Genomic DNA, 57,671 nt, shown 5'->3' with positions numbered 1-57,671 from the left:
CCCTACGCAAGAGGATGGCGTGGACGGTGTACGTTTTACAGTCTGGGCTCCAAATGCAAGACATGTGGGTCTTGCAGGTGATTGGAATCGTTGGGATGGTTCGAATGATTCATTATTTAAGATACCCGAATCCGGCATTTGGAGTCGTTTTTTTCCGAATATAGAAACTGGAACTTTATACAAATATCACATTACCGGTCCCTATGGTGAAACTTTCTTAAAAGCTGATCCTTATGCATTTCAAGCAGAAGTTAGACCTGCAACCGCATCAGTGGTCGCGGATTTATCTGGTTATCAATGGAATGATGGTGCATGGAAGAGGAAAGCTAAAGCACCTTATCAGAGGCCAATGAACATATATGAAATGCATTTTGGAACATGGCGACAAAAAGAAGATGGCACCTTTTATACTTACAGGGAAATGGCAGAGCTATTGATTCCATATTTATTAGAAATGAGTTATACCCATGTTGAATTCATGCCGCTCGCAGAGCATCCGTATGATCTATCTTGGGGATATCAAGGAACAGGTTTCTTTGCCTTAACAAGCCGCTATGGATCAGCGCATGATTTCATGTATCTAGTCGATCAGCTTCATCAGTCCGGTATCGGAGTTCTGCTGGATTGGGTACCTGCTCACTTTGCGAAAGATGCCCATGGTTTAAGACAGTTTGATGGCACGCCGCAGTATGAGTACGCAGATGCACAAAAGGCGGAGAAGCCGGGCTGGGGAACACTGTCTTTCGATTATTCCAAACCTGAGGTTCGTTCATTCCTTATATCCAATGCTATTTTTTGGATGGAAACTTTTCATATTGATGGACTACGTGTTGACGCGGTGACAAGTATGATTAGGCTTGATTTTGAGAAGACAGAAGCTCAATTCAGCCGGAATGAACAAGGTGGTTTAGAAAATCTAGAAGCGATCACTTTCCTTCAGGATCTTAACAAAACAATTTTTGAATACTATCCGAATGCCTTAATGATGGCTGAGGAATCAAGTGCATGGCCTGGGGTTACATCCCCCGTAGACCAAGGAGGACTTGGGTTTAACTATAAATGGAATATGGGTTGGATGAATGACACGCTTTCTTACATAAAAGAAGAATTCAGAGCTCGTCCGTCCCATCATAATTTACTTACTTTCCCGATTTGCTATGCTTACTCTGAAAACTTCACGCTTCCTTTATCGCATGATGAAGTTGTCCATGGCAAAAAATCATTACTTAGTAAGATGCCTGGTACATATGAACAGAAATTTGCAGGGCTACGAGTACTACTCGGTTATCTAATGACTCAGCCTGGTAAAAAGCTTCTGTTCATGGGTGGTGAATTCGGACAATTTATCGAATGGAAAGATGAAGAAGAGCTTGACTGGTTGTTGTTAGATTATGACTCACACCGTAAAACACTGTGCTTTACTGCTGCTCTTAATCGGATGTATGTAGAGCAAAAAGCGCTGTGGGAATGCGATCATAACATGGACGGATACCAATGGATATGTGCTCATGATGTGAATCAAAGTGTTATTTCCTATATGCGAAAGGGCAAGAAGCCAGGGGATACGCTCATAATTATTATTAATTTTCAACTCTATCAACATGAACAATATCGAATAGGAATGCCAAAGTCCGGACAGTATGAGGAGATTTTTAATTCGGATCTGACGGAGTTTGGTGGAGAGGGAAGAGTGAACAACGGGATCTTAAGAACGGAGAAGAAGCCATGGCATGAGCAGCTTCAAAGTCTTGAACTTACTGTGCCTCCACTAAGTATGATCGTATTAAAAAAGAAACCACCTCGTCCGCGTAAAAAAACAACAACGATCGAACAGCAACCAGAGGATGTAAATGCTTCGTTCATCGATTGTGAAACGGGACAAGCAACTTTAAAGATTAAGAAAAACAATAGAGGGGGAGAATAGAGTAATGAAATTGTTATTTACAGCCGCAGAATGTGTTCCTTTTATAAAGACCGGTGGGCTAGCAGATGTTATCGGGGCGCTGCCAAAAGCGTTGCAGCGAACGGGTGCAGACATTCGTGTCATGCTGCCGAAATACCGTGGTATCTCTGAAGAGTACCGTAACCGAATGGAGCATATCGGGGAAACTCGTGTACAAGTCGGTTGGAGACAACAGTTTTGTGGAATTGAAAAGTTAGTAGAAGATGGAGTGACGATCTATTTTATCGATAATGAGTATTACTTCGGAAGAGACGGCGCATACGGATATATGGATGATGGTGAACGGTTTGCATTTCTGAATCGAGCCATTCTGGATGTGTTACCGATTATCGATTTTCAACCTGATGTGATCCATTGTCATGACTGGCATACGGGAATGATACCACTACTTCTCGAAGCGAATTATCGTCGTGAGTCTTCGTTCTATAACGAGATTCGGACCGTCTTTACGATTCATAACCTGTTGTATCAAGGCGTGTTTCCATATGAAGTGCTTGTTGATGTATTGGGGATACACAGCCGTTATTTCACCCCTGAAGGTGTCGAATATTATGGTAATGTGAATTTCTTGAAAGCAGGGATTGTATACGCAGACCATGTTACAACCGTTAGTCCAACGTATGCGGAAGAAATTCAAACTTCTTATTATGGTTACGGACTCGATGGTCTGCTCTCATCCCTTGGAGATAAATTAAGCGGTATTGTAAATGGCATCGATACGAAAAGTTATAATCCATCGACGGATCCATTTATTGCGATGAAATATCGGAGTAATTTGAACAAGAAAGCTCAGAATAAAATGGAGCTGCAAAAGGAGCTTAATTTACCAGTTGATGCAAAGATCCCGATGATGGCTATGGTTACAAGACTTGTTGATTCTAAAGGTCTAGACTTAGTTATTCGCATATTGGACGAGCTTCTCTATTATCAGGACATGCAATTTGTAATCTTAGGTACAGGAGATCCTTCCTATGAGCATTGGTTCCGTGAAGCGGCAAACCGTTATCCTAATAAAATGTCAGCTCAAATCTGGTTTAATGAGCCGTTATCACGTCGCTTGTATGCCTCTAGTGATATGTTCCTTATGCCATCGAAATTCGAGCCCTGCGGAATTAGTCAATTAATCGCACTCCGTTATGGAAGTGTACCCATCGTGAGAGAGACCGGTGGTTTGAATGATACAGTTCACGCCTACAATGAGTTTACTCAAGAGGGCAATGGTTTTAGCTTTAAGAACTATAATGCACACGACATGATGAGTACAATAAAACGTGCGATTTCGATATATGGTCAACCCGAACACTGGAAACAAGTAACCAAGAACGCATTCTCAGGTGATTATAGTTGGCAAGTATCGGCACAGCAGTACGTTGATATCTATCATAAAATTTTGGATTAGATGATTTAATCGGGAGGCAGTCCTATTCACCGGACTGCCTTTTTGTTTCGTAAACATTTAATGATTGAGAATATACAAATCATGGGTATACTACCGTAAAGACAATTTATTATTCATGAGAATTCAGATGATTTGAATAAAAATACATAATAAGCCTATGGATGCAATTGGAAACAATGTTTGAAGTGAGAGATAAATTAGAATAAGATTCAAAATAAAACCCATTAAATGGTTGTGTTAGTTTGCGGGTGTTAACATGAAGGTTAACTACAAGTATATATTTTCATTGTATTCGAGTGTTAGTCCCAAAATGATTCATTTAACCAATGTTATATAAATACATCAATATTAATATTAATACACTATTAAATATCAGGAAAAGGTCGTTGCATATTCATGCAACATGATTTATAATGACTCAATCGCTTACATTTGATGAGATAGATAGGGGAGATTCAAGGGTCATGAGAAGAAAAATAACGACTTGGATGCTTCTCTGCATGGTTATGCTGCTGGCATTTGGCAGTATCGCTAGTGCGGAAGGAGAGAAAAAGACGGTCATCCTCGGAACAAGCGCCGAATATATGCCGTATGAATTCCATAAAACGATTGATGGTGTTGACACCATTGTTGGATTCGATATTGAGATTGCTAAGGAAATTGCCAAGGACATGGGAGCAGAACTGATTATAAAGGATACTTCCTTTGATGCATTACTCCCTGAACTGACTACAGGGCGAATCGATTTTGTAATATCGGGTATGAATCCTACAGAAGATCGAAGAAAAAGCATAGACTTTTCTATTCCTTATTACAAAGCTGAACAAACGATCGTTGTTCGTAAAGAAGATAAAGATAAGTTTAATACAATTGAAAGTCTGGAAGGTGCTAGCTTCGGTGTACAGAAATCTTCTGTTCAAGAGAAGATTGCTAAGTCTATTCCAAATGCGACCGTCGTTTCTTTAGATAAGATTCCGGATTTAATGCTTCAGTTAGAAACTGGACGTGTAGATGTCGTGATCGCAGAGTATCCAGTTGCGAAAGCAAACATGGATGAAGAGAAAATGGCCATTACCGATGCCAAACCTAAAAGTGAAAATGATGAATATGCAGTTGGTGTCAGAAAAGGTAATGAGGAACTGTTAGAAAGTATCAATGGAACACTCGAACGCCTCATCGCTGATAACCAAGTCCAGAAATTTGTTGATGAAGCTGGTGACCTGGCTGCGGATCGGGTAAAAGAACAACTTAATACATTCGAGTACTTCTGGAAGTATCGGGATTATTATGCCAAAGGCGTACAATATACACTGCTGATATCAGCGCTCGGTGTTCTCTTTGGATTTATGCTAGGCCTTGTGATTGCATTATTACGGATGTCTGGTAATTCAATCTTGAAATTCATAGCTACCGCCTATATTGAAATCATGCGCGGAACTCCTATGCTTGTGCAATTGTTTATTATCCATTACAGCTTGGCCTCATTTGACATTAAGTTCACACCGATACAATCAGGTATCCTTACCTTGTCCTTGAACAGTGCTGCATATTTGGCTGAAATATTCCGTGCGGGTATTCAAGGTGTAGATCGTGGTCAACTCGAAGCTGCTCGTTCATTAGGAATGAAGAAGAGCCAAGCAATGCGTCATATTATTTTGCCACAAGCATTAAAGAGTGTACTGCCTGCAATCGGCAATGAGTTTATCGTTATTATTAAAGAGTCGTCTATCGTTTCGTTTATAGGTGTTATGGACATCATGTACCAGGCTCAAATTTTGCGTGGAAGCACCTATGCAGCATTAAACCCGCTGTTAGTTGCAGCTGTGATGTACTTTATTCTGACATTTGTTCTTTCGAAATTGCTCGGGGTCTTGGAAAGGAAGTTGAGTGCTAGTGATAACCGTTAAGGATCTTCATAAATCGTATGGCAAGGTTGAAATTTTAAAAGGCATTGATGTTGAAATAGCAAAAGGCGAGGTTGTTGTAGTCATCGGACCAAGTGGATCGGGGAAGAGTACCTTTTTACGTTGCTTGAATTTATTGGAGCAACCCACTAGCGGAGAGATTTCGTTTGAAGGTGAGAAGATTACGGCTAAGAAGCATAACATCAATGCAACTCGTGAAAAAATGGGTATGGTATTTCAGCAATTCAATCTATTCCCTCATAAAAGTGTTCTGAGTAATATCACCTTAGCACCGATCCAAGTTCAAGGGAAATCTGCTGCAGAAGCGGAGAGAATCGCAGAAGATTTGCTTAAATCCGTTGGACTTCTTGATAAGAAGGATGCCTATCCTTCTCAATTGTCAGGTGGTCAGAAACAGCGTATTGCTATTGCAAGAGCTTTAGCAATGCAGCCTCATGTGATGCTCTTTGACGAACCTACTTCAGCACTGGATCCTGAAATGGTAGGTGAAGTATTAGAAGTGATGAAGAAGCTTGCTGATGGTGGCATGACGATGGTCATCGTAACCCATGAGATGGGTTTTGCTCGTGAAGTCGGAGATCGGATTTTGTTCGTTGATGGTGGTAAAATTGTGGAGGATGCAACACCGGAACAGATCTTTACGAATCCTCAGCATCCACGGACGCAAGAGTTTTTAAGTAAAGTTTTGTAATCTTTTTAAGATGAAGTAAGTGCATATAACAGCGGTTCTGGTGCCTATTATGGCGATCCAGAGCCGCTTTTTTGTGTTTATACCAGCAATTTCATAAAGAAAAGGTTACAAGATTGTGATATATTCGTAATCGTTATACAAGGGAGGCATCAAGAATGAAACAAAATATGAAATGGTGGCAAAAGAAAGTCAACCGCAATACAAGCGGAAAGAATAGTAGAGGTAAAACGGTGAAGCTATTATCTGCGGCAGCACTTGCTCTATCATTAGCTTTTGGGGCATCCACAGTACCGGTAGAAGCAGCAAGCTCAACGCATGTTGCGAAGCAAGGTGACACCTTCTATCTTCTTTCGAAAAAATATGGTGTTAATTTAAATAAACTAATGCAAGCAAATCCTAAAATCAAAGCCACAAACATTTATCCAGGCTTGAAGATTAAAATTCCTACGACTTCTACAGTGAAGTCAACTTCGACTGCAGTCATGCTTCCAAGTTTAAGTGTGGATTCTAGTAATAAAGTGGTAGAAGCTTGGGGAAAAACTTTTAATTATAGCAAGACTATTTCGGTGAAAGCATCAGCTTATTCGGCAGCTGCAAGTGAGAACGGAGGCTGGGGAGCTGTTGACTATTTCGGCAATCCTCTTGAACTCGGGACGATCGCTGTAGATCCGAAGGTTATTCCGCTTGGAACCAAGGTGCTTGTGACGGGACATTCGCATCCTGGGTTGCCTAAAAAAGCATTTGTGGCTGTGGCAAGAGACATTGGTGGAGCGATTAAGGGCAATCGAATCGATATCTTCATTCCGGGATCTCAGAAATCAGTGAGTGAATTTGGCTTTCAAAATGTAAAACTATTTGTCATTAAATAATAGAATAGCGTTATTAAAAAGACGGGAGAATTAGTATAATACTAAGTTCTCCCGTTTTCTGTTTATTTTCCTTCAGATACACCAAGCATGTCAGGTAAGGTTACAAATGTGTAGCCCTTGCGCCGTAGTTCAGAAATAACTTCTGGCAATGCATCAATGCTTCCTTGTAATTCTGATCCTACTCCACCGCCCGCATGTTGAAGGATAATTGCACCTGGACCTGTGGCAGACAAAATGTTTTCTTTAACTTCTTCTTTGGAGAGGCCTTTCCAATCCAATGAATCTACATTCCAGTTCACTACTTTATAATTGTTCTTACGAGCCCAGCGAAGTTGTTCCTCGTTAATTTCACCATACGGTGGTCGAATAAGCCGAGGTTCTTGTCCAGTAATCGACTTTAAAATACGATTTGTACGTTCAATCTGATCTCTGAACTCATCAAGTGTAAGCTTGTTGAACTGGGCGTGATTGTAGGAATGGTTTCCGATCGCGTGACCTTCTCGTTTAATGCGAGCTAAAAGGCTAGGATGTTTTTTTGAACGCGTTCCAACCGCAAAAAAAGTTGCCTTTACACCTTCTTTTTTCAATACATCCAGTACTTTAGGCGTGAACCGAGGGTCTGGTACGTCATCAAAGGTTAACGCTACCTGCTTGATACGTGGTCCTCTCACACGAAAAGTGTCGGGGTATTTTTTTATGAGTTGGCTAAGAGTAAGGCCAACAGGTGGATTAGTGCGTTTCTTATCCTCCGTTTCTCTATGCTCGGACATCACGGATGAATTGATAGGGCTCTGAAGAAAGGAGCTTGTGTTCTGGACGACGGTTTTCCCATAAGGTGTAATATTCACTTGTGGAAGCATTAGTGCAATGAATATCAAACCCCATACACGTGCGTGGTTTAGCATCATTCCTCGTCTCCTTTTCTCTTTTTGTTTGGTATACCCATCTTTATCCTTAATTATCCTTATCTTCTAGTTAGGTTTGTGTTTTTGGTTTTAGGATGGAAACGTGTATAATAGCCATTGGGTAAGATCAAATAGGTACGGAAGGAATGTGATCGTTTGGCTGATTTATTTACACCCTATAATTTTAAAAACTTGACACTTAAGAACCGAATCGTGATGCCACCAATGTGTCAGTATTCCGTTCTTGCAGAGGATGGTATTCCAAACGATTGGCACTTTGTCCATTATGTAAGTAGAGCTGTAGGCGGTACAGGTCTAATAATTGTAGAAATGACAGGCATTCATCCAGATGGACGAATTTCCAATCAAGACACAGGATTGTGGAGCGATGAACAGATTCCGGCTTTTCGGAAGATTGTTGATGGCGTTCATTCATATGGCACAAAAATAGGTATACAATTAGGTCATGCTGGTCGTAAAGCACAAGATGCTAAGCCACCCGTGGCTCCTTCGGCTATTGCATTTAGTTCCCAATATCAAATGCCTCGGGCGCTCACTAAGAGCGAGATCGAAGAAATGATCCTAGCTTTTAAGGAAAGTGCGCGAAGAGCAGTGGAAGCTGGATTTGATACAATCGAAATTCATGGAGCGCATGGTTATCTTATTCATCAATTCCATTCTCCACTTACGAATCATCGTGATGATGAATATGGTCAGGACCTTGGACTGTTTGGTGAACAAGTAATAAAGGCAGTTAAGGAAGTGCTTCCCGAGGGCATGCCACTTATTATGCGCGTTTCTGCGAAGGAATATGTAGATGGTGGTTACGACGTTGAATATTGTGCTAAGCTCAGTGAGCGATATAAAAATGCTGGCGTTGATATTTTCCATATCACTTCCGGCGGTGAAGGCCCAATCGGTTCAGAGGGTGGACCTAAGGCTGAGCCTGGTTATCAAGTGGAGTTGGCTACAGAATTTAAACGCATGCTTCAAGTTCCAGTGATTGCAGTTGGATTACTTGATGACTTTGAAGTGGCGCAAGACGTCGTGCTTTCAGGTAAAGCAGATTTAGTCGCTGTAGGAAGAGGCATGTTGCGCGATCCATATTGGCCTGTACATGCGTCTAAGGCTCTAGATGGAGAACAAAAGGTTGCGAAACAATACCAGCGAGCTTACAGGTAATCATTGTGAAACCATGTTGAAGTAATTATAGAAATGAAGCAAAGTCCGGTATAGATGCCGGGCTTTTTTGTCATCTTTGCAAATCTGTGAACTGTATCACTGACGTTTAGACGATTTCCGTGCAAAGTTAGTGGGATTAGACATGAGCAGGAGGTCTTACGATGGCAACAGTGATATCGAACAAGAAGGTAGCGGAGGGAATCGGCCTGCTGGAAGTGGAGAGCAGCCTTGGGGGTAAACCAGGACAATTTTATATGTTGAGGGCTTGGGATAAGTACCCTTTACTCTCAAGACCGATTAGTATTTTTGATGCGGGTGAAGATCGAATTCAATTTCTTTATCAAGTCGTTGGCGAGGGTACAAGACGGTTCTTCGAACTTCGTTCTGGTGATCAGCTACAGATTGAAGGACCGTTCGGGAATGGTTTTCCAGAGGCGAATGGATCCGTTGCACTTGTTGGTGGTGGAATTGGGATTGCGCCACTGTACTATATGGCCAAAACATTAAAGAATGCAGATATATATCTTGGCTTTAGTAAGGAGTCATATCTTACGGAAGAGTTCCAGAGTGTGAGCAATCAGTTACATATTCAGGTCGGGGGGACGGTTCTGGATCAAATTAATTTCAGAGATTATAAGACGGTTATAGCATGTGGTCCCCACGGTATGCTGAAAGCAGTTCAAAGTATGCAAGAGGAGATCGGAGTGCCTAATCATGTGTATGTGTCATTAGAGAACCGGATGGCTTGTGGTATTGGGGCGTGTTTAGTGTGCAGTGTGAAATGTAAGGATGGACGCAAAAAAGCATGTACCGACGGACCTGTATTTCCGGTGGAGGAGGTTGTTTTCAATGATTGATATGCGTTGTGAAATCGCTGGAATATCTTTCAAGAATCCAGTTGTTATGGCTTCGGGAACATTCGGATTTGGGCGTGAATACGGTAAGCTCTATGATATTAATATACTGGGTGGATTGAGTGGGAAAGGATTAACACTACACCCAAAAGAAGGAAATAATGGTGTTCGGGTGTGCGAGACGGCTTCCGGCATGCTAAATAGTGTTGGACTTGAGAATCCAGGGATTCAAGCTTTTTTGGATCAAGAATGTCCTTTCTGGGAAACGCTTAATACCGTACGCATTGCTAATCTCGGTGGAGGTTGTCTTGAGGATTACGTAACCGGTGCGAAGCTGATTCAGAATGATGAAGATGCTAGGCGCAGAGCGGGCCGATCTGCTGTGGATATGATTGAGCTGAACATTTCATGTCCGAATGTTAAGGAAGGTGGTATGGCCTTTGGTATTCAGACAGAAGCTGCACAGAAGGTCGTTCGTGCAGTTCGAAATGTAGTAACCATGCCGCTTATAGTTAAGCTGTCTCCTGGCGCGGAGAGGCTCGCAGAGATGGCTTATATGTGTGAGACAGAAGGTGCGGATGCCGTATCCTTAATAAATACCATATCTTCAATGAAGATTGATGTAAGGCAGAGAAGAAGTGTGTTCGATCACGGCTATGCTGGATTGTCCGGCCCTGCTATTAAACCGATTGCTTTGCGGATGGTACATCAAGTGGCGAAAGCGGTGAACATTCCTGTCATTGGAATGGGCGGAATTGCTTCTGGTGAAGATATCATCGAGTTTATTATGGCAGGTGCAACCACCGTTCAGGTGGGTACGGCTAGCTTTGGCGATCTTCGAGCAGGTGAAAGAATAATTGAAGAACTTACTCATTTTATGAATACTGAGAAAATTAATCACCTAAATGAGATTAGAGGTATTGTTAAATAAAAAACTCACTGCGTTAGCTTGGTTAAAGGGAGGCGCATATGACGAAAAACTTTGGTGAAACTTTAACATTGGATGAAATCGATGTTGGAAGGGATAAGCTTATTGTCATCAAGGGCGGAGATGCTCATATTGGTGCAGTATCTACAGCATATTTTGAACAAAAAATCCCCTTAACCATTAAGGTTGACACCATGTCTGTCCCAGGCCATAAGGAACATCTGTTAACCGATACAATCGCTCGTCAATGTGCAGAGCACCTAGGCCAAACAGTGACGGTTGTGATGGGAATCCATTTCGATAATCTGAGTAAAAGAGAAATTGAGTACATTGTTTTATTGACTGAAAACCTAGTGGATCGTTTTTTAACGAAGAAAAAATTAAAGAAATAAACTTGTTTACGAAAAAATTGAAACGTTTATTTAAGTTGTCACGTAGATAATGAACATAAGAAAACATTTAAGTCTGCTGGGAGGCACGAAACCATGTCCATTTTCAAAAGATTACGTGATTTAACCATGTCCAACATTAACGCTATTATTGACAAAGCCGAAGATCCAATCAAAATGACTGACCAATACATTCGGGATATGACCGAAGATCTTGAAGATGCTGAGAAAGCAGTTGCTTCTCAAATTGCGATCGAAAAGCGTTTCAAAGCATTGTATGAAGAACAAGCAGCATTGGTTGAGAAACGTACACAACAAGCACACACGGCTGCACAAGCGCAGAACGTTGATCTAGCTCGCCGGGCGCTTGAAGAGAAGAAAGCAGCGGAAGCGAAGAGAGACGAATATAAAGCAAGTTATGATCAGAATAAGCTTGCTGCAGATAATCTAAGAGCTAAGCTCGAAGAGATGCGTAAACAACTTACAGCAATGAAGAATAAGCGGGAGACGTTAGTTGCTCGCTATAACGCAGCTAAGGCACAGACTGAAATCAACAAAGCGATGAACGGATTTAGCTCGGATTCTGCATCTTCTGGTCTGAAGCGTATGGAAGAGAAAATGCTTCAGATGGAAGCGCGTGCTGAGGCAAGCAATGAAATGAACACGAGAGAGAAGTCGCTTGATGAAGAGTTCGAGAATCTTGGTAAAGATAAGGTTGTTGAAGATGAACTTGCTGCATTAATGAAACAATATGAGAATAAAGATCAATAATATCGATATCGACGTTTTATTGTGAAAGAGTGAAGTTTGAAGAGGCGAAGGGGATAGCGCTTAACATGCGGTTTTCTCCTTCGCTTTTACATGAGTAGTATGTTGAATATGGAGGCTTAAGTGGATGAATTTTGATGTGATCTTAGGGATTACGGTATGGACCGGTGTCGGTGCACTGCTGCTCTTTGTGCTTATGTATGTAGACTCTTTGTTTACAAAGTATAAAGATCTAGAGGAAGTAAAAGCAGGAAACATGGCGGTTACAACACGTCTTGTCATGAAGCTACTAGCACAAGGGTATATTTTGTCTGTATCAATTGGGACTTCACCACATCTGGTAGAAGCCATTGTAGTATCCATTGTTTCGTTTGTAATTCTGCTTATTCTGGAAAGATTAGCGGAGCTGATGCTCAAAATGCTTGGGAATATTGATCTGGATAAAGGAACGATGGAAGGCAAGACTGGATATGGGTTGTTTGCAGGTACACTTCATATTGTAGGAGCTTTAATTATTACAGCCTGCCTATAATCATGCATAAATGTGATAGGGGATTGAAAGAATGAGCGTGTGGAAAAGAATAGGAAATTTATTTGCGAAACCAGAGCCGCCGAAGGTAGAAAAAAGCATGTTACAGCTTAACCCGGGCGACATTTGTGAAGTTTCACTTGTGACGTATGAGGTTACGGGTCGTGTACATAACCGTGCTCGTAACGCGGTTGTTCTGACACTGCAAGATGGAAGTAGCATTGCTTATCTTCATATCGAAGAACGAGAAACGGTCCAGTATGCTTTATATACACCGATTGATGGACGACTGGATGCACCTGATGAAGTACCGACGATCATTGAACTTGATGATGGTGTATATCATCTTGAGGAAGAATACGGTGGTCATGTGTCGATTACAGGACGCACCCCGTTCACACAAAGCGGTGAACAACATGTATGGCAGTATCAATCTGATGATTATCGTCTTGTAAGGATTGAATGGCAGAATGGGCGATTTATGCTCTATGAAGGAGAGAAAGTGATTCCGGGGGATGTTAAAGTCATCCGGGCTTAGGAGTGGTATCATGAAGCGACGCTCTTTATTATCGATCAAATTATTATTAGTTCTTAGTTTCCTTGTATCACTTCTAAGTGGATGTGGGGCACCACCGAATGTTAAAGAATCCTACCCATTAGAATCTGTGAATCGGGATGGGAACTCAAGTTCATATGTCTATCGCGCAGCAGGCAAAAGTGTGCCAGTTGTTGCAAAGGAATTGTCGGAAGAGAATAAACCGGATGATATGTCCGCCGAGAATAATGAACGCATGTTCCTTGTATATGGCGATGACTTTTATCATCTGCAGCAAGATCCAGCGAAGCCGGAAGATACCTTAATCGAGATCGATTCCAAAGAGTATGTTAGACGTAATTATGACTCAAGCTTCCTACAGGGATATTTAACAGCTGTTTTGATTAGCGACTTGTTTGATTCGTTAAGTGGTAAATACAGCGGTGGGTACCGTGGGTATACAAGTAAGGACGTGTATAAGCCGAAAGACGGAACCTATCGTAAACCGACAGATAGCGATAAGAAGGTTGCCCCTCCGTTGACGGTGGATCGAAGCGGGAAGATTTCAAGACGTGGTCAGAGTAGTAAGGTTGGTTCGGGTGGGAATATTTTTAAACGGGAACCGGCAAGTGACCAGAGTAAAGGAACGATTAAACGAGGTGAAAGTGGCGGCGGCGGTGGACTTTTCGACGCTCCAAGGAAATCTTATAAAAAACCGAAGACTCGTATTGGATCAGGGAAAATCGGCAGAAGAGGTCGAAGGTAGATTGAAAAAGACGTGTGGCATTTCGATGCCATACGTCTTTTTTTTTGCTTGGAATAGAGTATATAATTTGCCAGCAACAGAAATTGAAGTTATAACTATTTTATGGGGCTAAGAGCTCGTTTAAAGATCAGTCGAAGCAAGCCCATTGGAAAGTGAGGACACAGGTACTTATGAAACAACATATCACGAATGATAAACTAGACATTAACGGACAAGACCCTTATAGATTTCAGCGTAAAGCGTTGCAGGTACATGATGCACAAGCCTTAGTTAAGGGATATGTGAAGCGAGGAACATCCGAAATGGTCGACCTAGAAAAAAGTGATGGGCGTATACTAGCGTCTGATATTTTAGCACCGCATCCATACCCGACCTTCCGCCGTTCTGGAATGGACGGCTATGCAATAACAGCATCAGATACTGAGGTGTGTGGTGATGGTGAGACTATATGGTTAAAAGTTATTGATAATATTCCTTGTGGAGCGGTATCAGAGAAAGTGATTGAATCGGGTGTAACATCCCGAATTATGACAGGAGCGCAAGTTCCCGAGGGAGCGGATGCGGTGGTCATGCTTGAAATGACGGAGAGCAGGACCGAAGGTGAAACGGAATGGATTGGCATTAAAAAAAGAATAGAGAAGAATAAAAATATTACCCCCATAGGATTAGAGCTAAAAGGTGGAGAGGTTATTCTCAATCAAGGAACTCGGATCGGACCAGGTGAAATATCGGTCTTGGCTACATTTGGAGTGTCCCAAGTTGAGGTTATGAAAAAACCGGTGGTTGGTATTTTTTCAACAGGTACCGAATTATTGGATATTCGTGATCCGCTAGAGCCTGGAAAAATTCGTAACAGCAATACTTATATGCTTGCATCACAAATCCGTGAAGCCGGTGGTGAACCGGTCATAATGGACGCGATTCCTGATGATATTACAATGGCTAGAGAAAAGGTGGAAGAAGCGCTAAAACGTTATGATATTGTTGTTACAACAGGTGGAGTCTCTGTAGGAGATTTTGATATCATGGGTGACCTCGTCCGTAATGGGACGATGACAATGTTGTTTAACAAGGTAACGATGAGACCGGGGAGTGTAACAACGGCTGCGGTTCAAGAAGGAAAGCTATTGTTTGCTCTATCAGGAAATCCAGGAGCTTGTTATGTTGGCTTTTTGCTCTTCGTAAGACCGACGATACGCCAAATGCTTGGCATGGAGGATGCTTATCTTAAAGAATGGGACGCAGAGTTAGGTGTAGAATATAGCAGGGTGAATAATTTCACTCGTTTTGTCAGAGGGAGATTGGAAGTTAGAGAAGGAAGGCTGGTAGCGATACCAGCACTATTGGACGAATCCAATGTAATGATTACGATTAAAGACAGTTCCTGTCTCATCGTTATCCCTCCTGAACTAAAAGGTGCTGATGTTGGACAAAAGGTTAAAGTGTTATTACTGCCGGGAACTTTGTCATGACAAACGTGTGGCAATTTGTTGGGTATAAGAATAGTGGTAAAACGACGTTGATATCGTCACTAATTCCTTTTTTTAAGGATAGAGGGTTCAAAACTGCTGTTATCAAACATGATGTTCATGGATTTACTCTTGATCACCCTGGAACAGATACCAGTGAATTTCATGAGGCTGGTGCTGATGCTGTGGCCATCACTTCGCCTTTTCGTACAGCTGTTATTCATGAAGAAGGAACAAGTTTACAAGGTCTGATCACCCCTTTACAAAGGTACGATCTCATTCTGGTGGAGGGGTTTAAGCAGGAAGCCTATCCGAAGTTATTACTTCTCAGAAGTAGCGAGGATATAGAACTAGTAGATCAAGTAAGTGAGGTTAGAGTACTTATACTGAATCCGAATTTGGACAAGAATAACGAGCTACTTCTAGAATTTCAGAGAAGTAGCTCGGTTCCAATCTTTGATTGGAATGAAGTGTCTAAGATCGCTGAGTGGATGTGTCATGAGATGAACAGACTACGAACTGAATAATGCTGTGTCTATGATGATTCAGTGCGGCGTTCAATGGCTTCAGACATCGTCTTGTCGGTGAGATGAGCATATACTTCTGTCGTTTCTGTTGATGCATGACCAAGCTGTTCCTTGGTTTTATAAATGTCATTCTGGAGATAATAATCTGTGGCAAAAGAGTGACGTAGCTTGTGCACGGTAAGTGAAGGCTTGCCGAAACGTTTGGCATATTTAATGATCATGGCTTGGATCGCGCGTTTCGTCATTCTCTGGCCTTCGACTTGTCCATTACGAAGTGCTACGAACAGCGCTTTTTCTCTCTTAGGAACTTTATAACGGGACTGTCTAAGCGCTAAATAATGCTCCAGATCGTCTTTAGCCTGAGCGCGGAAATAAACAGGGGTCTTGAACGTTTCGTCATTATTACCTTTCCGATAGACATGCAGCATATTGTTGTTCATATCGAGATCACTAATGTTTAGATTTACAACTTCAGATACACGTAGACCAGAGTTTAGAATTAGACTAGCTATGCAGGCATCTCTCTCTTTATTTAGTTCATGAGCGTATAAGGCTTGCTTATTGTTAGCGACATCAACCGCATAGCCTTCATGGATGTAGCCAATAAAGTCGATGAGTTCCTCATCCTCAAGAATTTTACCTTTAAGCTTAGCTGCAGTATCTTTTGGTTTATGTATTCGTTTATTCTCGACTTTTGCCATTATGTTGCGCTTAAGAAGAGGATAAAAGTCCTCATCCTCAGCGATTTGGCTTAAATAATGAAACAAGGATCGAAGAGAGGACATCTTACGTGATACGGTGATCCGGGAGTTGGTACCCTCTGTTCTCGTTGTCAGATAGAGACGGTAACCAGTTACACTTTCCATGCGAAGCGTCTCAAGTTCCAGAAGTGTTACCTTGCTGTTTTGCTCTGCTTCTGAAAGACCTTCAGAGCGAAGCCAATTAAAAAAAGTTTCGTAATCCCTTACATATTCCAACAAGGTAGATGGAGAAAGATCGGGCAATTTATAGTCGATAAACTGCTGTACGTACCAAGGCATAGAAGGGACTTTTTCATCTAGTTTTTTACGGTCAATGCCTTTTTGTATGTTCATGTGTATCACCTCTTAAGAATTCATATTGAATTGTGAAATAATGAATCAAAATGATTGAAATATTGTAGTTAGATGCTATGACATGTCATGCATGTCTCTATAGTTTACCATAACCTGCAGGATACTAACTATGTATGGGTAGGAGGAGATATCGATGTTCTCACGTGAGAAAAATACTAATCCAATGGGAATCCGTCTGGTTCCGAGCAAACAAAAGAATGTGATCGAAAACTTAATGCAATTTTATTTGTATGATTTCACCCAGTTTCTAGATATAGATGTAACAGAGAGGGGCGATTTTGCTCCGTATCCTGGCCTTGCTGAATACTGGATTAATCGTGAAATGAGATATCCCTATCTAATTACCTATGACGATAAACCAGCTGGATTTGCATTAATTGATCGTTTAGATGGTGAAGACGAAGTTGATTTTTACTTGTGTGAATTTTTTGTTATGAAAAAATATCGTCGAAGCGGGTTAGGTACCTGGGCATCGCACCAATTGTTTGATCGTTTGAGAGGACGCTGGAAAGTAACACAAGTGAGTACAAATACGCCTGCACAGGCATTTTGGAGGAAGACAATCGGGGCCTATACGGGCAATGAGTATACGGAAAGAGTAGACCCGGAGCGTGGGAATCCTTCGCAATATTTTTCGAGTGCCAGTATTTAATGACATTAATAATTCAGGTTATTAATAATAGGGGATTACGAGTAGCTTACTTAGTAAAGTTTCTGTGTAAATTTAAATCATGAAGAGTTATTTGATGATTTGCATTCATATGCTTGCATAAAGGGTAATTAAAAGAATTATCTTTTTTATAAAGGAGTGCTGATACATGGAGCGAAGAACTTTCGGTCAGACGGATATGCAGGTAAGTATTCAAGGCTTTGGTGGTGCAGAGATCGGACAGGCGGATCAGAGGACGGTGGATCGGCTGCTTCATAGTGCTGTTGATGCTGGATTGAATGTGATAGATACAGCAGAGTGTTATGGGAATAGTGAGGAATTGATAGGTAAATCTTTAGTGGGCCGAAGAGAAGATTATTATCTGTTAACCAAATGTGGCCATGCTTCTGGCTTTGATTATTCGGATTGGGATCCTGTTATGCTCAAACAGAGCATTGATCGGAGTCTGAAGCGTCTGAAAGTTGATTATGTTGATGTGATTCACCTTCATAGTTGCTCAGAAGAAATACTTAGACAAGGAGAGGTTATTGAGGTCCTAAAGAGGGCTAAGGAGCAAGGGAAAACGAGGTATATTGGATATAGCGGTGATCACACAGATGCGTTATATGCGATAAAGACAGGGGTATTTGATAGTTTTGAGACCTCTGTAAATATCGCAGACCAAGAAGCAATCGAACTCACTGTCCCCGAAGCTGTAAAAAGAGGCATGGGTGTGATCGCTAAGAGGCCCATTGCTAATGTAGCATGGAAAAATGACATAGTTAGTGAACAAGCGTATGCCTATCCATACTGGGTACGTCTCAAAGAACTGAAATACGATTTTTTGGAGGATATTCAACTCGGAGTTAAGACAGCCCTCAAATTCGCTCTAAGCGTTCCGGGAGTTGCAACCGCCATTGTTGGAACGTCTAATCCCAATCGATGGGAACAGAATGCAACGATGTTATTGGATGGAGGACGATTGACTCAAGATGAATACAATGAAATCCGTTCAAGATGGACAGAGGTAGCCAAACCAGATTGGGTGGGCAAAGTTTAAGGATTTATTAAAAGTAATTAGAAGCGGTCACATCATATTTATTATGTTAACTCTAAAGAATTAGAATCGTTCTGAACCGCTTAATAATTTGTTGGTTTATTAGGCGGTTAAATAAAAAAGCGAAATGCCTTGCATAAAGTTTCGTTTGTGTGGTATTATAAGTACATAGCAAATAAGAAAACCTTGTGATTCACATATTGAAAAGGTTGCGACTTATGCTTGGCAACTTTTTCAATATGTGAATTTGTTATTTTGTACGCTATAATTTCAGAAGAGCATGTTAATAAAATTTTGGAGGTTTTTACATTATGGAAACAGGAACAGTGAAATGGTTTAACGCAGAAAAAGGATTTGGATTTATCGAAGTAGAAAACGGCAACGACGTTTTCGTTCACTTCTCAGCAATCCAAGGCGACGGTTTCAAATCTTTGGACGAAGGCCAACGCGTTGAGTTCAACGTAGTTCAAGGCAACCGTGGTCCACAAGCTGAGAACGTTGTAAAACTGTAAATCTATGAATAAAGAAACTGTCCTTAACCCATAAAGTTAAGGGCAGTTTTTACTTTAAGGAGGGGTTAGGATGTACTTCAGAAAAAAATCGTTAGAAGAGCTTCCTCAAGAAGAGACCGCGGTTTGGACATGTGAGAAGGAAGAGTGCAATGGCTGGATTCGTGATAATTTTGCCTTTGAGCATCAGCCAACATGCCATCAGTGCAGCTCACCAATGATCAGAAGTATTAAGACGCTGCCCCAACTGGTTAACTCGAATCATGATATGAAGGCTCTTGCAAAAGGAATTAAAATTTCCTAAAAGGAATTAAAATTTCCTAAAAGGAAATTTAATAAGTTATTTTAAAGATGCCTATGAAGGTGTCTTTTTTTTGTAGACTGGAGGAGAGAGCTGTGAAGTTAAGAAGATTTCAAGATGAGGATATAACTCAGATTGTGAATTTGTTTTACGATACTGTTCATTCGGTAAATAAAAAAGATTATACGATCGAGCAGCTCAATGTGTGGGCACCTCCAGAAGAAGAGGTAACAAAACTTGAACGATGGCGGGAGTCTATGCATCGCAATATCACCTTAGTTGCACTTGTCGGAGAGAGTATCGTTGGGTTTTCAGATATGACTAGTAATGGACACCTGGACCGTTTATACGTTCATAAAGACTATCTAAGGCAAGGGATTGCTACAGCATTAGTACAGAATCTAGAAAATGAGGCTAGGAAGCTCAAGTTAACTGAAATAGATACGGAGGCAAGTATCACCGCAAAACCTTTTTTTGAACGTAATGGTTACAGGGTGATCCATAAGCAGTCTGTGGAAAGAAATAGTATCTTACTGACTAATTACTTCATGATTAAGAGCTTGCTCAGCTAAATGATAACTCAAAAAAAAACGCCTCCTCTAGGCGTTTTTTTTTGTGGGGAAGAAAGGTATGAATCCTGTTTTTAACAATACTAATTATATTATATTTTCATCATATGAAAAATTCACAACAGATAAAAACTCATCACTGCCTTATGTACTTCATCCGTAAAAAACCTCCAGATTAGGACTCCTTTGTTACATATACATAGACAAAAGACACATCATAAATCCAGATTGAGCAAATTACAAGCTTTAATTTTTACCCCTTATTTAGAGGAATATCCCCCTTTGATTACGATCAACGTTGGCATAATATTTTATTAAGACAGCTAGAGATTCTGGTTGTTACAAATATACTTAGGGGGATTCAAAGATGAAAAGGTCTTCATTAATGCTTTTGAGCTTAATATTATTGCTCAGCATGTTTATGGCTGCATGCGGTAATAAAAGCTCTAACAATTCTGCAGGTGAAGGTGACAAACCGGCACAGGAGCCGACTAAGAAAGAAGAACCAGCTAAGGAAGTATCTCTTCGCGTCTTCTCGACATTTGGTGGTACAGACGCAGCTCGCGAAACATTCAAAGCTCTATTGGATGACTTTACTGCAAAACATCCAAATGTAAAAATTGAAAACGATGTCATGTCTGCAAATGATGACGGTTTCAGAACAAAAGTAAACACAGATATGAACAGTGGCAATGAACCAGATCTGTTGTTCTACTTTATCGGAGCTGATGCTGAAGGTTTCGTGAACGCAGGTAAAGTTGTTCCATTGAACCAAATCCTTGATGAGAACGCGGATTGGAAAAATGGATTCAGTGAGAATGCACTTGAGTTTGCTAAGCAAAAAGATGGAAACATCTATGCTGCACCACTAACTGGTTTCTATGAAGGATTGTTCTACAATAAAAAGATTTTTGATGAGAACGGTTTGGAAGCTCCAACTACTTGGGAAAACCTAAAGAAAGCTGTTACGACTCTTTCTGCAAAAGGTATTATTCCTCTTTCCGTACCATTTGACCAATCTCACTATTTGATCGAGCACACGATTCTTGCTGCTGCTGGTCCAGAAGGTCAAGATAAAGGTCTGGCTAATGGCATCGAACCAAATTGGGAAAAAGCATATTCTGGAATGAAAGAGCTTTATGATCTGGGCGCATTCCCTAAAGATGCTGCTACTATCGATTTAAGTATGGCGGGTAACTATTACAGTGAAGGCCTCGCTGCAATGATTATTGAAGGATCATGGGCAATAGGTGGATGGAACGAAGATGTGAAGAGTAACACTACTGTAGTTCCTTTCCCAGCTATTCCTGGTGGAGCAGGAAGCGGTAACGACATCGTTGGTGGTTTTGGTTCTGGATTCTACGTTTCCAAAGCAGCATATGACAATGCAGATAAAAAAGATATGACAATAGAATTACTTAAATTTATGACATCCCCTGATAGCATTAAAAAAATCGCTGAAGCAAACGGCGGTACTCCTGCAGCGGATGTAGAAATTGCTGGTTTACCACAGGCTGCTCTTGATGGTTTCGCAATGCTTCAAAATGCTAAATCCATCAGCGCACCAGTTGATAGTAAAGTATCCCAAGAAACATTCTCTAATCTTCGTGCTAGCGTACAACAAGTTGTAACAGGTGCTAAAACTCCAGCGCAAGCGCTAGAAGATGCTAAGAAAACTGAGGATGCTAACAAGAAATAGGTTAAATCGTTAATACGGTACCCTATATGTTATTGCGCCGCCCCTCTGAATCATTTGGGCGGCGCAATCATTTAATTCATTAATCAAGAAAAATAAACATCAAAGGTGATAATTATGAAGGGTGATCGGAAGTATATTTTGATGTTTTTGTTTCCAACGGCTCTATTCTTAACTGTATTTTTGTACTATCCGTTCTTTAAAAGTTTGTATCTCAGCTTTTATCGTACATCTGGTTTTTTTGACAAGAAATTCATTGGGTGGGATAACTACGAGCGGTTATTTACGGATAAGCTCCTGGGTGCAGCAACATTAAATACGTTGGAAATCATGTTATATGTTATTGTGTTCCAGGTAGGTATCGCGTTAGTTCTTGCGGTTATGGTTGATAATATTACGAAGCTCAAAGGATTCTTCCGAACAGTATTTTTCTTTCCAGTTGTAATATCCGGAACGGCAATTTCTTTATTGTTTGTCCTTTTTTATAACTATAACTTTGGACTCCTGAATAACATACTGGCTAACTTCGGTATCGAAAAAGTGCTGTGGCTTGATGAGAGTAATGCACTGAGAGCGGTGTCGATCCCGACCGTATGGCATTATGTTGGTTTCTACTTTGTATTGTTCTTGACGGCGATGTCCAAGATACCAGCTGACTTTTACGAAGCTGCTAAACTTGAAGGAATAACAGGGTTTAAGAAAACGACGAAGTTAACAATCCCATTGATTCTAAGTGATATTAAAGTCGTTGTTACACTAGCTATCACGGGTACGATGAAGGTATTCGAATTTATCTGGGTTATTACTTCTGGTCAGAATGGTACAGAAGTACTCGGAACGTATATGTACAAAAAAGCGATGGTGGATCAAAACTTTGGATATGGTTCAACCGTTGCGATCTATATGGTTGTTTTCGGCGTGTTGCTTGCCCTTCTTGCCAACCGCTTGTTAAAAAGTGAAGAAATTACATACTAAGCTGTTATTAGGGGTGTAGTATTATGCAGCAAGTCATTAAGGAAGAACATGTAGTGCGGCATGTAAAACGTAGAAAATTTAGTATTGGCAGCGCCCTCATGTATGTTATCTTGACAGCCTGGGCTATGACAACGATATATCCGTTGTTTTGGATTGTAAATAACTCCTTTAAAGCATCTAGGGATGTTATGAATAATTCATTTAAGATCGCTTTTGATCCGATCTGGCTAAACTATCAAAATGCATTTGATCGAATTAATATTGGTAGAAGCTATATTAACAGTTTGATCATGTCAGGCAGTACCGTATTGTTGGTACTCCTGTTAGGCGGATTAACCGCGTATGTATTGTCTAGATTCTCATTCAGAGGGAAAAAGACGATTTTTTCAATCCTCTACGCAACATTGTTAATCCCTGCGTTTGCTACGGTTGTTCCTGTCTATGAGATTTTGATTAAAACAAGTTTAGTTAACACTTATTCGGGACTGATCTTGCCTCAGACCGCAGGTAACTTAACTTTTGCCATTCTCGTTATCGCAGGTTATATGGCAACGATTCCGAAAGAACTTGAAGAAGCTGCTTTCATAGATGGATGTAATAGATGGCAAATGTTTATTAAGCTGTTTGTACCAATTACAAGACCGGCATTTGCTTCAGTAAGTATTTTTGTATTCTTGTGGTCTTATAACGATTTGTTCTCTGCTTTGATCTTTGTAAATAAAGAGAATGTTCGTCCAATCGTTGCTTTATTGAATGAGATCAGTTCGCAATACGGCACGGATTTTGGATTGATGGCTACAGCAGTTGCTCTTACCGTAATTCCAGTATTAATCGTTTACTTATTTATCTCGAAGTTTATCGAGAAAGGTTTGACCGAAGGAGCTGTAAAAGGCTAATACGGAAGTCGCTGTTTCATTCAAATAAGCCCAGGTAGGAAGCTTGATCGCTTTCTTCCTGGGCTTATTTCTACGTTTAAAGGTGAAATTCACTTTTAACAAGTGATTATTTCATCATATGAAAAATTCACAATAATAAAACAAAATATATACACGAACTTAGTTAATTCGAAAAAATCCACCAACCTTATCAACCTATCTACTAAAACAATGTATTAATAGGAGAAATAAAAACAAAAAAAGAAAAAACGTTAAAAACATTCCATTTTTATACGTTTTGACAGTAGCTTAAGAGAATGAGAAAATATGTTTTTAAATGAACAAACAATGATGGAGGCATAATGATGAATCAACGTTTTCGAATAACACGATCCATGCAAGAGAATTGTGAACAGCAATCCATTTCTTTGGATGAATGTAAACAATATTTTGAATCCAAACCAGACTTCACATACTCTTCGATTCTTACTGTGAAAGGACCGGAGAGTACGATGTCAGTCGAGGGGGATTTTTTCATGTGGCAGCATGGCGAACTTGAGATTCCATTTCGTCTTTACATGGGAGATATATATGTAGCCCTGACAAGCGAAGCAGTTGTGCCCAAAATGATTGAAATCGCAACAGACTTACATGCAGATGTAGTTGAAGGTTAGCTACTCATGATTTAAGGTTGGGATTGATGGAAGGGGAGGGGAGGAAGTAACCACTCCCCGCCAAGCATCCAGCTGCCTTTGCACTTCAGTTCTTACCTCATCAATACCCGCGTGTTTTAGCTCTGCGTTAAACTTAGGTAGGATGGAGTCAATATCAACAGAACCTGTCATAAGACTTGGATAGTATTTTTTCCAGACCGTTTTAATAGCATCCATTTGGATACTTAATTTGGATAGATCCGGAGTGAATCCAAGTACCGAAGAATTGATAACTTCTTCATTGTATCTGATAAACTGATCCCACTTATCGATAGGTTCCGGGTTATCACCACCCATGGTTTTTAGAATAAACCAGTTGCCTTGGGTATATTGAACTCCTGCATAGCTTGCTGGAGCATATGGAATCGGATTGCCTTCACTATCTTTTCTAGGAATAGGAACGACTTGTCCAAGTTCACTTAGGTTGTAATGTATACCTTCAATTCCATAATTGAATAGGTTGCGTATTTCGGTGTCGGTATTGAGTAGGTTTAGAAACTTCATGCTTTCTACAGGATGTTTGGTATTTGCATTCACGGCCATAATGCCTCCTCGAACCGATTCTGTTGTAACAACAGTAGGGGTTACGGGATTGGATACAACCTTATAACCACGATCTTTACTCCATGTCGTATCTGAGAGCGGGCCGCCACCTGAAGATTTCCAGAATACTTTAGCCCCGCGTTTAAGCCCACCAGGTTCCCGAAGCGCTGCATCCTTATTAATAAAGCCTTGTTTATAATAACTCCGTAACGTGTCTAATACTTTTCTTGCTTCCTCTGTTTCGAAAATATTTACAATCCCAGCATTCGGATCTAATGACTTCACCATCAAGGGAACTTTGTTGTTCACAATATATTCGTAGCCATAGAGTGCGAAGAAATTATGTGAATCCTGATCCAATTCCATAGGTATGTATGAAGGCTCTTTCTGTTGAATCATCTGAAGTAATGGTTCGAGCGATTCCAGTGTATTGTAGTTCTTGATATCAATATTGTACTTATTCACGATCGAAGCAGGGTACATCCAGTGATCACGGACAGCAAGCTCTTTATTGGTAGGTACTCCATAAATACCCCGATCTTTCATCCGAACCCCTTGCCAAAAGGTTGGATTAACACTTTCATACATATCCTTACCTAGACTCATTAGGTAATCATCCAGTTTCAGCCATGCCCCTTGCATAGCTGTGGTTGAATAATTCGTTGCAAAAGCAATATCAAAAGAACTTCCGGCAGATATAAGCGTGTTCAGTCGATCCTCGTACTCTTGCCAGCCTACCTTAATATAAGTTACTGTCACGCCGATTTTACGCACCATGATTTCATTGATCTTAGCATTTACAAGCTGGAGGTCTTTGTCCGGTTCTCCAATGGTGTAATAAATTAGATTAACAGGTTCATCGGTAAACTTCTCTTTATCATTCTTGCTAGGCTCCTGGATACAACCGGTCATATACAAAGAGAGTCCCCCTAATAGACCGATGATCATCATAATAATAAATCTTTGTCTAGAGCACTTTAGCATCGGATATACTCCTTTCTGCCGATTCTTAAATAAGCTTTCACCGCAGATCAGAAGGGGATTTTCCGAAAAAGCTTTGAAAGTGTGTATAGAAATAATTGAGATTGTTGTATCCAACAGAAAATGCGATATAAGATATCTTCTCATCTGTTGATTGAACCCTTTCTTTCGCGAGTAGCATCCGGTAAGCCATTAGATATTCCGAGAACTTTATTCCTGTTTCTTTAAGAAATATTTGACCCAGGTAGGTGCTGTTCATTTGAAAACGCTCTGCCACCGATTTCAAGGTGATATTCTGAGCGTACTCTGTTTTGATCATTAGGAGAATACGATTAACCAGCTTCGATAGACGATCATAGTTAATCTCGAGTACCGGATCCATATTGTTGCGCTCATTGCTATGATTACCTATCGTACCACCCAGATCTTCAACAATAATCTTCTCAATGACTTGCTGCAGCTTAGTACGTTCAATGGGCTTAAGCAGATAATCTTTGACACCGCAGCGAATAGCTTCTTGGGCATACTTGAATTCACTATAGCCGCTCATGATGACATATTTCGTGGGGACGTGTAGTTCGTTAAGTTTTCGTATCGCCTCATATCCGAGATTCTTACCAACACAGACATCAAATATAGCGATATCCGGCATCATGTCGACAACCTTAGATATGGCTGATTCAGTTGATTCACAGGTTTCAATCCGTCCGAACCCATACTGTTCCCAGTCCAGAATTCGCTTCATGCCCTCCAAAATCTGAGGTTCATCATCCATAATTAGCAGTCTGTACATGTTCAATCACCTCTTTAGAAATCCTGACAGAAATCTTCACTCCAGCTTCTTTGTTATTCTCAATTCTCATAGAAAAGCTGTTGCCATAGAAGAAGAGGAGTCTCGTATTTACATTTCGTAATCCAATACTCTTCGATGAATGATCTTCATTGTTGGACAGTGTACTTCGAATCGCATTTAAACGTTCTGTCTGAATACCACGCCCATTATCAACAAATTCTAATACATAGTGATCTTCAGCTTCAAAGCCGTTAACAATATAGAGGTTAAACTCATGACTAGCGATAAAGCCATGAAGGAAGAAATTCTCGGCCAAAGGTTGCATCCAGAATTTAACGGTAGGAATCGAGAGTAATGCTGGTTCTACATTGACTTGATAATAGAAGCGCTCAGGATACTTAAACTCCATGATCTCTAAATACTTCTGGAGCAATTCCAGCTCGCTTTCAATCGAAATAATGTTCTCCTGTTTTACAATTTCTCGATAGAGAGACCCAAGTGTTGCAATAGCGTCAGCTGTGTCTCGATCTTGATTCACGAGTGCTGTGGAGCGAATAACCTCTAAAGTGTTATATAGAAAATGAGGGTTAATTTGGTGTTGAAGCGCTTTCATTTCAGTTTCCTGCTGTTTTATTTTAAATAAATATTCGTTCCGAATATGTTTATCTAACTGCTGAATCATATCATCTAATTCACGTGCAATCATTCCGTATTCATTACGACGATAACGAGCAGGGCGATTAGGTGTGAAATTGGCTGTTTTCACGCGTCCTATCGATTGAATGATTCGGTGAAGGAAGCGAGCGTCATCGCGCATATTATACACAATAAGTAGGAGAACACTAACTACCGTTGTTAATACAATAAGCAGGATTGTACGTATCATCCCTACATGCTGCTGAATCAATAGAGATATATCAACAATATTTACGAATTTGAAATTGAATTTGCTAGATGAAAAGGTGACAAAAAAAATGTGTTTCAAAGGACCTTTTGAAATAAAACCATGACTGCGTCCATTGGCCGCCACTTGAAGAGATAGTTCCTTCAATTCGGGGTCCTGATTATTCCCTATGAGGTAGATCTCGCCTGAGGGACTAACTGTTGCAGTCTTGCCTAACTGATAATTCTGTATCGATTTGAAGATTTTCTCACTATTAACTAAGAATCGTAACTCTCCGAATTCCTGAGAATGAAGAGGTCCATCTGTTAGTTTTTTGCGATAAACGAACCCTTTTATAAGCGTATCGTGAAATGTTACATCTGTATTCGGTACCCCGAACATGAAACTTTCACTTCCGTTATCATTGAAAGTTATGACATTACCATATTGAGAGGTATGTAAACTGATCTGCGTAATTTCACCTTGCGCCCAGCTGTACAGGTAAGTCTTAACGTCCTCAGGAAAAGAGACAAGGGGTTGAGAGAAATGACTATTGTGAAGTCTGTCCGTTAAGTACCCCTCGGCACTTTTACTTAAAAAGCTTCGAGCATCATCCATGAGTCCACGATTGGAGTATATACGCTGCATGTAAGCTTCTATTCGATCCGCATCGTATTGTAGCCCATTCTCAACACCGGCGAATGCTTTAGCAGTCTCAATTCGGGCATCACTAAACCATTGATTCAGAAGCATAATAAAGGTCAGAATCCCAAGTGTGAGTCCAATAGTCAGGACGAAGATGACATAAGCAATAAACTTTTGGCGATAAATTTTAATTTGTAAAAATGAGCTCATACGACACCTCAATTGCAGTAGGTCATCTGAAAGCTAGCGATATTTCACCATCACTTTAACATGATTACTATACAGTTTCATAGATCATAAGAAAAAAGCATCCCTTATAGAGTGTATCTCAATAAGGGATGCGCAAGAATCAAATTTTTACTTGAAGTAATTATTAATTTGTTCTTGTGCAGCGTTCATAATCGTATCCATACCTGCGGACTTTAATTCAGCTGTAATCTTTGGAACCATTTTTTCTGGATCAGAGGCACCTGTAATTAACTCATATTTGTATTTATCCCAAACCGCTTGGCAATTGGCCACCTCTGTTTGAAGATCTGTAATATCGAGTGCGAATCCTAGTGCTGTGGATGATGTAGCTACATCATTCAGTTTTTTAACTTGTTCCCATTGGTCTTCAGGAGCCCCTTTGTTGACCGCTAAGTTGAAGAAAGTACCTTGTGTATAAGCAGCTAGTGGCCAAGTATCCGAAGTACGCTCAATCACTTTTTCACCATCAACATTTTGGTAGTCTACGCTTAACTCGCCGAATGCCAGCATATTACGCAATTTTGGATCAGTATTCACGAGTTCAAGATACTTCAGTGCTTCTTTCTTATATTTAGAGTTCGCCGAAATCGCGTTAAGAGAACCTTGGATGGTACTTGTTGTGTATATAGGTCCATAGTTTTGAACCATAACATACTTTTGAACAGCATCGTTAATTTGCCAGCTTATTTCTGCACCAGGAAATGCCTGAGCTGCAAAGAACGGTCTACCTTTGTCATTCTCCGTCTTGGTCGGAGCATCTGGGTTGATGAGTCCGTCTTGGTACCACTGATGAAGAAGTTTGAGGTTATTCATAATATCGGGCTGTTCAAGGACAGAGACAACCGTACGTGATGCATCATCTGCTTTTACACCAATTGGAGCGAAACCAAGTGTCAAATCGTCATAAGCATTAAAGAAACCATTTAAGCCTTCACCTTGTGTCATTGGCAATGGATAGAAGCTTTTGCCTTCAGCTTTCATAGCGCGTAGAGGCTTATCAAGATCTTGAAGAGTTTTGATACTATTGATATCAATGTTGTATTTCTGTACATATTTATCATCGAATACCCAGTACTGTGTTAGTGCTGAATCTTTATAAGTAGGAACGGAATAATACTTCCCGCCAATCTTTGTACCTTCCCATACTTTTTCAGGTATCAACTTGTATAACTCAGGCGTTTCACTTTGAACCAAATCGGTAATATCAGCAAGAGCACCCATAGCGACCTGCTTGCTGTATTTTCCACTGTTGGTGAACATGATGTCGAATGGTTCCCCTGTATTCACAATCGTGTTGATTTTGGTATCCCATTCACCCCAACTAGCTACTTTAATATCAACTTTCACACCAATTTTCTCAGCTGTGTAGGCGTTCATCGCTTCAACTGCTTTGTCAAAGTTGTTAGGGACTTGGCCGCCAATGGTCCACCAGACTAGAGTTGGGATGTCCTTACTATCGGTTGTGTTTTCCTTGGGTGTGTCTGGTGTTGTGCCTCCATCTGTTGTTGGTGCTGGTTTCGAACCCCCACAGGCTGCTAGAGCAGTCAACATGAATGTCATTACGCACAGAATAGAGATGAACTTTAAAGATCTCTTCATTGCAATTTCCCCCTTTAGGAATTTGTTTCACCGTCTTAGACGAACAGTGATCTATCATAAACCAAGTGAGTTTGGTTTATTTCGTTATTAGCCTTTGACTGCGCCAACCGTGAGACCCGAAATGAAATATTTCTGGAAGAACGGGTAGGCGAAAGCTACAGGCAGAACAATGAGAATGGCCACTGCCATCCTTGCTGATTCTTTCGGCATGGTAGCAACGAGTACGGCGTAGCTGACCCCCATGCTTGCGGCATTCTTGGCGAGTGCATCAACATTACTCATTAAGCTGTTAAGTAGGGCTTGCAGAGAATATAGATTCTGGTTATCGATGTATAACATCGATTGAAACCAGTCATTCCAATAAGCAAAGCATAGGAACAGACCAATGGTTGCAATCACCGGCAGCGAGATCGGAAGGATGATCGAGAAGAAGATGCGTAACTGGCTTGCGCCATCTATTTCTGCTGACTCAATCAATCCATCAGGAATCGTAGTTTTGAAAAAGGTTTTGCAGATAATCACGTTAAAAGAGGAGACAGCCAGCGGGAGAATGAGTGCCCAGACGCTGTCTTTTAATCCTAATAGATTCGAGTTGATAAAATAACTAGATACCAGACCACCATTGAACACCATAGGGATGAATACTACCCAGGTTAAGAAGCCCTTCAATTTGTAGGTCGGTCGAGAAATGACATAGCCCATTGAGGTAGTAAGCAATACACCTAGAACTGTACCGACCAAAGTAACAAGGACAGATACACCTAGCGCACGTAGAATCATCGAGCCTTGGTTAACAATATAAGCGTAAGCTTCCCCTGAAAAAGCAACGGGCAACAGATGGTATCCTGTCTCGCGAATGGAATTCTCACTCGATAGTGAAATCGATAGTACAACAATGACAGGTATGACACATAGCAGCGCCAAAATAATAAAAATGAGGTTGAACAAGATGTTCACGATTTTGTTTGTACGATTAAATCTCTCAAGACCCGAATCATAAGCGGTTCTCGTTGCCATATCCTAACCTCCTTACATCATCGCGCTATCCGGATCAATTCGGCGAACAATCCAGTTAGCGATTAATATCGTTGCACAGCCTAGAACTGATTGTATAAATGCAGCAGCAGATGCCATTCCGACTGTAGCGCTCTTTAATTGCTTGTAAACCATGACATCAATCGTGGTAGATACGTTGAAGAGAGAGTTCGAATCTCTTGTGACCTGATAGAATAACCCAAAATCGGTGTAGAATATCCGCCCAACGGCTAGTATGAACATCATGACGATCACGAGTTTAAGCATGGGTAATGTAATAAATCTCGTCTGTTGCCATATAGAAGCTCCATCGATGACTGCCGCTTCATAGTAAGTGCTGTCAAGGCTTGTGATGGTTGCCAGGTAAATGACCATGCCATAACCTAATCCCTTCCATATGTTCAGCAGAATTAAGAAGTAAGGCCAGTATTCGGGCGCCATATACCAGTTGATCGGATCACTGCCCAGACTGACAAGTGTCTGATTAACAATCCCTTTGTCAAAGCTTAGAAATGCCCAGCCTACAGCGGATACAACAACCCAAGATAAGAAGTAGGGGAGAAACATCATGGTTTGATAGACTTTACTAGCTTTTCGGCTATGTAATAGTCCGATCATGATTGCGAAAAGAACAGGCAGTACAATTCCGGTGATGATAAAGATAATGTTGTATCCTATGGTATTTCGAATAATGATCCATGCGTCATTCGACTTGAACAAAAACTCAAAGTTTTTAAAGCCGACCCAAGGACTGTTGAATACGTTACTGAGGAAACCGCCGCTAATTCTAAAATTTTTGAAGGCAATAATGATTCCGAACATAGGCAAGAAACAGAACAATATGTACCATATCGTTGTCGGCAACGCCAAGAGTGTCAATTCTGTATCATGCTTGTGCCAACGCATTCGTAAGCGCTTTCGTTTTTCTTTTGGCTTGGATATTGAGCCCATGTCTGTAACTCCTTTCGGTGTTTAATGGCTTTATCGTGTTATGCTCATTGTATAAGAGAAGGATCGGGTAACTCTAGATAACAAACTTGATACTATAGTCAACAAACGTTAGGTTCGTATAATATTGTTTATAGCCAACAAAACACGTAGATTCCTAAATATGTTGTACTACGTGTTTTGCTGGCAGACCTCATTAATCTTTTATAGAATTATCATTTATCAAGCAGGGGGAATACTTTGAGGATTGTTAAATACATTGTTGGGATCATATTTAGCTTTTACTTTTCGCAATCTAGAAAAGTTAGATCCATAATAGACGGGTCCGGAATTTTTAATTCCTTGATCTGGTACATTTATATAGGAACCAACGATGAATGGCTGTAGTTTTCGGCGTGTGTTGCGAGTTAAAGTAATGTTTTTAGCGGCATCGGAAGGCTTGATCCATGAGCTGTTCCATTCCACGTAAAATTTCGCTTTACGCCAGTAAAATGCTGTGGCTTTTGGTGATACACGACTTACGGCTCCACCCCAGTTCAGGAAGAAGAATCCTGCAGTAGAATTGGCTTCTGCCTTTTCTAAAAATTCTCGCATCGACTTAATTGCCTTGTCGGGGAAAGGACACTTTGCGAAGCCAGATGAGAACTGATTGCTGTACCTTTGAGTAAGCACCGGATCAGGAGCTAACAAAAAGTTAACAACCTGCGGATAAGGTAATAAACGAATTGTTTTCTCTGTTGGCGTTCCGATACTTGTTATTGGCCTTAATAGTCGAATAGCTTCTTCTTTTGAACCGAGGAATAGGCCTTCCATGGTGACATTTCCACCCTTTTTCGGCCCAATATTTAATTCACTACCAAGTCTAGTGTCGACGGAAGGAGCCCAGCGTTGCCATGCTTTTAATACTTGTTCGAATTGATTCCATGGCCAAGTAACCTTATATACGGTTGCTTTTGCTGGAGCACGACGAACTTTAAATTTGTATCTGGTGCAGATACCAAAGTTACCGCCTCCACCACCACGGGATGCCCACAGAAGATCAGCGTTTTGTTTATGATTGGCTATGATCACTTTTCCGTTAGCGTCCACCATTTCAAGTTCAATGAGGTTATCACTTATTAGGCCGATCGTCCGCTGTAGCGGTCCGATTCCTCCGCCGAGTGTGATCCCACCTATTCCAACTGTAGGACTGTCACCAAAGGGGGCAATGAATCCTTGAGCAGCAAGGGTTTTGGCTATTCTTCCTACTCGATTGCCGGTCTCAACAATGACGGTTCCATTTTTCTTATCTAGCTTAATTTTCTTCATATCACTTACATCGACTACAATACCTCCATTGACCTGTGAAAGATTGGTTTCTAGTGCATGTCTTCCACTTCTAGCCCGGATGGGGATACGATTCTCACGGGCCCATTTAATGGCGTTCGCGACATCTTGAGTTTTTTGTGCAAAAACAAACACTTTTGGAAATCTGTCAGTATGGGGATCCCAATTCTTTCGTGCCGCTTCATAATCTGGATCACCGCGGAAAATAACCCTTCCCGTTAGTTTTGTTTGTGACTTCAATAACAACATCTCCTAATCTGTAATGTTATTGCACCGGAGTTCAAGAATCACGGCACCGTACATCATATGGAGAACTACAAACCAGGGTATAGGCCGCTAGTGTATGACTGTAAGCATTTATGTGTTATAAGGTATAATGAAAGACATTATTAAAGGATTCTATCTCAGAACCACTCCTGTCTGAAAAATCGAGGACGGTGGTTCTTTTGTTATGTGATCTACTGTGTAAGAATGAATTGTGGGAGGACGATGAAAGTGTTTAATGACTTCAAGGTCATAGATGAACTTCCAGTATCTATTCAAGTGAAGGAATACGTAAAACGTTTGATTATAAAAGGTGCTCTACATGCCCATCAAAAACTCCCTTCCACGCGTGAACTTAGCAAGCTACTTCATATGAGTCGTAACACCATTATTTCCGCCTATGAAGGATTGGAGGATGATGGTTTTGCCTACACCATATCTGGTAAAGGTAGCTATGTCGCAGAAACTTTAAGCCATGTACCAACTTCGACATGGGAGCTGAGTTGGAGTGATCGTATAAACGACCGTGCAAAAAAGGCGTTGGAGCTAGATCGAATGGAGCGTGGTGTACGTGCAGAGAAAGGTAAAATTTCCTTCACCAGCATTGCACCTGATGAGAATTTATTCGACCTTGATAATATGAAACGGGCATTCCAAGACCGGATGTCTTTAGAGGGAAATGTATTACTTAACTATGGATACGCCAAGGGTTATAAGCCACTCATTGAATACTTGCTCCGGTATATGGCACACAAAGGTGTCGATTTGAAAGACAAAGACATTCTGATAACGAATGGGTTCACTGAGGGATTTGATATCGTCTTGTCCGCTTTAAGCAAGAAGAATGGTTCTGTTATTTGTGAGAATCCAACGCATAATACCGCCATTAAGAATCTGAAGCTGCATGGATTCGATATTACGGGGATATCTATGGAGCCGGACGGTATCAATCTTCAGGAGCTGGAACAGGCACTATCTGAAAAATCTTTCGACTGCGGATATTTCGTTCCTTCTTATCACAATCCGACAGGCATTGTGATGTCGCCGCAGAAGAGACAGTTATTTATGAAGCTGATGCAGAAGTATCAAGTACCGATCATCGAAGATGGATTTAATGAGGAGCTACGTTATTCCGGCTCACATGTGGCACCCTTAATGGCAACCGCGGGACAGGGCAATAGTGTTATTTATTTAGGAAGCTTTTCCAAAGTCTTATTTCCCGGTCTTAGAGTAGGATGGATTTTAGCAGACAAAGAACTGATTCATTATCTGGAAAGTATCAAGCGTGCTCGTAGCATTCATACATCTACTGTGGATCAGTCGATCCTGTTTCAATATTTGTATAATGGAAATTTCGAGAAGTATCTGAAGAAAGCTAGAGCGGAATATAAACGAAAATATGAATGGACGAAACAGTGTTGTGAAGAATTCATTCCATATGAGCGTCTATCTGGCGATGGGGGGCTACACCTTTTTGTCACCTTTGAGAAAGACTTCGATACGAGAGATTTGCTTGCAGCGTGCTCAAGTAAGGGAGTTGTTTTTACGCCAGGAGATATGTTCTTCACGAAGGATAATGAAGGAAGAAATACGATGCGGTTAGGTTTCTCAAGAGTTGCAGACGAAGAGATTATTAAGGGGATTCGGATTATTGGCGAGACAGCCAAACAACTTATGGGATAGAGGTGCGGACATGAAGGTTGGCGTCATTATGGGTGGTATTTCATCGGAGCGAGAGGTATCGCTTAGAACGGGTGAAGTTATGCTTGCTCACTTGGATAGAGATTTATATGATATAACACCTATTGTTATAGAGAAGCGGGATGAATTGATTCACAAAGTGAAAGGAATTGATATTGCATTACTTGCACTTCATGGATCTTTTGGGGAGGATGGCACGATACAAGGTACGCTAGAGACGCTAGGTATTCCCTATACAGGAAGCGGAGTATTATCGAGCAGCGTATGTATGAATAAGGATATGTCGAAGAAACTGCTTCGCGCGGAAGAAATTCTGACACCGGATTGGCTCTGCTGGAACTGTATGGAGGAATATGACCCGAAAGCTGTCTTAGAGCTCGGTTATCCGGTTATTGTTAAGCCTAATTCTGGCGGATCTAGTATCGGAACACAGCTTGTAACAAGTGAACAGATGTTGTTGTCTGCTGTTCGGGAAGCTTTTCGCTGGGATGAATCTGTAATGATCGAGAGTTACATTAAAGGTGAAGAGATTACATGTTCTATTCTAGATGGGGAACTGCTGCCTATTATCGGCATTCGATCTGCGCATTCGGAATGGTTCAATTATGAGGCTAAGTATGAGGACGGCGGAGCAGAAGAACAGGTCATTACATTACCACATGAGGTCGATGCCCGTGTTCGCACAGCAGCGTTAACGTGTTATAAGCTATTGAAATGCAGCGTGTATGGTCGTGTGGACATGATGTTGAGAGAGGGTGTCCCTTACATTTTGGAAGTAAACACATTGCCTGGTATGACGACGAACAGCCTTCTTCCCAAAAGTGCGAGTGCGGCAGGAATCACTTTCAGTCAGTTGTTGAATCGAATAATATCTTGCTCATGGGAAGAACAAAAAAGCAAGCGAGGAGAAATGAGTTATGTCGAATGAGTTCATTACACCGCGAGTATTGGAGATACCACCTTCCGGCATTCGTGCTTTCTTCGAACTAGCTAACGGAAATAATGATGTGATATCACTTGGAGTCGGTGAGCCTGATTTCGTAACTCCGGAAAAAGTTCGAGCAGCTTGCATACGTGCTCTGAACGAGGGGAGAACCACGTATACACCTAACGCTGGCCTCTTAGAGTTAAGAGAAGAAATCGCTTCGTATCTGGATCAGGCTTTTCAGATAAACTACGATCCATCGAGTGAGATTCTCGTAACTGTTGGAACAAGTGAAGCCGTTGATCTGGCTCTACGCACCTTCATCGAACCCGGTGATGAGGTCATTGTGCCTACGCCAACCTACATTGCTTATGCACCGATTGCTCACCTGTATGGCGGGAATGTGGTGGAGGTTGAGACATCTGCAGATCAGCATTTCAAGCTCACTGCACAAGCGCTAGCGAAGAAAATAACGCCAAGATCAAAGGTGCTTATGCTGAACTATCCGAATAATCCTACAGGTGCGGTAATGACCGAGCAGGACTGGCTACCGATTGCAAAGCTTGTTATCGAGCATAATCTTGTAGTCATCTCAGATGAAGTTTACGCAGAGCTCACTTATGATCAGCAGCATGTTAGTATTGCTTCACTTCCAGGCATGAAGGAACGGACAATTGTTATTAACGGTTTTTCTAAGGCATTTGCGATGACGGGTTGGCGAATCGGTTACGCTTGTGGTAATCGAGAACTCATCGCCGGGATGCTAAAGATCCACCAATATACGGTAATGTGTGCACCTATTATGGGCCAAATTGCAGCGATCGAATCACTTCACAGCGGCATGGAGATGAAGGAAGAGATGAAGGCTGCGTATGATGAACGTCGAAAGATGTTCGTTAAAGGACTTAGAGAAATCGGTCTCGTCTGCCATGAGCCACAGGGTGCGTTTTATGCTTTTCCTTCCATAGTACACACAGGACTTACTTCCGACCAGTTTGCCATGAGACTTCTTAACGAAGCTGGTGTTGCCGCCGTACCTGGTTCCGTGTTCGGTTCAGGCGGAGAAGGGTATATTCGATGCACGTATGCAACTTCAACAGAGAAGTTGTTAGAGGCACTCGATCGAATGGAGGGTTTTATGAATAAACTTAATAAAGCGGAGAGATATGCGATTTAATCGTTTGAAACGCACCTCAATTGTGAGATACAAAATTACAATTGAAGGTGCTGTTTTGTTATATTTTCATGCGTAAAAACTTTATCGGTGGAGAGAAGTAAAAAGGGAATTGTGAAATACGCCCAAGTTTGTATCAACTATATACAGGGTATATACATAGTATAATCAGTAAGGTAAAGTCAATAATAATGACACACATTGAGGGGGCATCCATAGTGGATAATGAAAAATCATCAAGAATGAATCTCGGCTTTGTAATTTTGTTAATCGGTGTATTTATGGCTGCTCTTGACAATGGGATTATCAGTGCTGCCTTAACTAGTATTAACTCTTCATTTGAAGTCAGTGCGACACAGGGGACTTGGGGAATAACCCTCTACACCTTAGGGTTAGCGATCATGACCCCTATTGTCGGGAAATTATCTGATCGATTCGGAAGAAAAAAGTTATTTTTAATTGAGATTGTTATCTTTACTATCGGTTCTATTGGAGTAGCGATAAGTCCTAACTTCACCTTTTTCCTAGCAGCACGACTTTTTCAGTCCTTTGGCGGTGGAGGTATTTTTATTATCGCAAGTTCGCATGTCATTAGTACATATTCGAAGGAAAAGCAAGGAAGTATGCTCGGTCTACTTGGTGGTATGAACGGAATCGCGTCTGTTATCGGACCAAACATAGGAAGTTTTTTAATTGATGTAACGGGCACATGGCATTGGCTGTTCTTAATTAATGTCCCTATTGGTATTTTGCTTGTGATCGGGGGCATTTTCTATTTACAAGAAACAAAATCCAAGGTTATGGCTAAAATTGATTTCCTTGGTATTTCCCTATTGTCATTTTCAATTCTAAGTATCATGTTTGCCGTTAACAATCTAGGTTCAGGTAATTTGTGGAACAGTTTACTTAACTTGAATGTGTTGGGGTTATTAATTGCAGGTGTCATCATTTTTGCAGTATTGATCTTTGTGGAGAAAAAGAACGAGCAGGGGGATACAGTCGATCCTATTCTACCGTACAGTTTATTAAGTAAGCCTACCTATGCAGTAACGATGATTATGGCACTTCTTTCGGGTACATTCATCGGAGCGGTTATATTCATTCCATCTTTTGTGGAGCAGGTACTTGGCATTCCAGCAGAGAATTCAGGTTATTGGATGACGCCACTTGCTATCGCATCAGGGATCGGAGCAGGTGGGGGCGGTTTCTTTGTTGATAAACAGGGACCCGTGAAAACCTTGATTTTTGCAGGGATTATCGCAATTGTCGGTTACGGAGGACTTGGACTATTCGTAGATACCAAGACAACGTTTATTATATTCTCGGTTATAGCAGGGATTGGTTTTGGTTTTGTATTAGGGGCACCTTTAACTGTTCTCACATCAAATGCAGCAGGTACACAAAAAGGTTCAGCACTCGGAACACTTTCTGTAGCCAGACAGATTGGATTGACCATTTCTCCGACAATCTTCGGTGCATTTATTCAACGGGGATTTAGTAATATGGGGGTAATCATTCCTGAGAAGCTACAAGAACATGGCGTGGATACAACTAAAATACCGCTAGACCAGATCGAGAAACTAAGTAAGGGCTCCTACAGTGATATTCAATCTAATATTGCACAAATCCCGTCCGAAAATGTGCGTACAGCATTGCTTGAAGCATTTAAAGAAGCTGCTCATCATGCTTATAAGCCTATTTATTTACTTACTGCCGTAATGGCGATTTTTATCATCATTTTATCTGTGGTCTTCCATAAGCAATTTAAAAAGGACGCATTAAAACTAGAGGAAAATCAAGCTGAGCATTAATGCTAAAAGAATAATGAAATGATTAAAACAGGAGCACCTCTGCTTTTTTATAGAGGTGCTCCTGTTATTTTGATAGACAATCTAATTCAAATATACGGTATCGAACGGGTATAAATCTTGACGCCGACGGAATTCACCAGGAGATAACTCCATGTATTGGCGGAACACTTTTCCAAAATAACTGGAACTGGAGAAACCACATTTTGCAGCAATGCTCTGAATGCTTTCGTCAGTTCGCCGTAACATAGTTACAGCAGCTTCAATTCTTCTTCGTTGTAAATATGTAAGTGGAGAGTCGTATTGTTCCTTTTGGAATAATCGACAAAGATAGGAGCTAGAAACGCCACATTCTGTAGCAATCTCGTCTAGTGTAAGCGGCTGTGCATACTTTTCACTTATAACATGTTTAGCATGTAGAATCGCCTGATGGCTCTTTGCCGTGTCCTCTGAGGTATCATTTAAGTTAGGTCCTAGAAATGAGATCATCCACCTGTATAAAAGAGCTGATAATTCTGATGGATCTGAAATCCGATCAACGGATACCGCTCGATATAGATTCCAAAAAAGAATGATGGGCTGAGAAGCTTCGTTAATCTGAAAAAGAGATCCATGACGCTCAAAGATTCTTTCCCACATCCGAATCACATCTTCTCCACGTGCATTTAGCCAAATAAATGCCCAAGGTTCCTTTCCATCAACAGGGTAGTAATAGCGATGACGACTAGGTACTCTGACGAAAAATCCATGTCCAGGTGGAAGATCATAAGTTTGTCCATCAAGATCAATACGTCCCATGCCACTTAACGTGTATTGAAAGATAACATGCCCATGGTCGCGACGATGTTGCCCATCATTGAAATACCCTGTCGAAGCATCATTGGTCCATCCGAGTGAATCGAGCCGAAAGATTGGGAGGTCGTCTGAATAGCGAAAAGCAAAAGATCCTGTGTTTAGCATGAAAATCCTCCGGTAAATATTTTTCTACTCTTTATATCGTATACTACGCTATTTAATGAATTTCGGCAAAAATCACTTTGTGAATGAGGTCAATATTTTTATATTTAGGGCAATATGTTAAGATTGCGACAATAAAATTGAATTGCTATGATCATTTTATAAAAATCAATAAATTCGATAGGGGGATAAAAGACATATGTCAGAGCAACCTTCGCTTTTTCAAACGACTTGTTTACACTCGCTCGTGAAAGTCTTTCCGGATGAAACCTTAAGCGAGCCCTCATTACACAGAGGAACAGCTTTATGGTCAGAAACGTTCAGCTTTCAAGTTGCGTATCGATCCGAAATTTCTATTCATCCTCTTTACATATCCGTTTCCTCTGAATTGGGATCTCAAGTCAGTATCCGTTCGGTTGGACTTTCGCCATCGGAATTACCAACCTACTCATATTCGGACGATTATGTTTTACGTAAGACGCCGGGACTGTATCCCGATAAGCTGTTACCGATCCCGAAGGAAGGTATTCGTGCATATCCGGGACAATGGAGATCGGTATGGGTGACAATAAACTTGCCATCGCTTGCTGAATGGAACAAAACGAATAGTAAAATGGATCCTTCCTTTGAAATCAACATTTCGTTTGAAAATCAGGCTGGAGAACAGCTTGGTAGTGAACGTTTCGTTCTAGATGTTCTATCTACTGAATTACCTAAACAAAAGCTCATTCATTCCGAATGGTTACATTGTGATTGTATCGCTTCGTACTATAAGGTTGATATTTTGGGGGAAAAACATTGGGAGCTCATTGAACGTTATGTAGAAGGAGCGGTTCAACATGGAGTGAACATGCTTCTCACTCCTTTGTTTACCCCACCCCTAGATACGGCAATTGGTGGAGAGCGGCCAACGGTACAGCTCGTAGAAGTTGAGTGTACAATGGAGGAAGAATATCGTTTCAATTTCGATAAACTATCTCGTTGGTTAGAAATGTGCAATCGCGTAGGTATTCAATATTTTGAATTCTCACATTTATTTACGCAGTGGGGGGCAAAGCACGCACCGAAAATTATAGCGACAGTCTACAAGAATGGTGAAGCGAAGGAAGAGCAAATTTTTGGTTGGGATACCGATGCTAAGGGAGATTCCTATCGTCATTTTCTATCTCAATTTCTACCGGCACTCGCCTCTTATCTTGAGGAACGCGGATTAACGGAGAGATGTTATTTTCACGTTTCTGATGAACCGGCACTCCATCAATTGGAAGATTACCGGAGTGCCCGGTCGATTTTAAGAGAGTATCTAGAGGATTTTCCATTTATAGAAGCGCTATCGGATTATAGTTTCTATGAACAAGGGTTAGTGCCAGTACCCATACCATCCAATGATCACATTGAGGAGTTTTTGGAACACGATGTTAAACCGCTTTGGACCTATTATTGCTGTGGTCAGTCGGTCGAAGTTTCCAATAGGTTTTTCAATATGCCCTCATCCCGTAATCGAATTCTAGGCTACCAACTTTATAAATTTGAAATTCAAGGATTTCTTCACTGGGGCTACAATTTCTGGAATACGCAATATTCCCTTGAAGCGATAGACCCTTATCAAGTGACTGATGCTGGTGGAGCATTCGCATCTGGAGATGCTTTTGTTGTCTATCCTGGTCATGAAGGCCCGATCGATTCGATCAGGTGGGAGGTCTTCAATGAAGCACTACAAGATCTGCGAGCGTGTGAATTATTGGAGTCACTCATTGGACGTAGTCAGGTCCTTGAACTGCTTGAAAAAGGACTGGAATCGCCACTTACATTCCGTAACTATCCTCGCGATGCGAGTTGGTTGTTATCGAAGCGAGAAGAGATTAATAGGCAGATAGCTGTTCACTTATCAGATAAATAATATAAATGGAGTTTATCACGTACAGCCCATTCTCTTAGAGAGAATGGGCTGTACGTTTACTAATATAAGCATGATCTAATGATGCATTAAGCTTGGTTTAGCTGCTGAATCACATTTTTAGCATAAGCATCCGTAAATTGTACACGTCCATGATCCTGAATGATCTGACCTTCCTTTTTACGTTGATCCAGCCAATCTGAAATAAAGGAAGGGGCATATCCACCTTGACCGAATTCACCACCAAAAGCGATGATATTTTGATACACTTCCAAGTATTGATCGCGACTCGTATTAGGGTAAGACTTAATATATAACCAAAACTGTACATCATACATCAAATACGATAATTCATCGGCATGAAAAGAAAAGTGACCTTTTTCCTCGACAATTTGTGTACAGATCCTACGAATTTTCTGTTCAATCTGTTCTACTTCAGTTACTCGAGAGCAAAGCTCCTCTAACAAAGGAGAAAAGTTGCCTTTAGCGACTCTATATAAATCAGCTTCCTTATCTTCCTCAGAAGTATCGAATTCCTCTTCGCTTATTAAACCTCTAACAAACGCTTCGAAATTATCCGCTAGGAACGTTATTTCATAATCATCTTCCTGATCGACGTGAATGACTTCAGGTTCACCATCTCGCCCACAATTTCGGTAATCAAGCATCACGACGTCATGTCCTGCTGAAGGACAATCGCAGATTACAACACCGATATCTGGATATCCCCATTCCTCAATCATAAAAGGGCTGCCTAAGTCCCCGCATAGCGAATAGCTCTTATCACGACCAATGCCTAGGATTCCAGTAATCGCAATATGATCCTCAGCCCAAGAGGTAGGTTCTTCTGTTCTAAAACAGGTATTCTTGGGAACTCCTCCGTTCTGGTGTTTCATTAGTGCAATGTAAGAAGAAGGGAGCTTGTAACCCAGTTCTTGTTCGATCGATTGGATGAGTTCATCGGTTGGTGGATCGGATTGATAGGAATTTTTTGCATACTCGCTGTCATCCCAAAAATCATCTAATGACATGTTTGCGAAAGGAACCTTGCTTGTTGTACCTCCGAGAATTTCTTGCTTAGCTTTCAACTTGGCAGCAATTCTTTGCGCTTCTTTTCGCTGTTTCTCGGCCTTCTGAAGACTCCAGCTTAACCATAATTCGGTCTTCTCATCAGCTGGTTCTAACAGGTCAGCTTTACGAAAAGCTTGAAGCGCATCCTCATATCGTTTCAAATGATAAAGGGCATAACCTACCCGAAAATGCCAAAGTGGATCTTGCTTGCCAGCCTCGCTGATTATTTCGAATTGATGGAGTCCTTCTTCATAAAGTCCTAGGTTGTTATAAGCTCTACCCAGACGATTGACAGCATCATATTCTCTATCCTTCTCAGGGATAGCTGTCAGCGCATCTACAATACGCTGATGATCATCATCTTCATGCCACTGATCCAATTGTTCGATTAATGAATAGTCCATGACAGCCTCCAACATGATAATTTGGTACAACTTGTACAGCACTCATAGTAACAGCAAAAAATGGATGTGTACATGCAACTTAAATAAAAGTAATCCGTCTAAATATTCGCAATACAATCAAATCAACAGGAAGCGGGAGACTAAAATGTACAAATTCGTGGTTATTAAAATCATGGCTGCAATTATATCAGCAATAGCATGTACAACTTATAATTCTTGGACAATATACACACCAGTATCCGATAGGCTTACCCATACTTATTACTATTCATTTATGGGAATATTCGCTATCAATTTCGTTCCAAGCTTCTTCATTTTCATGATTTTAGGAGTCATTTTATCGCCTATTGTTGATAGTGTAATTTATAGGCGTTTTAGTGTAAAAGGGATTAAAGGTATTCTAACGATTATATTGGCCTATTTAATGCTGGGTATGGTAGGTGGCATGTTCGTTAGTCTATTCTTTTTTAAAATCAATTTTATATCTTATTTCATTTATGTCTCCATGATAAGTGCTATGTTTTTTTTATGCGTTCAATCCATCTTGCAATTCTGCTTATACAAACGTGGTGTCCTTCATAAGAAAATAATGGATTGATAGGAATGGGGAGGAATGTGTTACGCTTGTAACCTATCTAATTTCCTAGGGTTACGGCAAATACATAGAAAAAAAGGGTGTAATCATGTTGAGTAGAAAGAAAGCTTTAATAATTATTGGTGGATTTATTCTTATTGTAGTTATTGCTAGTTTGTCTTTGATTCAAGATCCTGATGATAATAAACCAATAGTTGCGGGTACAGAGACGATTATGATTGATTATGAGGCGAATTTTGTAAATGTGGTCCTTCCAGGCTTTGAAAATTTTGAAACTGCCAAAAAATTCGGCTTTGAAAGTTTTGCTGATATAGATCCCAATCGTACTAAACTGGTTGTTAAACAAGAATTGTATCCAGAAGGTGGTTATTATGTCGGGAAGGGTATGGGTGAACTCTATATCAATGGGGTTAAATATGATTTAGCCATCGAAAGCTCACTTGTGGAGCATGAGAAATTAAAGTCAGGTGATACACTCCTCTGGGGTAGTTTTGATGGAAAGATTAAACTTGATGACGAAAAGCCTCTATCCACAACGGTTAGCTTCACTATGATACCTGAAACAGCTAAAGGGGGTTATTATGTCATGCTAGGAGGAGTCTTTCTACCTTTTGGCAACGATTCTTTTGACTCAGATGAAATTAGAGATATTGTTTACAGGCGTGTTATGGAACAGAAGGAAAAGAATTAACTGGATTTACATGCAAGCCGCCATTAAGGCGGCTTTTTTTCATGTGTGCGCCCGGCTTGGGCGATAACTCGGCTGTTAAAGTCCGCTGCTCTCGTATAGCAGGAAGTGGTGTGAGAGTTCGGTTACTCAATTAATGAGTGGCTTCCTACTCGATTTGAAGGTTTATGTGTGGAGTAATTATGGACTTGTAAAATTCAAGGTTTTGGATGTTTTACTGCAATCCAAATTCTACTAAGCTAATCGTTATGAATCATATTCGTGATCTGAAAGAGAGGAGAAAACATGAGGCACCTAGTTGAGGAGAATCTTAAAGCCGTGAGGAGGCAGATGGAATTGGCTTGCCAAGCCTCGGGGCGCAGCATTAAGGACGTGCAATTGTTGTTAGCGACAAAAACAGTACCTCTTGAAAAGCTGCAGATGGCTATACAAATGGGGGAGACGCTATTTGGGGAAAACAAAGTGCAAGAGCTTCGTGGGAAATTTCCGCTCATGCATCAGGATAATCAAGTGGAGTGGCATTTTATCGGACATTTGCAAACCAATAAAGTAAAGGACGTTGTCAAATTTGTAACACTCATTCATTCAGTGGACCGTTTGAAACTGGGGCAGGCTCTGCACCAGCAGCTCGTCAAAGAGAACAAGAGCATAGATATTCTTGTACAAATAAACACGTCTTACGAAGAAAGTAAATTTGGTGCACCTCCAGAGATGGCACTGGAGTTAGTGGAACAGTTGTCCCAGTTCGAAACGCTAAACGTGAAGGGCTTAATGACGATTGGAAAATGGAATGCTACAAAAGATGAGACAAGGCAATGCTTCCGATTATTGAAATTGATTCAAACCCAAATTAGGAAGGCAAAGTTCCCGCGTGTTGAAATGGACATCCTCTCGATGGGTATGTCTGGTGACTTTCAGGTGGCTATCGAAGAAGGAGCTACGATCATTCGCGTAGGGACAAGCGTATTCGGTCAACGCTATTTGCCGGATGGTTTTTACTGGAATGAGAATGTGAGGCAGGACGATTAGGAGAGAGGCAGGAGAACACTTATGAACATAACAGACCCTTCGCTGCGCAAACGCGATGTGATATCGCCGATGATTGCAGCTTTAATATCTGTCATTGTCAATTACGGGGGCACATTTATCCTTGTGTTCCAGGCAGCAAAAGTCGCGGGATTGAGTCCCGAAATGACAGCTTCTTGGATTTGGTCGATATCTATTGGTGTAGGGGTAACTGGGATATGGCTAAGTTATCGATATCGGGAACCGATTATTACAGCTTGGTCAACACCAGGCGTGGCTTTTCTTGTATCGGCATTAGCTGTCACACCTTACTCGGAAGCCATTGGTGCTTATATTATCTCTGCTATAGGTTTTATTCTTTTAGGATTATCAGGAATGTTTGAACGTTTCGTCCGGCTCATTCCTCCAGGAATCGCTTCAGGACTTCTAGCAGGTATTTTACTACAGTTTGGTATTTCAGCTTTTGGAGGAGCAAAAGTTGACCCCTTGCTTGTTGTTTTCATGTTTGTTACTTATGTCGTATTAAGACGGTTTACATCTCGCTATGCGATTGTTGGCATACTGGCAATCGGATTGATTTATTTAATTGGCATGGACAAGGCGGATTTCAGTACAATCCAGTTGGCAATCGCATCACCTGTATTTGTCATTCCGGAGTTTTCATTCCAAGCTTTATTAGGTGTTGCCTTGCCGCTCTTTATTATTACGTTGACGGGACAATACATGCCTGGAATGTTCGTACTGCGGAATGACGGGTTCAAGACGAGTGCAAATCCGATCCTGACCATTACGGGATTGGGTTCGCTCCTAGCAGCACCATTCGGTTCGCACGCATTTAATGTAGCGGCCATTACAGCCGCAATATGCACAGGAAAAGACGCGCATGAGGATTCAACAAAGCGCTATATAGCAGGCATTACCTGTGGCTTTTTCTATATCTTTGTTGGTATTTTTGGTGAAACGTTGGCTGCTCTGTTTATGATTCTTCCTGCTGCCTTTATCGCAACGTTAGCGGGATTGGCTTTGCTTGGCACAATCGGTAGTAGTCTTGCGGGTGCTTTAACAAATTCCACCGGACGTGAAACCGCATTGATTACGTTTCTAGCAACAGCTGCGAATGTGACCTTGCTAGGCGTCGGCGGTGCATTTTGGGGACTAGTCGCGGGTTTGACAGCACATCTATTCATTCATGGAAAATTTTATAAACGGCAATACAAGCCGAGTGGAATACAACAATCCGAACAAAAAACAATATGAGACGTAGTGTATCAGAAAGAGTGGTGTTTACGCTGAACAAAAGTTACTTATTTCCTACCTACAATAAATTCCCGATCACACTTGTGAAAGGAAATAAAACAACCCTATGGGATGATGAAGGGAAATCCTATTTGGATTGTATGTCTGGCCTCGCCGTATGTAATTTGGGGCACATTCCAGATCGAGTAAAGATACGGATTCAGGAGCAACTGGAGCAAGTATGGCATGTATCCAATTTGTTTCATATCAAGGCGCAGGAAGATCTTGCTGAGAAGCTTGTGACCGTCAGTTGCGCGGATCTCGTTTTTTTCTGTAATAGCGGTGCTGAAGCAAACGAAGCAGCTTTCAAATGTGCGCGTAGGTACCACCAACGTGTACGTGGAAATGAACGATATGAGATTATTACGTTTGAACAATCTTTCCATGGTCGTACACTGGCTACCTTGACAGCTACAGGACAGGAGAAGGTAAAGGACGGATATTATCCACTTCCGAAGGGGTTTTTATATGCGCGTTATAATGATATCCAGAGTGTAAGAAGCAAGATCTCAGGAAAAACAGCTGCGATCATGTTAGAACTGGTGCAGGGAGAGAGCGGCGTTCATCTTGCTGAACCAGAATTCGTACAAGAACTAGCAAAGTTATGTAAAGATAAGGGGATTCTTCTGATTGTCGATGAAGTGCAAACCGGAATAGGAAGAACGGGAAGTATGTTTGCCTACGAGCATTATGGAATCGAGCCGGATATCATTACACTGGCAAAGGGGCTGGCGAGCGGACTTCCAATTGGAGCTATGATGGGAAAGGAAAAACTTAGGGAGGCTTTTTCAGAAGGGAGCCACGCATCCACGTTCGGCGGATCACCTCTTTCTATAGTCGCGGGGCTTGCTACCATTGAAACATTGATGGAACACGGATTAATTGAACGAGCAAAGAAGGCGGGTGCATATGCCCAAGATAAACTGGAAAATGATTTGAAACAATTTCCGATCATACGTGCGATTCGGGGGTTAGGACTGCTCATAGGTATCGAGTTTACGGAACCGGTTGCTCCAATCATTCAGAAGTTACATCAGAACAGGCTGCTTGTCTTGTCCGGAGGAACGCACGTCATCCGATTTATGCCAAGCTTATACATAACCAATGATGAAATAGATCAAGCGGTCTTTATATTAGGTAATGTACTGAGAGAACTGGAAGGTATCACAAATTAAAAGACGACCCTAGCGGAGAAGCCTCTGTTTATAGAAGCAACTCCGCCAGACGATCAATGCCTTCCTTAATGGCCATTTCATCTACTTTAGCAAAACCCAGTACCCATCCTTTTCGATCACTTTCTAAACAATACATGCTAAGAGGATAAACGCGTACTCCCTTTTCCAATGCTAAGTCCGTGACCTCTTCTTCGTCAAATGATTTATCAGCTTCAAGAAGCATATGCAGCCCCGTTTCTACACCACTTAGAGTAAAGTGCTCGCTCAGACCTGCCGAAACGATGGCTTTCGTCATCGTCTCGTGTCTGCGACGATATATATTTCGAACTCGTCTCATATGACGCATGAAATGGCCATGTTCCATGAAATGAGTTAGCGTTATTTGCTCCATAATCGGAAGATGACGATAAGTTAATTCATGGACTTGCGCAATTTGACGAATGGCCACTTTGGGACCAATGATTGCTGATAACCGAATACCAGGGGCAACCATTTTGGAGAAACTCATCATATATAAAGTGTTCTGGGGTGACTTGCTGAACAAGGTTGGAAGAGGGTCGCCGCGATATCTAAATTCGCTATCGTAATCATCCTCAACAATCCAGAACCGATTCTGAGAAGCTAAGTGTAACAATTGTTGTCTGCGAGGTTCCGACATAATGACGCCAACTGCACATTGGTGTGATGGTGTAACGAACACAAGTTTGGACGCAGGGTGAATATGTTCTACACATAGCCCGTACTCGTCAACCGGAACGGATGCAACTTGCATACGACGAAAGTTTAATGCCATCCAAGCAGCAGGGAAGCCCGGATCTTCAACCGAAACCGTTTCTCCTTCATTTAAAAGAGCTTGGGCAATTAAATCAATACTATGTTGAGCGCCTGAGGTTAATATGATTTGATCGAGATCCACATGAATACCCCGTTCAAGTGATAAATATCGTTGAATCTGTTCTCGTAGCGGTATGTATCCATAGGCATTGCCATATGCCCAATGATCCAGATCTGTTTCTGTGGAGGCTTTTAAAAATGATTGTCTCCAATTCTTTTGAAATAGTTCATCTAGGTAAGGCTCATGTGGACTGAAATTGATCTCTGCTTGTTGATGATCTTTGTTTCCGAACCAACGATGTAAATGGCCAATGGCAGAGTTTAATATTGGCAATTCAGGAGGAAGGGGACCATGTGTTCGAATATTCTCTGATGGCGAAGTCACAGATGCCCCTTCGCTAACTCTTGTTCCACCGCGACGTGAGGTTACAGTGTACCCACGGCTAAATAACTCCTCGTAAACAATTTGTATGGTTGAACGCGAAACACCAATTAACTGAGCAAGTTCACGGGACGGGATCAGCAATTCCCCCGGTGGCCATTTTCCAGTTGTGATATTATGGATTGCTTGATCTAGAAGTTGCTGCCATATGGGACGTTTATCATCTCGGTTTACGGTTAGCATTCATTCACCTCTAGTGGTTTGTAGTAGTTATGGACTGAACTAAACTCATATTAATGGATATGTAAGAACAATCCATTGGTTGATATACTATCATGACAATCATTGCATCTGCAACACGAAAGTATGAGATAACAAATGTTCGGATGGAAAGGAAGATGTTCATGAAATATTTGGAATTATATGATAAACCTGTGGCTAATGTTATAGGTCAAGAGCTAACGCGGCAGCGAGATCATATCGAACTGATTGCATCGGAGAATTTTGTAAGCCCTGCTGTTATGGAGGCATCTGCTACCGTGCTGACCAACAAATATGCGGAAGGGTATCCAAGAAGAAGATATTATGGGGGATGTAAGTATGTCGATAGAATTGAGGAACTTGCTATTCACCGAGTTAACGAACTTTTTGGTGCTGAACATGCGAATGTACAACCTCACTCTGGAGCACAGGCGAATATGGCGGTATATTTCGCTTCGGTTAAACCAGGTGACACGATTTTAGGCATGAATTTATCCCATGGCGGTCATCTTACACACGGTAGCCCTGTGAATTTTTCAGGAAGATTGTACAATTTTGTTCCTTATGGTGTTGATGAACGAACAGGGCGTATTGACTTTGACCAAGTGCGCAAGCTCGCTCATAAGCATCAACCACGTATGATCGTTGCAGGCGCAAGTGCGTATCCACGTACGATTGAATTTGAGGTATTCGCCCAAATTGCTGCCGAAGTTGGGGCTCTATTCTTTGTAGATATGGCACATATTGCGGGAATTGTCGCGGCAGGTTTGCACCCTAACCCTGTGCCCCATGCACACTTCGTTACGACGACAACGCATAAAACGTTGCGAGGACCAAGAGGCGGTATCATCATATGCCAAAAACCATGGGAACAAGCTATTGATAAAGCGATATTTCCTGGATCACAGGGAGGTCCGCTTATGCACATCATCGCAGCAAAAGCAGTTGCATTAGGCGAAGCGCTACAACCAGATTTTAAAATTTATATAGAAAAAATGCTAGAAAATGCTACGGTGTTGGCAGAATCACTAACAAATGAAGGGTTAACTATTGTATCGGGCGGAACCGATAATCATATTGTTTTAGTGGATTTGCGCTCGATTGGACTCACGGGTAAAGAAGCTGAAACCATACTTGATGAAGTGGGGATCACGGCTAATAAAAACGCAATACCTCATGACACGGCAAGTCCTTTAGTAACGAGTGGTATTCGTTTTGGAACTCCTGCGATGACAACTAGAGGATTAGGAACGAAGGAAATGAAAGAAATTGCCCAGTTTATAGGACTTGCTTTAAAAAATCCGAAGAGTTCAAAGGTTAAAAATCAAATATTGGGAAGGGTACGTGAGATCACGTCACAATTCCCTTTATATGAATAGGAGTACGAACAACAAGGGTTACTTACACCGGCTCGTAACAAGAGCGTGTACCTTTGAGTAACCTATGTTTGTCGAAGAGAAGGTTAAAAATATCAAACTGTATCTCAATCAAGGATGATTGACAGACTGTATTTTTTACGGATTACTTGCGGGAATATATCCCTTTAGTAATCCGTTTTTTTATTTAATTCACGCAGTCTACATTCTGATTGTTACCCTATCGATTACTAATACGTTAACCAAAAAAAATAAATTTAGGTTTACAATAAAAGATTATCAGGATATTATTTATTCATACATAGATGTCGACTCTAGTAAATTCTAAACTTGAAACAAAGCAATGGAGGACAAAAAGTGAAAACAAAAGAGATGGTATTTGCAGCTTTATTTGCAGCATTCATTGGGGTGCTTGGTTTGATTCCGCCCATTCCACTAGGTTTTATCCCTGTACCCATTACCGTACAAACGTTAGGCGTTATGTTAGCGGGATGCTTCTTAGGGAAAAAGACAGGAACGATCAGTATCGTTTTATTTATCATATTAATTGCGATTGGTTTACCTCTATTATCCGGTGGACGAGGGGGGCCTTCCGTATTCGTATCACCAACGGTTGGATATCTCCTTAGCTGGCCAGTGGCCGTATTCTGTATCGGATATGCAACAGAGAAGATATGGCCAAAGTTAACCATCTGGAAAATGATCATCATCAACTTCGTATTCGGTGTATTGCTGATCAGTTTAATCGGTGCTCCGGTTATGGCTCTGATCACAGGTACATCCATCTGGGCAGGACTTGTGGGAGCGACAGCTTTCTTGCCAGGAGACTGTATTAAAGCAGTGATTGCAGCTATTATTGCTTCACAATTGAAATCCGTTAGCCCGATTGAAGAGAGAGTAAACAACGGATAATTTATAGTTAAGTAAAATCAAACAATTCAACATAAATCTGTACATAGGTGTGATAAAAGATGAATCTAGTTGAATCTTTTCTGGATTATGCATATCAGCAGCCGGACCATATAGCCCTATCTCATGGTAGAGAGAGCCGAACGTATTCGGAATTAGTACAGAGGATGAAACAAATCGCACAGGGACTATTCCAGCATGGACTCATTCAAGATCAAGTCGCTATTTTGTCGATGAATCGTATTGAATTTGTAGAAGTATTTCTTGGGGCTGTTTATGCAGGATGTGTACCGGTTCCCTTAGATCCGAAATGGAGTAGTAAAGAAGTAAATACGATTATTCAAGAGTGTAAGCCAAAAATGATGTTTACGGAGACTAGATTCGTTAAGAATCTAGTCTTTCAGGCTAGAGAAACAGAAGTTCTAACTTTTGGGGATAAAGAGGAAGGTTCTTATGACCATTGGATTGATGCTTTTAAGCCGGAAGCTATGATGGATGACACCAATGAATTATTATTCATTGGTTTTACATCAGGAACAACAGGTACGCCCAAAGGGTTTATGCGTACTCACGAATCATGGATTAGAAGCTTTGAAGCGACAAGCGAAGCATTTGAACTAGACCACATCGAGCACATGATTGCACCAGGTCCACTTGTGCATTCCTTATCGTTATTCGCACTAATGCAGAGCCTGACTAGTGGCGCGACCTTTCACATGATACAACACTTCAGTGCAAGAGAAGTTCTTGAACTGTGCGAAAAGTTTCCTAATATGATCTTGTTCGTCGTACCGACGATGATTGAGTCCATGCTGGAGCAGGCGATCCCTGGGAAGACTCAAGTTCAAGCCATCATTAGTTCAGGTGGAAAGTGGACGGAAGCATCCAAGCAAAGGAGTAAGGAAGTATTTAAAGTTGCACAAATGTATGAATATTACGGCTCATCTGAATCAAGTTACATTAGTTATTTGAATGTTAATAACGAGTTGAAAATGAATTCCATTGGCAAGCCCTTTTCAGGGGTAGAGATATCAGTCCGGGATGAATATGGTCAGGAAGTACCCGCTATGGTTGCTGGGCAGCTCTACATACGTAGTGAGATGATGTTCTGCGGCTATTATCATTTACCCGAAGAAACGAAGGAAGTGTTCAAAGACGGTTGGCTGATCCTTGGAGATTATGTATATCTGGACGAGGATGGTTACTTGTATTTAGCAGGACGTTCTAAAAATAGGATGGTGACCGGTGGACTTAATGTATTCCCAGAGGAAGTAGAGTCTGTACTGCTACAGCTTCCGGAAATTCATGAAGTCATGGTACTAGGTATGCCAGATCCTTATTGGGGAGATCAGGTTACGGCACTTGTGAAATGGACAGGAGCAAATCGGTTATCTATAGAAGAGATTAAACAATATAGTCGTCAGCATTTAGCAAGTTTCAAAGCACCTAAACAGCTGATCACGGTAGAGGAGTTCATTTACACGAGCAGTGGGAAGATAGCTCGCCAAGCGATGAAAGAATACATGAAGAGAGTGATCTTATGACAGAAGCGGTGATTGTTATGGCAAAACGTACACCTATTGGCAGAATGGGAGGCGTTCTAAGTCACCTTGAACCAGAAAGCTTATTATCGCCACTTATCCAGCATATTGTAGCTGAAACGAAATTACCTCCAGAATCGATTGATGATGTCATCATCGGTAATGTTGTGGGCCCAGGTGGAAATATTGCAAGAGTTGCGGCACTTGAAGCAGGATTGCCTGTCTCTGTTCCGGGCGTTACGATTGATCGGCAATGTGGTTCGGGCTTAGAGGCTATTAACATAGCGACGCGACTTATACAAAGCGGTGCAGGCGAGATCTACTTAGCAGGTGGTGTGGAAAGTACAAGTCGCGCACCATGGAAAATGGAGAAGCCTCATACATTAATGGGTGTACCTAAGCTATATACTCGGGCTCATTTCACACCAAGTTCCTACGGCGATCCGGATATGGGTATAGCTGCAGAGAATGTGGCCCTTAGATACGGGATATCTAGAGAAGAGCAAGACCTTTATGCATTGAAAAGCCATCAAAAAGCGATACATGCTCAGCAAACGAGGCGATTTGAGCAGGAGATCGTACCTCTTCAGGTTCATAATGAGTGGATAACGACTGATGAATGCCCAAGAGCCAATACGAGCTTTAATAAGCTGCAGCAACTCAGGCCGATCTTCTTGGAACAAGGGACGATAACGGCTGGTAATGCCTGTCCGATCAATGATGGGGCTGCTCTAATATTAATCATGTCTCGTGAAAAATGTGAGGAGTATAGGCTAAAGCCTATTCTACGTATCGTGGATGCTCAAGCAGTTGGAGTTGATCCAAATGTGCTTGGTATGGGTCCCGTTCCTGCTGTTCAAAAGGTGCTGCGTCGTAGGCAGCTGTCCGTGGCTGATCTTGACATCGTGGAATTTAATGAAGCATTTGCCTCACAAGTACTGGCATCACTGAATCAGCTTCAGATTTCAGAGGAGAAGGTGAACTTAGGAGGCGGTGCACTCGCTATTGGTCATCCATACGGTGCATCTGGGGCTATTTTAGTAACACGTCTATGTGCTGAAATGCTATTTAACCCTTATAAAAGAGGTCTTGCTACGCTAGGTATTGGTGGTGGTATAGGAATAGCTACACTTGTAGAGGTCGTGGAATGAACAGGATTTGGCATCAACTTCATGTTACAACAGAGTGGATTACGTTATATGCACACAGTATCGAAGCCCCCCTGCAGAAAGTAGGGGGAAAGTTGATGGCCCCTGCGACGATGCCCATCATTTTCTGGCAAGAGTTTGATATTCCATGGCTGGATCGGAGTGAATCTTTGATTCACGGTTCGCAGTCATTTGCATATGAAGCACCACTTATGGCAGGAATGCTCTTAGACTGTGAGTTAGCATTAACGAAGGTTGAACGAAAATCAGGGAGTCAAGGGAAAGGGATACTGACATTGTTAACCCATACTCTTACGGGTAGATGCGGTGGCCAGCTTATTTTCACAGCTGAAACGGTGTTAATTCGGGTAGGTGATGAGCATTGAAGAAACGAATATCGTTTGAATCCATCCGGCAATATGCATCGGCTTCTAAAGATGCAGCAGACATTCATCTTGATGCCGAAGCTGCAGCATGTGCTGGATTCAAACGACCTATTGCACATGGGATGTATATTATGGGATTAGCACAATCCTTATATATTCAAGAGCACCCTGATCAATGGATCACATCGTATAAACTGAGATTTCTAAATCCACTTTATGCCGATTCGGAAGTGGAATTTGAATTTGAAGTGGCAGCTGACTATATTTTAGTGAAGGTTACTGGAGAGGATGGCGAAATGATTGCATCCGGGACGATGTCAGTGAAAGAGAGGCAGCCATGAAAAAAGTAGCGATCATCACAGGATCAACGAGGGGCATCGGGCGCAGTATTGCGGTGAATCTTGCACATTCAGGTTATGAGGTTGTTGTGAACGGGACCAATCAAACACTAATCAATCAAGTCGTACATGAAATTCATGAAGCGAATGGGGGTGCGATGGGGTACTGTGCCGATGTTACTGATCCTAATCTAGTTACTGATATGATAGATGCGGTTACAGCTGAATATGGACGTATCGACGTTCTAATTCATAATGCCGGTAATTTACAGGATCAACTGTGTCTTCGCATGACTGATGAAGCATGGAAGTCTGTAATGGACACGCATCTTAATGGCGCATTTTATATGATAAATCGCGTTTTGCCGTACATGCTGAACAATGGAGGAGACATCATTCTGATGACTTCTACGGCTGGATTAATAGGTTCGATTGGGCAGATGAATTACAGTGCGGCGAAAGCGGGAATACTCGGCATCGTGTGGACACTAGCAGCTGAATTGAAGAAACATCAGATCAGGGTAAATGGCATTTCACCAGCAGCTTTAACGGATATGACGGAGCCTGTTATTAACCACCTAAAGCAAAAGTATGATCGGCTGAATGAGCCATTTCCAGAATTCTGGCGGGTCGGAGAAGCAGAGGATATTGCTCACTTCGTGTCATCTCTACTTGCACAGCCCCATCCAGAGTTAACGGGTGAAATATTCGGTGTGAATGGCTCTAAGGTAACGAAATGGCAAAAGCCTCAGCCTGTCTTTTCCGAAGACAATATTGACGCATTCTTCGCTACATGGTTAGAACAGAAGGGAAGTACATAGATGCTTACATTTAATCAAGTTGATTTTTATTATAAAAAAGGCGAGCCTGTGTTAGAAGATATCAGTTTCACCATAGATTCTGGTGAGTTCATAGCGATTGTTGGTGCGAACGGTTGTGGTAAGTCTACCATTGCAAAGTTGATGGATGGACTCGTGCTTCCGAAGGGAGGCAGCGTACAGTTTAACAATCTTAACACGTCAAGTCCGGAGGATCTGATCCAAATACATGAACAGATCGGTTTTGTTTTCCAAAACCCAGAAGATCAATTCATTACAACAACCGTAATGGATGAGATATTGTTTGGACTCGAGAATATTCGAGTGCCAAGGGAAGAAATGCTTGATCGTCTCCAACATTCATTGAAAGCTGTTCAAATGGAGGGCTATTTAGAAGCGATGCCTCATGAACTTTCTGGTGGTCAGAAGCAGAGGGTAGCCATTGCGGCTATTCTGGCTATGCGCCCACAGATGATCATCTTCGATGAGGCAACCTCCATGCTTGATCCCAAGGGAAGAGAGCAGGTCATTTCGGTTATGCATGAGCTGCATCAGCAAGGCATGACGATCGTTTACATCACACATCATATGGAGGAAGTGCTATCCGCTGAGCGTATGCTTCTTATTCATCAGGGGAAACTCGAATACGATGGTGATCCGCTAACTTTCTTTGAAACGACGAATGCTGCTAATTATCAATTACAATTGCCTTTTGCCGTGAAGCTTCATCAAAAGCTGCAACTCCAAGCACCACTGATTGCGGATTGGAAGGAGATGATTGGCTCACAATGGTCTACCAACTCAACAAAATAAGTGTTCATTATTCTGGTCATACAGCCTTGCACGAAGTAAGCTGCACCATTCAAGAAGGAAAGTGGATATCTGTTATCGGGCAGACTGGTGCAGGCAAGTCTACATTTGCTAAAGTGTTGAAGGGATTGATTGCCGACATTGAAGGGGAATATCTGATTGATCATCAGCCCGTTACTAGAGACACGAAAGGGCAACTAAAGGTTATCCCTGATATCGGATTTGTATTTCAATATCCAGAACATCAGCTATTTGAAACGACGGTTCATAAGGAGCTTGCCTTTGCACCAAAACAGCACGGATACACAAGTAAGCAGATCATGGAGAGAATTCAGGTGATTTTGCCTCAAGTAGGTCTATCAGAAGATATCCTTCCATTACCGCCATTTCAATTAAGTGGGGGACAGAAGCGCCGTTTAGCGATCGCCTCTGTGTTCATGATGGACCCGAAGGTACTGATCGTGGATGAACCAACAGCGGGACTTGATCCGGTCAGTCGTGTAGCTATGTTGCAGTTATTAAAAAATTGGCAGCAACAAGAGAATCGTACCCTGATCTTCGTGTCACACCAGATGGAAGATGTTGCAGAGTACTCTGACGAGGTCATCGTATTTCAAGGTGGAGAGATTATGGGGCACTATGATACTAACACTATTTTTATAGAGAAATCTCATTTATTAGAGGAACTTGGTCTATCACTGCCAGAATCTGTACAGCTATTAAAATT

At 41.4% G+C, this 57,671-nt stretch carries 54 protein-coding genes (2 of these 54 cut by a window edge); 42 read left to right on the top strand and 12 right to left on the bottom strand.

Annotation, left to right across the window (positions count from 1 at the left end):
* The 5 genes from glgB to AC3WJJ_RS03020 all read left to right on the top strand — a co-directional run.
* Positions 1–1,924, top strand: the 3' portion of a protein-coding gene (glgB, locus tag AC3WJJ_RS03040) for a 1,4-alpha-glucan branching protein GlgB (RefSeq protein WP_492537900.1). Its footprint begins 101 nt before the window's first position; 1,924 of the gene's 2,025 nt are visible here — the last part of the coding sequence; the start codon falls outside the window, past its left edge; its stop codon occupies positions 1,922–1,924.
* 4 nt (positions 1,925–1,928) lie between these two features.
* Positions 1,929–3,362, top strand: a complete 1,434-nt coding sequence (glgA, locus tag AC3WJJ_RS03035; protein WP_492537898.1) for a glycogen synthase GlgA — start codon at positions 1,929–1,931, stop codon at positions 3,360–3,362.
* 464 nt (positions 3,363–3,826) lie between these two features.
* A complete protein-coding gene (locus tag AC3WJJ_RS03030) occupies positions 3,827–5,269 on the top strand; it encodes an ABC transporter substrate-binding protein/permease (RefSeq protein WP_492537896.1) in 1,443 nt (480 codons plus the stop codon).
* Positions 5,256–5,978, top strand: a complete 723-nt coding sequence (locus AC3WJJ_RS03025; protein WP_492537895.1) for an amino acid ABC transporter ATP-binding protein — start codon at positions 5,256–5,258, stop codon at positions 5,976–5,978. Before AC3WJJ_RS03030 ends, AC3WJJ_RS03025 begins: the two co-directional genes overlap by 14 nt.
* A gap of 167 nt (positions 5,979–6,145) precedes the next feature.
* Entirely contained in the window at positions 6,146–6,847 is a 702-nt protein-coding gene (locus AC3WJJ_RS03020) for a 3D domain-containing protein (RefSeq protein WP_422661451.1), read from the top strand.
* 62 nt (positions 6,848–6,909) lie between these two features.
* Here AC3WJJ_RS03020 and AC3WJJ_RS03015 read toward each other — a convergent pair whose 3' ends face one another.
* The gene (locus tag AC3WJJ_RS03015; RefSeq protein ID WP_492537894.1) at positions 6,910–7,752 is read right to left on the bottom strand and encodes a polysaccharide deacetylase family protein; all 843 of its coding nucleotides are present in this window, start codon (positions 7,750–7,752) and stop codon (positions 6,910–6,912) included.
* A gap of 156 nt (positions 7,753–7,908) precedes the next feature.
* Here AC3WJJ_RS03015 and AC3WJJ_RS03010 point away from each other — a divergent pair, with 156 nt between their 5' ends.
* The 10 genes from AC3WJJ_RS03010 (at position 7,909) to mobB (ending at position 15,699) form a co-directional block, all read left to right on the top strand.
* On the top strand, positions 7,909–8,934 hold the full coding sequence (locus AC3WJJ_RS03010) for an NADH:flavin oxidoreductase/NADH oxidase (protein WP_492537892.1): 1,026 nt from the start codon (positions 7,909–7,911) through the stop codon (positions 8,932–8,934).
* A gap of 161 nt (positions 8,935–9,095) precedes the next feature.
* Positions 9,096–9,791: a dihydroorotate dehydrogenase electron transfer subunit gene (locus tag AC3WJJ_RS03005; protein WP_492537890.1), complete on the top strand. Its 696-nt coding sequence runs from the start codon at positions 9,096–9,098 to the stop codon at positions 9,789–9,791.
* Positions 9,784–10,719: a dihydroorotate dehydrogenase gene (locus AC3WJJ_RS03000; protein WP_492537888.1), complete on the top strand. Its 936-nt coding sequence runs from the start codon at positions 9,784–9,786 to the stop codon at positions 10,717–10,719. Before AC3WJJ_RS03005 ends, AC3WJJ_RS03000 begins: the two co-directional genes overlap by 8 nt.
* A 38-nt stretch (positions 10,720–10,757) precedes the next feature.
* The gene (lpdD, locus tag AC3WJJ_RS02995; RefSeq protein ID WP_492537886.1) at positions 10,758–11,108 is read left to right on the top strand and encodes a prenylated flavin chaperone LpdD; all 351 of its coding nucleotides are present in this window, start codon (positions 10,758–10,760) and stop codon (positions 11,106–11,108) included.
* Between the two features lie 93 nt (positions 11,109–11,201).
* A complete protein-coding gene (locus AC3WJJ_RS02990) occupies positions 11,202–11,876 on the top strand; it encodes a PspA/IM30 family protein (RefSeq protein WP_492537884.1) in 675 nt (224 codons plus the stop codon).
* Between the two features lie 124 nt (positions 11,877–12,000).
* Complete coding sequence (locus AC3WJJ_RS02985) at positions 12,001–12,405, top strand: DUF350 domain-containing protein (protein WP_492537882.1); 405 nt, start codon at positions 12,001–12,003, stop codon at positions 12,403–12,405.
* A 31-nt stretch (positions 12,406–12,436) separates the two neighbouring features.
* The gene (locus tag AC3WJJ_RS02980) at positions 12,437–12,940 is read left to right on the top strand and encodes a DUF4178 domain-containing protein (RefSeq protein ID WP_422661058.1); all 504 of its coding nucleotides are present in this window, start codon (positions 12,437–12,439) and stop codon (positions 12,938–12,940) included.
* A 10-nt stretch (positions 12,941–12,950) separates the two neighbouring features.
* Positions 12,951–13,703, top strand: a complete 753-nt coding sequence (locus AC3WJJ_RS02975) for a DUF4247 domain-containing protein (RefSeq protein WP_492537879.1) — start codon at positions 12,951–12,953, stop codon at positions 13,701–13,703.
* A 170-nt stretch (positions 13,704–13,873) separates the two neighbouring features.
* On the top strand, positions 13,874–15,175 hold the full coding sequence (locus tag AC3WJJ_RS02970; protein WP_492537877.1) for a molybdopterin molybdotransferase MoeA: 1,302 nt from the start codon (positions 13,874–13,876) through the stop codon (positions 15,173–15,175).
* On the top strand, positions 15,172–15,699 hold the full coding sequence (gene mobB / locus AC3WJJ_RS02965) for a molybdopterin-guanine dinucleotide biosynthesis protein B (protein ID WP_492537875.1): 528 nt from the start codon (positions 15,172–15,174) through the stop codon (positions 15,697–15,699). Before AC3WJJ_RS02970 ends, mobB begins: the two co-directional genes overlap by 4 nt.
* A gap of 8 nt (positions 15,700–15,707) precedes the next feature.
* Here mobB and xerS read toward each other — a convergent pair whose 3' ends face one another.
* Positions 15,708–16,793, bottom strand: a complete 1,086-nt coding sequence (xerS, locus tag AC3WJJ_RS02960; RefSeq protein ID WP_492537874.1) for a tyrosine recombinase XerS — start codon at positions 16,791–16,793, stop codon at positions 15,708–15,710.
* 154 nt (positions 16,794–16,947) lie between these two features.
* Between xerS and AC3WJJ_RS02955 the strand changes: the two genes are divergently transcribed.
* From AC3WJJ_RS02955 to AC3WJJ_RS02915, 9 genes are all read left to right on the top strand, one after another.
* Positions 16,948–17,466: a GNAT family N-acetyltransferase gene (locus AC3WJJ_RS02955; protein WP_492537871.1), complete on the top strand. Its 519-nt coding sequence runs from the start codon at positions 16,948–16,950 to the stop codon at positions 17,464–17,466.
* A 166-nt stretch (positions 17,467–17,632) separates the two neighbouring features.
* Positions 17,633–18,523, top strand: a complete 891-nt coding sequence (locus AC3WJJ_RS02950; RefSeq protein WP_492537869.1) for an aldo/keto reductase — start codon at positions 17,633–17,635, stop codon at positions 18,521–18,523.
* Between the two features lie 308 nt (positions 18,524–18,831).
* Entirely contained in the window at positions 18,832–19,032 is a 201-nt protein-coding gene (locus tag AC3WJJ_RS02945) for a cold-shock protein (RefSeq protein ID WP_054957841.1), read from the top strand.
* 70 nt (positions 19,033–19,102) lie between these two features.
* The gene (locus AC3WJJ_RS02940) at positions 19,103–19,333 is read left to right on the top strand and encodes a cold-shock protein (RefSeq protein WP_422661065.1); all 231 of its coding nucleotides are present in this window, start codon (positions 19,103–19,105) and stop codon (positions 19,331–19,333) included.
* A 92-nt stretch (positions 19,334–19,425) separates the two neighbouring features.
* On the top strand, positions 19,426–19,902 hold the full coding sequence (locus tag AC3WJJ_RS02935) for a GNAT family N-acetyltransferase (RefSeq protein ID WP_492537866.1): 477 nt from the start codon (positions 19,426–19,428) through the stop codon (positions 19,900–19,902).
* Positions 19,903–20,266: 364 nt separating this feature from the next.
* Complete coding sequence (locus tag AC3WJJ_RS02930) at positions 20,267–21,598, top strand: ABC transporter substrate-binding protein (RefSeq protein WP_492537864.1); 1,332 nt, start codon at positions 20,267–20,269, stop codon at positions 21,596–21,598.
* A 114-nt stretch (positions 21,599–21,712) separates the two neighbouring features.
* Positions 21,713–22,570 carry a carbohydrate ABC transporter permease gene (locus tag AC3WJJ_RS02925; RefSeq protein ID WP_492537862.1) on the top strand — a complete coding sequence of 286 codons (858 nt, stop codon included), beginning with the start codon at positions 21,713–21,715 and terminating at the stop codon, positions 22,568–22,570.
* A 23-nt stretch (positions 22,571–22,593) separates the two neighbouring features.
* The gene (locus AC3WJJ_RS02920; RefSeq protein ID WP_492537860.1) at positions 22,594–23,466 is read left to right on the top strand and encodes a carbohydrate ABC transporter permease; all 873 of its coding nucleotides are present in this window, start codon (positions 22,594–22,596) and stop codon (positions 23,464–23,466) included.
* Between the two features lie 344 nt (positions 23,467–23,810).
* On the top strand, positions 23,811–24,119 hold the full coding sequence (locus AC3WJJ_RS02915; protein ID WP_492537857.1) for a hypothetical protein: 309 nt from the start codon (positions 23,811–23,813) through the stop codon (positions 24,117–24,119).
* Here the strand turns inward: AC3WJJ_RS02915 and AC3WJJ_RS02910 are convergent, their stop codons facing one another.
* The 7 genes from AC3WJJ_RS02910 to AC3WJJ_RS02880 form a co-directional block, all read right to left on the bottom strand.
* On the bottom strand, positions 24,120–25,685 hold the full coding sequence (locus AC3WJJ_RS02910; protein WP_492537855.1) for an ABC transporter substrate-binding protein: 1,566 nt from the start codon (positions 25,683–25,685) through the stop codon (positions 24,120–24,122).
* 37 nt (positions 25,686–25,722) lie between these two features.
* Positions 25,723–26,475, bottom strand: a complete 753-nt coding sequence (locus AC3WJJ_RS02905) for a response regulator transcription factor (RefSeq protein WP_492537853.1) — start codon at positions 26,473–26,475, stop codon at positions 25,723–25,725.
* Complete coding sequence (locus tag AC3WJJ_RS02900; protein WP_492537851.1) at positions 26,450–28,213, bottom strand: sensor histidine kinase; 1,764 nt, start codon at positions 28,211–28,213, stop codon at positions 26,450–26,452. Before AC3WJJ_RS02900 ends, AC3WJJ_RS02905 begins: the two co-directional genes overlap by 26 nt.
* Before the next feature lie 147 nt (positions 28,214–28,360).
* Positions 28,361–29,851: an ABC transporter substrate-binding protein gene (locus tag AC3WJJ_RS02895; RefSeq protein WP_492537849.1), complete on the bottom strand. Its 1,491-nt coding sequence runs from the start codon at positions 29,849–29,851 to the stop codon at positions 28,361–28,363.
* A gap of 87 nt (positions 29,852–29,938) precedes the next feature.
* Positions 29,939–30,868: a carbohydrate ABC transporter permease gene (locus AC3WJJ_RS02890; RefSeq protein ID WP_492537847.1), complete on the bottom strand. Its 930-nt coding sequence runs from the start codon at positions 30,866–30,868 to the stop codon at positions 29,939–29,941.
* Positions 30,869–30,880: 12 nt separating this feature from the next.
* A complete protein-coding gene (locus AC3WJJ_RS02885) occupies positions 30,881–31,837 on the bottom strand; it encodes an ABC transporter permease (protein WP_492537845.1) in 957 nt (318 codons plus the stop codon).
* Positions 31,838–32,056: 219 nt separating this feature from the next.
* Positions 32,057–33,409 (bottom strand): FAD-binding oxidoreductase, encoded by a 1,353-nt coding sequence (locus tag AC3WJJ_RS02880; protein WP_492537843.1) that lies wholly within the window; start codon positions 33,407–33,409, stop codon positions 32,057–32,059.
* A gap of 246 nt (positions 33,410–33,655) precedes the next feature.
* Here AC3WJJ_RS02880 and AC3WJJ_RS02875 point away from each other — a divergent pair, with 246 nt between their 5' ends.
* The 4 genes from AC3WJJ_RS02875 (at position 33,656) to AC3WJJ_RS02860 (ending at position 39,035) form a co-directional block, all read left to right on the top strand.
* Positions 33,656–35,107, top strand: coding sequence for an aminotransferase-like domain-containing protein (locus tag AC3WJJ_RS02875; protein ID WP_492539564.1), 1,452 nt, complete (start codon positions 33,656–33,658; stop codon positions 35,105–35,107).
* Positions 35,108–35,117: 10 nt separating this feature from the next.
* The gene (locus AC3WJJ_RS02870; protein ID WP_492539562.1) at positions 35,118–36,053 is read left to right on the top strand and encodes a D-alanine--D-alanine ligase; all 936 of its coding nucleotides are present in this window, start codon (positions 35,118–35,120) and stop codon (positions 36,051–36,053) included.
* Positions 36,043–37,227: an aminotransferase class I/II-fold pyridoxal phosphate-dependent enzyme gene (locus tag AC3WJJ_RS02865; protein WP_492537841.1), complete on the top strand. Its 1,185-nt coding sequence runs from the start codon at positions 36,043–36,045 to the stop codon at positions 37,225–37,227. Before AC3WJJ_RS02870 ends, AC3WJJ_RS02865 begins: the two co-directional genes overlap by 11 nt.
* Before the next feature lie 239 nt (positions 37,228–37,466).
* Positions 37,467–39,035 carry an MFS transporter gene (locus AC3WJJ_RS02860; protein WP_492539560.1) on the top strand — a complete coding sequence of 523 codons (1,569 nt, stop codon included), beginning with the start codon at positions 37,467–37,469 and terminating at the stop codon, positions 39,033–39,035.
* A gap of 81 nt (positions 39,036–39,116) precedes the next feature.
* On the opposite strand, the gene AC3WJJ_RS02855 is transcribed toward AC3WJJ_RS02860, so the two are convergent.
* Entirely contained in the window at positions 39,117–39,992 is an 876-nt protein-coding gene (locus AC3WJJ_RS02855) for a helix-turn-helix transcriptional regulator (protein WP_492537839.1), read from the bottom strand.
* A 196-nt stretch (positions 39,993–40,188) separates the two neighbouring features.
* Here AC3WJJ_RS02855 and AC3WJJ_RS02850 point away from each other — a divergent pair, with 196 nt between their 5' ends.
* On the top strand, positions 40,189–41,889 hold the full coding sequence (locus AC3WJJ_RS02850; RefSeq protein ID WP_492537837.1) for a DUF4091 domain-containing protein: 1,701 nt from the start codon (positions 40,189–40,191) through the stop codon (positions 41,887–41,889).
* 86 nt (positions 41,890–41,975) lie between these two features.
* Here the strand turns inward: AC3WJJ_RS02850 and AC3WJJ_RS02845 are convergent, their stop codons facing one another.
* Positions 41,976–43,361, bottom strand: a complete 1,386-nt coding sequence (locus tag AC3WJJ_RS02845) for an SMI1/KNR4 family protein (RefSeq protein ID WP_492537835.1) — start codon at positions 43,359–43,361, stop codon at positions 41,976–41,978.
* A 686-nt stretch (positions 43,362–44,047) separates the two neighbouring features.
* Here AC3WJJ_RS02845 and AC3WJJ_RS02840 point away from each other — a divergent pair.
* The 4 genes from AC3WJJ_RS02840 to argD all read left to right on the top strand — a co-directional run bounded on the left by AC3WJJ_RS02840 (position 44,048) and on the right by argD (position 48,141).
* Positions 44,048–44,647: a hypothetical protein gene (locus AC3WJJ_RS02840; protein WP_492537833.1), complete on the top strand. Its 600-nt coding sequence runs from the start codon at positions 44,048–44,050 to the stop codon at positions 44,645–44,647.
* 282 nt (positions 44,648–44,929) lie between these two features.
* Entirely contained in the window at positions 44,930–45,673 is a 744-nt protein-coding gene (locus AC3WJJ_RS02835; protein WP_492537831.1) for a YggS family pyridoxal phosphate-dependent enzyme, read from the top strand.
* A gap of 21 nt (positions 45,674–45,694) precedes the next feature.
* Complete coding sequence (locus AC3WJJ_RS02830) at positions 45,695–46,927, top strand: benzoate/H(+) symporter BenE family transporter (RefSeq protein ID WP_492537829.1); 1,233 nt, start codon at positions 45,695–45,697, stop codon at positions 46,925–46,927.
* The gene (gene argD / locus AC3WJJ_RS02825; RefSeq protein ID WP_492537827.1) at positions 46,924–48,141 is read left to right on the top strand and encodes an acetylornithine transaminase; all 1,218 of its coding nucleotides are present in this window, start codon (positions 46,924–46,926) and stop codon (positions 48,139–48,141) included. Before AC3WJJ_RS02830 ends, argD begins: the two co-directional genes overlap by 4 nt.
* Positions 48,142–48,169: 28 nt before the next feature.
* Here argD and pdxR read toward each other — a convergent pair whose 3' ends face one another.
* Positions 48,170–49,600, bottom strand: a complete 1,431-nt coding sequence (gene pdxR / locus AC3WJJ_RS02820; protein ID WP_492537825.1) for a MocR-like pyridoxine biosynthesis transcription factor PdxR — start codon at positions 49,598–49,600, stop codon at positions 48,170–48,172.
* Between the two features lie 161 nt (positions 49,601–49,761).
* Here pdxR and glyA point away from each other — a divergent pair, with 161 nt between their 5' ends.
* The 9 genes from glyA to AC3WJJ_RS02775 all read left to right on the top strand — a co-directional run.
* Positions 49,762–50,997 (top strand): serine hydroxymethyltransferase, encoded by a 1,236-nt coding sequence (gene glyA / locus AC3WJJ_RS02815; protein ID WP_492537823.1) that lies wholly within the window; start codon positions 49,762–49,764, stop codon positions 50,995–50,997.
* 354 nt (positions 50,998–51,351) lie between these two features.
* The gene (locus tag AC3WJJ_RS02810; RefSeq protein WP_422661088.1) at positions 51,352–51,906 is read left to right on the top strand and encodes a biotin transporter BioY; all 555 of its coding nucleotides are present in this window, start codon (positions 51,352–51,354) and stop codon (positions 51,904–51,906) included.
* Between the two features lie 59 nt (positions 51,907–51,965).
* A complete protein-coding gene (locus AC3WJJ_RS02805) occupies positions 51,966–53,447 on the top strand; it encodes an AMP-binding protein (protein ID WP_492537820.1) in 1,482 nt (493 codons plus the stop codon).
* Positions 53,444–54,595, top strand: coding sequence for a thiolase family protein (locus tag AC3WJJ_RS02800; RefSeq protein ID WP_492537818.1), 1,152 nt, complete (start codon positions 53,444–53,446; stop codon positions 54,593–54,595). The genes AC3WJJ_RS02805 and AC3WJJ_RS02800 overlap by 4 nt, the downstream gene beginning before the upstream one ends.
* Positions 54,592–54,978 (top strand): FAS1-like dehydratase domain-containing protein, encoded by a 387-nt coding sequence (locus tag AC3WJJ_RS02795; RefSeq protein ID WP_492537816.1) that lies wholly within the window; start codon positions 54,592–54,594, stop codon positions 54,976–54,978. The genes AC3WJJ_RS02800 and AC3WJJ_RS02795 overlap by 4 nt, the downstream gene beginning before the upstream one ends.
* Entirely contained in the window at positions 54,975–55,319 is a 345-nt protein-coding gene (locus AC3WJJ_RS02790; RefSeq protein ID WP_492537814.1) for a MaoC family dehydratase, read from the top strand. The genes AC3WJJ_RS02795 and AC3WJJ_RS02790 overlap by 4 nt, the downstream gene beginning before the upstream one ends.
* Complete coding sequence (locus AC3WJJ_RS02785; RefSeq protein ID WP_492537812.1) at positions 55,316–56,137, top strand: SDR family NAD(P)-dependent oxidoreductase; 822 nt, start codon at positions 55,316–55,318, stop codon at positions 56,135–56,137. The genes AC3WJJ_RS02790 and AC3WJJ_RS02785 overlap by 4 nt, the downstream gene beginning before the upstream one ends.
* Complete coding sequence (locus AC3WJJ_RS02780) at positions 56,138–56,947, top strand: energy-coupling factor transporter ATPase (protein WP_492537810.1); 810 nt, start codon at positions 56,138–56,140, stop codon at positions 56,945–56,947.
* Positions 56,923–57,671, top strand: partial view of an ATP-binding cassette domain-containing protein gene (locus tag AC3WJJ_RS02775; RefSeq protein ID WP_492537808.1) — the 5' portion only. 100 nt of this gene lie beyond the right edge of the window; the window shows 749 of its 849 coding nt (coding positions 1–749); it begins with the start codon at positions 56,923–56,925; its stop codon lies off the right edge, out of view. The genes AC3WJJ_RS02780 and AC3WJJ_RS02775 overlap by 25 nt, the downstream gene beginning before the upstream one ends.

The organism is Paenibacillus sp. FW507-14B1B, assembly GCF_058781425.1.
This window is presented reverse-complemented; position numbering and strand designations above follow the sequence as displayed.

Bases quoted from the DNA above. Each gene is read 5' to 3' on its own strand.
- glgA (WP_492537898.1), top strand. From the start codon at position 1,929: ATGAAATTGTTATTTACAGCCGCAGAATGTGTTCCTTTTATAAAGACC.
- AC3WJJ_RS03030 (WP_492537896.1), top strand. From the start codon at position 3,827: ATGAGAAGAAAAATAACGACTTGGATGCTTCTCTGCATGGTTATGCTG.
- AC3WJJ_RS03020 (WP_422661451.1), top strand. From the start codon at position 6,146: ATGAAATGGTGGCAAAAGAAAGTCAACCGCAATACAAGCGGAAAGAAT.
- AC3WJJ_RS03015 (WP_492537894.1), bottom strand. From the start codon at position 7,752: ATGCTAAACCACGCACGTGTATGGGGTTTGATATTCATTGCACTAATG.
- AC3WJJ_RS03005 (WP_492537890.1), top strand. From the start codon at position 9,096: ATGGCAACAGTGATATCGAACAAGAAGGTAGCGGAGGGAATCGGCCTG.
- AC3WJJ_RS03000 (WP_492537888.1), top strand. From the start codon at position 9,784: ATGATTGATATGCGTTGTGAAATCGCTGGAATATCTTTCAAGAATCCA.
- lpdD (WP_492537886.1), top strand. From the start codon at position 10,758: ATGACGAAAAACTTTGGTGAAACTTTAACATTGGATGAAATCGATGTT.
- AC3WJJ_RS02990 (WP_492537884.1), top strand. From the start codon at position 11,202: ATGTCCATTTTCAAAAGATTACGTGATTTAACCATGTCCAACATTAAC.
- AC3WJJ_RS02985 (WP_492537882.1), top strand. From the start codon at position 12,001: ATGAATTTTGATGTGATCTTAGGGATTACGGTATGGACCGGTGTCGGT.
- AC3WJJ_RS02980 (WP_422661058.1), top strand. From the start codon at position 12,437: ATGAGCGTGTGGAAAAGAATAGGAAATTTATTTGCGAAACCAGAGCCG.
- AC3WJJ_RS02975 (WP_492537879.1), top strand. From the start codon at position 12,951: ATGAAGCGACGCTCTTTATTATCGATCAAATTATTATTAGTTCTTAGT.
- AC3WJJ_RS02970 (WP_492537877.1), top strand. From the start codon at position 13,874: ATGAAACAACATATCACGAATGATAAACTAGACATTAACGGACAAGAC.
- mobB (WP_492537875.1), top strand. From the start codon at position 15,172: ATGACAAACGTGTGGCAATTTGTTGGGTATAAGAATAGTGGTAAAACG.
- xerS (WP_492537874.1), bottom strand. From the start codon at position 16,793: ATGAACATACAAAAAGGCATTGACCGTAAAAAACTAGATGAAAAAGTC.
- AC3WJJ_RS02955 (WP_492537871.1), top strand. From the start codon at position 16,948: ATGTTCTCACGTGAGAAAAATACTAATCCAATGGGAATCCGTCTGGTT.
- AC3WJJ_RS02950 (WP_492537869.1), top strand. From the start codon at position 17,633: ATGGAGCGAAGAACTTTCGGTCAGACGGATATGCAGGTAAGTATTCAA.
- AC3WJJ_RS02945 (WP_054957841.1), top strand. From the start codon at position 18,832: ATGGAAACAGGAACAGTGAAATGGTTTAACGCAGAAAAAGGATTTGGA.
- AC3WJJ_RS02940 (WP_422661065.1), top strand. From the start codon at position 19,103: ATGTACTTCAGAAAAAAATCGTTAGAAGAGCTTCCTCAAGAAGAGACC.
- AC3WJJ_RS02930 (WP_492537864.1), top strand. From the start codon at position 20,267: ATGAAAAGGTCTTCATTAATGCTTTTGAGCTTAATATTATTGCTCAGC.
- AC3WJJ_RS02925 (WP_492537862.1), top strand. From the start codon at position 21,713: ATGAAGGGTGATCGGAAGTATATTTTGATGTTTTTGTTTCCAACGGCT.
- AC3WJJ_RS02920 (WP_492537860.1), top strand. From the start codon at position 22,594: ATGCAGCAAGTCATTAAGGAAGAACATGTAGTGCGGCATGTAAAACGT.
- AC3WJJ_RS02915 (WP_492537857.1), top strand. From the start codon at position 23,811: ATGAATCAACGTTTTCGAATAACACGATCCATGCAAGAGAATTGTGAA.
- AC3WJJ_RS02910 (WP_492537855.1), bottom strand. From the start codon at position 25,685: ATGCTAAAGTGCTCTAGACAAAGATTTATTATTATGATGATCATCGGT.
- AC3WJJ_RS02905 (WP_492537853.1), bottom strand. From the start codon at position 26,475: ATGTACAGACTGCTAATTATGGATGATGAACCTCAGATTTTGGAGGGC.
- AC3WJJ_RS02900 (WP_492537851.1), bottom strand. From the start codon at position 28,213: ATGAGCTCATTTTTACAAATTAAAATTTATCGCCAAAAGTTTATTGCT.
- AC3WJJ_RS02895 (WP_492537849.1), bottom strand. From the start codon at position 29,851: ATGAAGAGATCTTTAAAGTTCATCTCTATTCTGTGCGTAATGACATTC.
- AC3WJJ_RS02890 (WP_492537847.1), bottom strand. From the start codon at position 30,868: ATGGCAACGAGAACCGCTTATGATTCGGGTCTTGAGAGATTTAATCGT.
- AC3WJJ_RS02885 (WP_492537845.1), bottom strand. From the start codon at position 31,837: ATGGGCTCAATATCCAAGCCAAAAGAAAAACGAAAGCGCTTACGAATG.
- AC3WJJ_RS02880 (WP_492537843.1), bottom strand. From the start codon at position 33,409: ATGTTGTTATTGAAGTCACAAACAAAACTAACGGGAAGGGTTATTTTC.
- AC3WJJ_RS02870 (WP_492539562.1), top strand. From the start codon at position 35,118: ATGAAGGTTGGCGTCATTATGGGTGGTATTTCATCGGAGCGAGAGGTA.
- AC3WJJ_RS02865 (WP_492537841.1), top strand. From the start codon at position 36,043: ATGTCGAATGAGTTCATTACACCGCGAGTATTGGAGATACCACCTTCC.
- AC3WJJ_RS02860 (WP_492539560.1), top strand. From the start codon at position 37,467: ATGAATCTCGGCTTTGTAATTTTGTTAATCGGTGTATTTATGGCTGCT.
- AC3WJJ_RS02855 (WP_492537839.1), bottom strand. From the start codon at position 39,992: ATGCTAAACACAGGATCTTTTGCTTTTCGCTATTCAGACGACCTCCCA.
- AC3WJJ_RS02850 (WP_492537837.1), top strand. From the start codon at position 40,189: ATGTCAGAGCAACCTTCGCTTTTTCAAACGACTTGTTTACACTCGCTC.
- AC3WJJ_RS02845 (WP_492537835.1), bottom strand. From the start codon at position 43,361: ATGGACTATTCATTAATCGAACAATTGGATCAGTGGCATGAAGATGAT.
- AC3WJJ_RS02835 (WP_492537831.1), top strand. From the start codon at position 44,930: ATGAGGCACCTAGTTGAGGAGAATCTTAAAGCCGTGAGGAGGCAGATG.
- AC3WJJ_RS02830 (WP_492537829.1), top strand. From the start codon at position 45,695: ATGAACATAACAGACCCTTCGCTGCGCAAACGCGATGTGATATCGCCG.
- argD (WP_492537827.1), top strand. From the start codon at position 46,924: ATGAGACGTAGTGTATCAGAAAGAGTGGTGTTTACGCTGAACAAAAGT.
- pdxR (WP_492537825.1), bottom strand. From the start codon at position 49,600: ATGCTAACCGTAAACCGAGATGATAAACGTCCCATATGGCAGCAACTT.
- glyA (WP_492537823.1), top strand. From the start codon at position 49,762: ATGAAATATTTGGAATTATATGATAAACCTGTGGCTAATGTTATAGGT.
- AC3WJJ_RS02805 (WP_492537820.1), top strand. From the start codon at position 51,966: ATGAATCTAGTTGAATCTTTTCTGGATTATGCATATCAGCAGCCGGAC.
- AC3WJJ_RS02800 (WP_492537818.1), top strand. From the start codon at position 53,444: ATGACAGAAGCGGTGATTGTTATGGCAAAACGTACACCTATTGGCAGA.
- AC3WJJ_RS02795 (WP_492537816.1), top strand. From the start codon at position 54,592: ATGAACAGGATTTGGCATCAACTTCATGTTACAACAGAGTGGATTACG.
- AC3WJJ_RS02785 (WP_492537812.1), top strand. From the start codon at position 55,316: ATGAAAAAAGTAGCGATCATCACAGGATCAACGAGGGGCATCGGGCGC.
- AC3WJJ_RS02780 (WP_492537810.1), top strand. From the start codon at position 56,138: ATGCTTACATTTAATCAAGTTGATTTTTATTATAAAAAAGGCGAGCCT.